This is a genomic window from Comamonas sp. MYb21, from assembly GCF_037479395.1.
GTDB lineage: Bacteria > Pseudomonadota > Gammaproteobacteria > Burkholderiales > Burkholderiaceae_C > Comamonas.
Genome location: NZ_JBBGZC010000014.1, coordinates 57672 through 113984 on the forward strand (window position 1 = coordinate 57672; position 56313 = coordinate 113984).

At 64.3% G+C, this 56313-nt stretch carries 53 protein-coding genes and 1 tRNA gene (2 of these 54 running past the window's edge); 12 read left to right on the plus strand and 42 right to left on the minus strand.

The window, feature by feature from the left end:
* Positions 1-902, minus strand: the 5' portion of a protein-coding gene (locus tag WH367_RS20090) for a ParB/Srx family N-terminal domain-containing protein (RefSeq protein WP_339537431.1). It extends 751 nt beyond the left edge of the window; 902 of the gene's 1653 nt are visible here — the first part of the coding sequence; it begins with the start codon at positions 900-902; its stop codon lies beyond the left edge, outside the window.
* A gap of 316 nt (positions 903-1218) precedes the next feature.
* On the opposite strand from WH367_RS20090, the gene WH367_RS20095 reads away from it, so the two are divergent.
* Positions 1219-2340: an NADH:flavin oxidoreductase/NADH oxidase gene (locus WH367_RS20095; protein ID WP_339537432.1), complete on the plus strand. Its 1122-nt coding sequence runs from the start codon at positions 1219-1221 to the stop codon at positions 2338-2340.
* Between the two features lie 42 nt (positions 2341-2382).
* Here the strand turns inward: WH367_RS20095 and WH367_RS20100 are convergent, their stop codons facing one another.
* The 6 genes from WH367_RS20100 to WH367_RS20125 form a co-directional block, all read right to left on the minus strand.
* Entirely contained in the window at positions 2383-4971 is a 2589-nt protein-coding gene (locus WH367_RS20100) for a TonB-dependent siderophore receptor (RefSeq protein WP_339537433.1), read from the minus strand.
* 168 nt (positions 4972-5139) lie between these two features.
* The gene (locus WH367_RS20105) at positions 5140-6162 is read right to left on the minus strand and encodes a FecR family protein (RefSeq protein WP_339537434.1); all 1023 of its coding nucleotides are present in this window, start codon (positions 6160-6162) and stop codon (positions 5140-5142) included.
* The gene (locus WH367_RS20110; protein ID WP_339537481.1) at positions 6159-6674 is read right to left on the minus strand and encodes a sigma-70 family RNA polymerase sigma factor; all 516 of its coding nucleotides are present in this window, start codon (positions 6672-6674) and stop codon (positions 6159-6161) included. Before WH367_RS20110 ends, WH367_RS20105 begins: the two co-directional genes overlap by 4 nt.
* A gap of 173 nt (positions 6675-6847) precedes the next feature.
* Positions 6848-9418, minus strand: a complete 2571-nt coding sequence (locus tag WH367_RS20115) for a TonB-dependent siderophore receptor (RefSeq protein ID WP_339537435.1) — start codon at positions 9416-9418, stop codon at positions 6848-6850.
* A 113-nt stretch (positions 9419-9531) separates the two neighbouring features.
* Positions 9532-10542: a FecR domain-containing protein gene (locus WH367_RS20120; RefSeq protein WP_339537436.1), complete on the minus strand. Its 1011-nt coding sequence runs from the start codon at positions 10540-10542 to the stop codon at positions 9532-9534.
* Positions 10539-11066 (minus strand): sigma-70 family RNA polymerase sigma factor, encoded by a 528-nt coding sequence (locus tag WH367_RS20125; RefSeq protein WP_339537437.1) that lies wholly within the window; start codon positions 11064-11066, stop codon positions 10539-10541. The genes WH367_RS20120 and WH367_RS20125 overlap by 4 nt, the downstream gene beginning before the upstream one ends.
* A 494-nt stretch (positions 11067-11560) precedes the next feature.
* Between WH367_RS20125 and aspT the strand changes: the two genes are divergently transcribed.
* Positions 11561-13246, plus strand: coding sequence for an aspartate-alanine antiporter (gene aspT / locus WH367_RS20130; RefSeq protein ID WP_021025150.1), 1686 nt, complete (start codon positions 11561-11563; stop codon positions 13244-13246).
* A 104-nt stretch (positions 13247-13350) separates the two neighbouring features.
* A complete protein-coding gene (locus WH367_RS20135; RefSeq protein WP_021025151.1) occupies positions 13351-14952 on the plus strand; it encodes a bifunctional aspartate transaminase/aspartate 4-decarboxylase in 1602 nt (533 codons plus the stop codon).
* Between the two features lie 82 nt (positions 14953-15034).
* Here the strand turns inward: WH367_RS20135 and WH367_RS20140 are convergent, their stop codons facing one another.
* The 12 genes from WH367_RS20140 to thrS form a co-directional block, all read right to left on the minus strand.
* Positions 15035-17440, minus strand: coding sequence for a DNA polymerase II (locus WH367_RS20140; RefSeq protein ID WP_339537482.1), 2406 nt, complete (start codon positions 17438-17440; stop codon positions 15035-15037).
* A 234-nt stretch (positions 17441-17674) separates the two neighbouring features.
* On the minus strand, positions 17675-18121 hold the full coding sequence (locus WH367_RS20145) for a hypothetical protein (RefSeq protein ID WP_339537438.1): 447 nt from the start codon (positions 18119-18121) through the stop codon (positions 17675-17677).
* 11 nt (positions 18122-18132) lie between these two features.
* On the minus strand, positions 18133-18915 hold the full coding sequence (locus tag WH367_RS20150; protein ID WP_339537439.1) for a M35 family metallo-endopeptidase: 783 nt from the start codon (positions 18913-18915) through the stop codon (positions 18133-18135).
* Between the two features lie 1134 nt (positions 18916-20049).
* Positions 20050-20126 (minus strand) — tRNA-Pro (locus tag WH367_RS20155).
* An 18-nt stretch (positions 20127-20144) separates the two neighbouring features.
* Entirely contained in the window at positions 20145-20576 is a 432-nt protein-coding gene (locus WH367_RS20160; RefSeq protein WP_021025153.1) for a MerR family transcriptional regulator, read from the minus strand.
* A gap of 113 nt (positions 20577-20689) precedes the next feature.
* Positions 20690-21016 carry an integration host factor subunit alpha gene (locus WH367_RS20165; protein WP_021025154.1) on the minus strand — a complete coding sequence of 109 codons (327 nt, stop codon included), beginning with the start codon at positions 21014-21016 and terminating at the stop codon, positions 20690-20692.
* Between the two features lie 22 nt (positions 21017-21038).
* Positions 21039-23492 carry a phenylalanine--tRNA ligase subunit beta gene (gene pheT, locus WH367_RS20170; RefSeq protein WP_339537440.1) on the minus strand — a complete coding sequence of 818 codons (2454 nt, stop codon included), beginning with the start codon at positions 23490-23492 and terminating at the stop codon, positions 21039-21041.
* A gap of 150 nt (positions 23493-23642) precedes the next feature.
* Positions 23643-24698, minus strand: coding sequence for a phenylalanine--tRNA ligase subunit alpha (pheS, locus tag WH367_RS20175; RefSeq protein WP_021025156.1), 1056 nt, complete (start codon positions 24696-24698; stop codon positions 23643-23645).
* Between the two features lie 142 nt (positions 24699-24840).
* Positions 24841-25200: a 50S ribosomal protein L20 gene (gene rplT / locus WH367_RS20180; protein ID WP_021025157.1), complete on the minus strand. Its 360-nt coding sequence runs from the start codon at positions 25198-25200 to the stop codon at positions 24841-24843.
* A gap of 26 nt (positions 25201-25226) precedes the next feature.
* On the minus strand, positions 25227-25430 hold the full coding sequence (gene rpmI, locus WH367_RS20185) for a 50S ribosomal protein L35 (protein WP_021025158.1): 204 nt from the start codon (positions 25428-25430) through the stop codon (positions 25227-25229).
* A gap of 245 nt (positions 25431-25675) precedes the next feature.
* Positions 25676-26293, minus strand: coding sequence for a translation initiation factor IF-3 (infC, locus tag WH367_RS20190; RefSeq protein WP_021025159.1), 618 nt, complete (start codon positions 26291-26293; stop codon positions 25676-25678).
* 86 nt (positions 26294-26379) lie between these two features.
* Positions 26380-28311, minus strand: coding sequence for a threonine--tRNA ligase (gene thrS, locus WH367_RS20195; protein WP_021025160.1), 1932 nt, complete (start codon positions 28309-28311; stop codon positions 26380-26382).
* Between the two features lie 350 nt (positions 28312-28661).
* Between thrS and WH367_RS20200 the strand changes: the two genes are divergently transcribed.
* Positions 28662-29384 carry a hypothetical protein gene (locus tag WH367_RS20200; RefSeq protein WP_339520606.1) on the plus strand — a complete coding sequence of 241 codons (723 nt, stop codon included), beginning with the start codon at positions 28662-28664 and terminating at the stop codon, positions 29382-29384.
* Positions 29385-29421: 37 nt separating this feature from the next.
* Here WH367_RS20200 and WH367_RS20205 read toward each other — a convergent pair whose 3' ends face one another.
* Positions 29422-29895 (minus strand): Lrp/AsnC family transcriptional regulator, encoded by a 474-nt coding sequence (locus WH367_RS20205; protein WP_339520604.1) that lies wholly within the window; start codon positions 29893-29895, stop codon positions 29422-29424.
* Positions 29896-29996: 101 nt separating this feature from the next.
* On the opposite strand from WH367_RS20205, the gene WH367_RS20210 reads away from it, so the two are divergent.
* Positions 29997-30908, plus strand: a complete 912-nt coding sequence (locus WH367_RS20210; protein ID WP_339537441.1) for an EamA family transporter — start codon at positions 29997-29999, stop codon at positions 30906-30908.
* 76 nt (positions 30909-30984) lie between these two features.
* Here the strand turns inward: WH367_RS20210 and WH367_RS20215 are convergent, their stop codons facing one another.
* Positions 30985-32286, minus strand: a complete 1302-nt coding sequence (locus WH367_RS20215) for a UDP-N-acetylglucosamine 1-carboxyvinyltransferase (RefSeq protein WP_021025164.1) — start codon at positions 32284-32286, stop codon at positions 30985-30987.
* A gap of 180 nt (positions 32287-32466) precedes the next feature.
* Positions 32467-33255 (minus strand): MetQ/NlpA family ABC transporter substrate-binding protein, encoded by a 789-nt coding sequence (locus WH367_RS20220; RefSeq protein WP_312989316.1) that lies wholly within the window; start codon positions 33253-33255, stop codon positions 32467-32469.
* A 213-nt stretch (positions 33256-33468) separates the two neighbouring features.
* On the opposite strand from WH367_RS20220, the gene WH367_RS20225 reads away from it, so the two are divergent.
* The gene (locus tag WH367_RS20225) at positions 33469-33735 is read left to right on the plus strand and encodes a DUF3820 family protein (protein ID WP_339537442.1); all 267 of its coding nucleotides are present in this window, start codon (positions 33469-33471) and stop codon (positions 33733-33735) included.
* 55 nt (positions 33736-33790) lie between these two features.
* On the opposite strand, the gene WH367_RS20230 is transcribed toward WH367_RS20225, so the two are convergent.
* On the minus strand, positions 33791-34246 hold the full coding sequence (locus tag WH367_RS20230) for an ABC transporter substrate-binding protein (RefSeq protein ID WP_339537443.1): 456 nt from the start codon (positions 34244-34246) through the stop codon (positions 33791-33793).
* Between the two features lie 230 nt (positions 34247-34476).
* Positions 34477-35139, minus strand: a complete 663-nt coding sequence (locus tag WH367_RS20235; protein WP_339537444.1) for a LysE/ArgO family amino acid transporter — start codon at positions 35137-35139, stop codon at positions 34477-34479.
* Between the two features lie 70 nt (positions 35140-35209).
* On the opposite strand from WH367_RS20235, the gene WH367_RS20240 reads away from it, so the two are divergent.
* From WH367_RS20240 to WH367_RS20250, 3 genes are all read left to right on the plus strand, one after another.
* The gene (locus tag WH367_RS20240) at positions 35210-36112 is read left to right on the plus strand and encodes an HTH-type transcriptional regulator ArgP (protein ID WP_339537445.1); all 903 of its coding nucleotides are present in this window, start codon (positions 35210-35212) and stop codon (positions 36110-36112) included.
* 127 nt (positions 36113-36239) lie between these two features.
* A complete protein-coding gene (locus tag WH367_RS20245; protein ID WP_339537446.1) occupies positions 36240-37226 on the plus strand; it encodes an ABC transporter ATP-binding protein in 987 nt (328 codons plus the stop codon).
* Entirely contained in the window at positions 37223-38587 is a 1365-nt protein-coding gene (locus WH367_RS20250; RefSeq protein ID WP_339537447.1) for a hypothetical protein, read from the plus strand. The genes WH367_RS20245 and WH367_RS20250 overlap by 4 nt, the downstream gene beginning before the upstream one ends.
* On the opposite strand, the gene WH367_RS20255 is transcribed toward WH367_RS20250, so the two are convergent.
* Both WH367_RS20255 and WH367_RS20260 read right to left on the minus strand, forming a co-directional pair.
* Positions 38584-39327, minus strand: a complete 744-nt coding sequence (locus WH367_RS20255; protein ID WP_339537448.1) for an LrgB family protein — start codon at positions 39325-39327, stop codon at positions 38584-38586. The two genes, WH367_RS20250 and WH367_RS20255, sit on opposite strands and share 4 nt — an antisense overlap.
* Positions 39324-39809, minus strand: a complete 486-nt coding sequence (locus WH367_RS20260; protein WP_312989807.1) for a CidA/LrgA family protein — start codon at positions 39807-39809, stop codon at positions 39324-39326. Before WH367_RS20260 ends, WH367_RS20255 begins: the two co-directional genes overlap by 4 nt.
* A 154-nt stretch (positions 39810-39963) precedes the next feature.
* Between WH367_RS20260 and WH367_RS20265 the strand changes: the two genes are divergently transcribed.
* Positions 39964-40848, plus strand: a complete 885-nt coding sequence (locus WH367_RS20265; protein ID WP_021025174.1) for a LysR substrate-binding domain-containing protein — start codon at positions 39964-39966, stop codon at positions 40846-40848.
* A gap of 15 nt (positions 40849-40863) precedes the next feature.
* Here the strand turns inward: WH367_RS20265 and WH367_RS20270 are convergent, their stop codons facing one another.
* The 3 genes from WH367_RS20270 to WH367_RS20280 all read right to left on the minus strand — a co-directional run bounded on the left by WH367_RS20270 (position 40864) and on the right by WH367_RS20280 (position 43116).
* On the minus strand, positions 40864-41439 hold the full coding sequence (locus tag WH367_RS20270) for a DUF2721 domain-containing protein (protein ID WP_339537449.1): 576 nt from the start codon (positions 41437-41439) through the stop codon (positions 40864-40866).
* 172 nt (positions 41440-41611) lie between these two features.
* Positions 41612-41827, minus strand: coding sequence for a SlyX family protein (locus WH367_RS20275; protein ID WP_312989810.1), 216 nt, complete (start codon positions 41825-41827; stop codon positions 41612-41614).
* Positions 41828-41919: 92 nt separating this feature from the next.
* Complete coding sequence (locus WH367_RS20280) at positions 41920-43116, minus strand: aminotransferase-like domain-containing protein (protein WP_339537450.1); 1197 nt, start codon at positions 43114-43116, stop codon at positions 41920-41922.
* Positions 43117-43276: 160 nt separating this feature from the next.
* On the opposite strand from WH367_RS20280, the gene WH367_RS20285 reads away from it, so the two are divergent.
* On the plus strand, positions 43277-44314 hold the full coding sequence (locus WH367_RS20285; RefSeq protein WP_339537451.1) for a lipoprotein N-acyltransferase Lnb domain-containing protein: 1038 nt from the start codon (positions 43277-43279) through the stop codon (positions 44312-44314).
* Between the two features lie 60 nt (positions 44315-44374).
* Positions 44375-45028, plus strand: a complete 654-nt coding sequence (gene nth / locus WH367_RS20290; RefSeq protein WP_339537452.1) for an endonuclease III — start codon at positions 44375-44377, stop codon at positions 45026-45028.
* A gap of 16 nt (positions 45029-45044) precedes the next feature.
* Here nth and cobT read toward each other — a convergent pair whose 3' ends face one another.
* From cobT to WH367_RS20355, 13 genes are all read right to left on the minus strand, one after another.
* Positions 45045-46127: a nicotinate-nucleotide--dimethylbenzimidazole phosphoribosyltransferase gene (gene cobT, locus WH367_RS20295; protein WP_339537453.1), complete on the minus strand. Its 1083-nt coding sequence runs from the start codon at positions 46125-46127 to the stop codon at positions 45045-45047.
* 176 nt (positions 46128-46303) lie between these two features.
* Positions 46304-46741, minus strand: coding sequence for a hypothetical protein (locus WH367_RS20300; protein WP_339520575.1), 438 nt, complete (start codon positions 46739-46741; stop codon positions 46304-46306).
* A gap of 132 nt (positions 46742-46873) precedes the next feature.
* A complete protein-coding gene (locus WH367_RS20305; RefSeq protein ID WP_339537454.1) occupies positions 46874-48328 on the minus strand; it encodes a cobyric acid synthase in 1455 nt (484 codons plus the stop codon).
* A complete protein-coding gene (locus tag WH367_RS20310) occupies positions 48325-48729 on the minus strand; it encodes a DUF3037 domain-containing protein (RefSeq protein ID WP_339520571.1) in 405 nt (134 codons plus the stop codon). The genes WH367_RS20305 and WH367_RS20310 overlap by 4 nt, the downstream gene beginning before the upstream one ends.
* Positions 48716-49501, minus strand: coding sequence for a HipA family kinase (locus WH367_RS20315; protein WP_339537483.1), 786 nt, complete (start codon positions 49499-49501; stop codon positions 48716-48718). The genes WH367_RS20310 and WH367_RS20315 overlap by 14 nt, the downstream gene beginning before the upstream one ends.
* A gap of 58 nt (positions 49502-49559) precedes the next feature.
* A complete protein-coding gene (locus tag WH367_RS20320) occupies positions 49560-50561 on the minus strand; it encodes an aminotransferase class I/II-fold pyridoxal phosphate-dependent enzyme (RefSeq protein ID WP_339537455.1) in 1002 nt (333 codons plus the stop codon).
* Positions 50554-51648: an adenosylcobinamide-phosphate synthase CbiB gene (gene cbiB / locus WH367_RS20325; RefSeq protein WP_445228137.1), complete on the minus strand. Its 1095-nt coding sequence runs from the start codon at positions 51646-51648 to the stop codon at positions 50554-50556. The genes WH367_RS20320 and cbiB overlap by 8 nt, the downstream gene beginning before the upstream one ends.
* On the minus strand, positions 51645-52370 hold the full coding sequence (gene bluB / locus WH367_RS20330) for a 5,6-dimethylbenzimidazole synthase (protein ID WP_339537456.1): 726 nt from the start codon (positions 52368-52370) through the stop codon (positions 51645-51647). The genes cbiB and bluB overlap by 4 nt, the downstream gene beginning before the upstream one ends.
* A gap of 22 nt (positions 52371-52392) precedes the next feature.
* Complete coding sequence (cobO, locus tag WH367_RS20335; protein ID WP_021026297.1) at positions 52393-52962, minus strand: cob(I)yrinic acid a,c-diamide adenosyltransferase; 570 nt, start codon at positions 52960-52962, stop codon at positions 52393-52395.
* A gap of 74 nt (positions 52963-53036) precedes the next feature.
* On the minus strand, positions 53037-53837 hold the full coding sequence (locus WH367_RS20340) for an ABC transporter ATP-binding protein (RefSeq protein ID WP_339537457.1): 801 nt from the start codon (positions 53835-53837) through the stop codon (positions 53037-53039).
* Complete coding sequence (locus tag WH367_RS20345) at positions 53837-54814, minus strand: FecCD family ABC transporter permease (RefSeq protein ID WP_339537485.1); 978 nt, start codon at positions 54812-54814, stop codon at positions 53837-53839. Before WH367_RS20345 ends, WH367_RS20340 begins: the two co-directional genes overlap by 1 nt.
* Before the next feature lie 77 nt (positions 54815-54891).
* The gene (locus WH367_RS20350; RefSeq protein ID WP_339537458.1) at positions 54892-55878 is read right to left on the minus strand and encodes an ABC transporter substrate-binding protein; all 987 of its coding nucleotides are present in this window, start codon (positions 55876-55878) and stop codon (positions 54892-54894) included.
* Positions 55879-55889: 11 nt separating this feature from the next.
* Positions 55890-56313, minus strand: partial view of a bifunctional adenosylcobinamide kinase/adenosylcobinamide-phosphate guanylyltransferase gene (locus WH367_RS20355; protein WP_339537459.1) — the 3' portion only. The gene runs 164 nt beyond the window's last position; the window shows 424 of its 588 coding nt (coding positions 165-588); its start codon lies off the right edge, out of view; it ends in the stop codon at positions 55890-55892.

Sequence of the window (56313 nt, forward strand, 5' to 3'; positions counted from 1 at the left end):
GTCAGGTACAGCTGGCCATTGGGGCCCACCACCACGGTTTTGAGGCCATCGGGGCTGACATCGCTATCGGCTACCGTGCATTTGAAACCTGTGCCCTTGATCAGGGAGACCTGGCCCACCACGTAGTCGCTGGCGCTGCCCCGGCCCGTGTCTTCGCAGTAGTCTTTGGCGCGCTTGAGCTCGGTGGCTTCCGTTTGGTCTTTGAAGTTGGTGGAGCCAGCCGCAAAGCGTGCCAGATTTGGTTGCTTGCGCGCCAGATGGTAGTAAATCTGGTCATAGCCCACCGATGGCTGGGTGGGATGCAGGTCCCGCAGTTGGACGGCCATCACCTCACCCGTTTGGCGGGTAAAGTTGTCGGACACCACCACGTCAATCGCACAAGGCTGGCCTGCCGCCAAGGTCAGGTCGTTGCGGCAGGCGGGCACCTGGCTGTCATCGCTGGAGGAAAACAGACGCGTGCTGGCGTTGCCGTTTTGGATGCTCAAACCCTGCAGGCGCACTGGCTGCTGGGTGGTGTTGCGCACCAATACCCGCTCGCTGAAGTCCCGGTCCAAACTGATTTTGGCCGGGCTGGTTTGCAAGTCCAGCGTGCGCTGAACTGCTTCGGCCTGCGTGCTGTCTGCCTGGCTGAAGCCCACCACGGCAAGCATCGCCAGCACGGGCAGGCTCAACCAATGGCCTGCGCCTTTGCGCTTGCCCAGCAGCAGCACCAAGCCAATGGCCAGCACGCTCAACAACACGGCCAGCGGGCCCAGTGGCACGGGCACGGCCGCAGCAGCGCCTGGGGCCAGGATGGCCACAAACTCCACGACCAGCGAGGCGGTTGTTGATTGGGCATAGACGGGAGAAGCGGTGGCTGCGACAAGCGCCAGCGTGGCAGTCGGCAAGAGTAGACGGTGCATAAACAGAGGGACTGGTAACAAAATGCTAGGCCGCCACCCTAAGACGTTTATTTGACAGCATCGTGACAAGACCGGCCATAGCCATCTGTTTTGCGATGCATGCCAGGGGCAGGCCTGATATCAGCCAGGCATATGGCCGCCATAAAAAACCAGCATTTGATTTATGGCTGTGGCACCTCAATTGCAGGCGATGGACAGCCGGAGCAGCCCCTGTTTGGGCTGGCGACCTCCCGCCTTGCAGATGTGAAAGCGATCTGCGGGCTGCAGGTCCAGCGGCCGCTCCATCCCTTCTTTTTTCCTCAGCCCACGCATTGCCATGTCAGCCCTGTTTACCCCCTTTACCCTCAAAGACGTCACCCTGCGCAACCGCATTGCCGTGCCCCCGATGTGCCAGTACAGCGCCACTGATGGCTTTACCAACGAATGGCACCAGGTGCACTACCCCTCGATCGCCCGGGGCGGCGCGGGCCTGGTGATTGTTGAAGCCACCGGCGTGTCGGCAGACGGCCGAATCAGCCCTGCCTGCCTGGGCCTCTGGGATGACGCCCATGTGCCCGGCCTGGCGCGCATTGCCGCCGGCATCGAGGCCGCAGGCGCTGTGCCCGGCATCCAGATCGCGCACGCCGGCCGCAAGGCCAGCGCCAACAGCCCTTGGGAAGGCGACGACCATATCCCCGAGAGCGACCCGCGCGCCTGGCAAACCATTGCCCCTTCGGCCATCGCCTTTGGTGGCGACCTGGGCCGCGTGCCCCGTGAGATGACCCTGGCCGATATCGAACGCGTCAAAGCCGACTTTGTCGCCGCCGCCCGCCGCGCGCTGGCCGCCGGCTTCAAGTGGCTGGAGCTGCACTTTGCCCATGGCTACCTGGCCCAAAGCTTTTTCTCGGCCCACTCCAACCAGCGCCAGGACGCCTATGGCGGCAGCTTTGACAACCGCGCCCGCTTTGCGCTGGAAACCCTGGCCGCCGTGCGCGAAGTCTGGCCCGAGAACCTGCCGCTGACCGCCCGCTTTGGCGTCATTGAATACGATGGTCGCGATGAGGAAACCCTGGCCGAATCCATCGAGCTGGTGCGCCGCATGCGCGAAGGGGGCCTCGACCTGCTCAACGTCAGCGTGAACTTTGTCATCCCCGGCGTGCAGATCCCCTGGGGCGAGCCCGCCTTCCTGGCCCCGATTGCCCAGCGCGTCAGCCGCGAAGCGGGCCTGCCCGTCGCATCGAGCTGGGGCATTGACGACCCCGAGCTGGCCGAGCGCGTCGTAGCCGAGGGCCAGATGGCGCTGGTGATGATGGGCCGCTCGATGCTGGCCAACCCGCACTACCCCTACACCCTCGCCCAGCAGCTCAAGGCAGCCCGGCCGGACTGGGTGCTGCCCGCCCCCTACGCGCACTGGCTGGAGCGCTACCGTGGTGCGGGCAAGCAGGCGGCGGTGGCCTAAATAGGAAATCTGCGCGGGTGAGCGCGCAGATCTTTCTGCGGCTTAGAACTTGCCGCGCAGGGTCAGCATCCAGTTGCGCGGCTCGCCGTAGTAGTTGCCCGAAGCCGCACTGCCCACTGTGCGGTAGTACCACTTGTCCAGCAGGTTGTTGACGTTGAGCGTCAGCGACCAGCGCGGATCAAAGCTGTAGGCCACCGAGGCATTCCAGACCGCATAACCACCCTGCGTATAGCGGAAAGGTACCGAGGCCCCGTTGTACTGGCCGGTGGAAGGGTTGTAGCTGCTGACCGTGCCCGATACATACTGGGCGCTTTGCACGGTGGTGCCGGCCCCCAAGCGCCAAGCGCTGGCATCACCCGGCAATTGCCAGGTTCCCCAAAGCTTCAGAGTGTGCTTGGGCGTGATCGAGCTCAAGGCGGCATTGGTGGTTTTGTCGCGGTTGTGGTTGTAGGTGTAGCCGGCATAGAGATTCACACCGGGCGCCACCTGGCCATTGATCTCAGCGTCAAAGCCCTGGCTGATCACCTTGCCCGTTGCCAGGTAGCAGCAGCTGCCGGCGTAGAGAATCGACTCGGCCGGGTAGTTGGGATCGGCAATGCCACCGCCCTCTTGCTGGATGCGGTACAGCGCAAAGGACGTGTTCAGCTTGCCGTCCAATATCTCCCCTTTGACCCCCAACTCCATATTGGAGCCGCGCACCGGTGCCAGCCCCGTGCCCGGTGCCGGCCCAGCCTTCAGGTTGGCCTGGGGCCGGTAGATTTCCGCATAGCTGGCATAGGCTGTCCACGAGGGGTTCAGGTCATAGACCAGACCCGCAAACGGCGTAACCTTGGTGGGCTCGTCATAGCGCGTAGCGGCGGCCAGGGTCCAGGGCGCTGTGGGGTCGAGCGCGCCGCTGCTGTTGACCCGGTTCCAGTACTGCTGGTCATATTTGAAGCGGTTGACACGGGCACCCACCACCAGCTTGGTCCGGTCGGCAATCTCCAGCCGCAAAGTGCCATAGGCACCGATCTGGCGCTGCTTGTTGGGGTTGTAATCACGTGTCCATCCATTGGCAGTGGGCTCCTGCCACAGGCTGGTGTCGAGGTTGAACACATCAATGGGCTGGCCCACCACATTGGTCGCATAGGTGCTGCCTTTCCAGCGGCTGGTGATGTCCTGCGCATCCACGCCCAGCAGCACCTCATGGGTGCGGCCCAGCAGATCGAAAGCACCGCTCAGGTTCACATCGACCAGGTTCTGCTCGTTCTGGTACCACTGCGGCGTGCCACCCCAGTAGTGCCCCAAACCCGTCAGCGGATCGACCGCGCCAAAGCCGAAGGCTCCGAATGCACTGCCTTGCTGGCGGGCCTGAGTGGCATTGGCGCGCAAGGTCCAGCGGTCAGCCAGCCGCCAGGTGAGCTTGGCGAACAGCTCCTTGGAGGTGCCATTCAAATACGACCAGTCGGTGGTGAACCCGGTATTGCGCGGCAAGTGCAGATCGGCGCCATTGCTGTAACGGGGCAGCCAGGAGGTGGTGCCTTTTTCATGGATGTGCTGGTCGCGTGTGCCAAGCGCCAAGGTGGCAGCCGGTCCCAGGTCGGCTTCCAGCACGCCGTAGAGGAAAGGCCGCTCCAGCGACCGGCGATCGACAAAGTAATCGCGGTTCTCGTAGGCGATGACGGCGCGGCCGCGCAGCTTGCCATCAAAGGCCAGTGGGCCCGAGGCATCCAGTTCGGTGCGGTAGTTGTTCCAACGCCCGGCCGATGCGCTGATGCTGTACTGCGGCGTGGCGGTCGGCATCTTGCGCACCAGGTTGACGGCGCCACCGGGGTTGCCGGTGCCGTTGAGCAGGCCTGCGGCCCCGCGCAGCACTTCGATGCGGTCGTACTCGGCCATGTCATAAGCCACATTGGCGTAGTGGCCAGTGAACATCGGTGCACCACCATCGAGCTGGATGCTCTCGATCTTGAAGCCCCGCGCATACATATCGGGCAGGCGGGTGTTCTGGTCCTGCACCGTGATGCCCACCACCTGCGCCGCAGCGGCGCCCAGGTCCACCAGGTTCTGGTCCTCCAGCCGCTGCTTGGTCAGCACCGTGACCGACTGCGGCATCTCCCGCATGGCCTGCGCTGTCTTGCCGATGGTGATGGCATCGCTGGTGTAGGAACCCGTGCTCTCGGTCTCGCCCAGCCGCCTGGCCTGCACCCGCACTTCACGCAAGGTGTAGTCGCCAGGCGAAGCGGCAGGCGCTGCCTCTGTCGTATCGGCACCGCTGTCAGCCTCGGCTTTGGATTCGGCCAATACCGTCAGCGTGCCGCTGGGCGTTCCCGCCAGGCGCAGGCCGCTGCCCTGTAGCGCGCGCTGGGCAGCGTCTTCCACCGTCAGCTGGGCATGGATGGCGGGTGCCTGGCGGCCGGTCAGCAGGCGCGGGTCGGCACTGATCGAGCGGCCGCCTTCGCGCGCAATGCGGGCCAAGGTATCGGCGAGCGGCGCAGCCGGCAGCGACCAGGCCCTGGCCGCCGCAGAAGGCTGGGCAGCGCCAGGCGCTGCAACAGCCGCGTTGGCGGGCTGCGCCCAGCTGGCGGAGGGCAGCAGGCTGCCGCCCAGCAGCAGTGCGCCCAAGGTGGCGGCCAGCGGATGCAGCGGCAAACGGGGCCGGCTGAGGGAGTGAACCAGGGTACGGCAAGAAGAGAAAGGCGAGGGTGTCATGGATAGCGGTCGATAAGGGATAAACAGGTCTTCATCCCTCTTGTGCAACCAGGCCCGCAAAATCCCTCAGCTTGTGCAAAATTAATTTCTGCGAAGAGTGCCTGCCGCTCAATCCGCGTTGTGGCGCAAGCCGATCAGGGTGAGCCAGCTGCCCCAGTGCCGCACGGTGACCGGTTGGGTATCGACCAGGTCCTGCAATACCCGCTGCGGGTCATCGAGCGAGAACACGCCAAAGATCGGCAGTTGCGCCGCCTCGGGGCTGATGCGCAGCACACCCGGCATATAGGGGCGCAGCGCATCGACCACCAGCGCCAAAGGCTGGTTGCGCACATCGATCACGCCCTGCGCCCAGGCATCGGCGGCCAGGCCTGGCGCCTCCAGCACAATGCGGTCATCACCAAAGCGAGCGCTCTGGCCAGCTTGCAGCACCAGCTCGCGCCCACTGCGCGTGGTGATGCGCACACTGTGCTCCAGCACCTGCACCAGAGTCTGGTCCAGCCCATCGAACTGCCGCACCATAAAGCGGGTGCCCAAGGCCTGCACCCTGCCCTGCGCGCTTTGCACTACAAAGGGCCGGTCGGTGCCCAAGGGCGCCACCGTGGCAAGCACTGCGCCCGCGCGCAAATGTAGCAAGCGCAGGTTGGCGCTGTAGCGGATGTCCAGTGCCGAGCGCGCATCGAGCAGCAGCGCGCTGCCATCGGGCAGGCGCTGCGCCATACGCTCCGCAGTGCTGGTGCTGACATCGGCCACCAGCGCCTGCCAGGGGCTTTGCCGGTAGGCCAGCACAGCAGCGGTGGCACTGCCCAACACTAGGGCCAGGCTGCCACGCAGCATGCGCCGGCGCGAGGCGCCGGGCACGGGTGCCAGCAAGGCCTGGCGCCCCAGCTGTGCGGCCGGCCCAGCATCCCGCATCTGCGCCAGCGCGCCCGCTACACCGCCTATGCTGCCTGCGCCACCTGCCCCCGCACCGAGGCGGGATTGCAAGGCATCCCAGGCCGGCGGGTGCGCGGCATCGGCCTGCAGCCAGGCCTCAAAGGCCTCGTGGTCGCTGGCACTGGTCTGGCCGGAGCCGAGCTTGACCAGCCAGTCAATCGCCTGGTCGGTGGCGCTGTCGATGCTGCGCGTTTTCATATGCCGGGCTCGTCCAGCGTGTAGAGATGCACAAAGGCCTGCTTCACGTAGCGCTCCACCGATGCCACGGAGACACCCATGGTCTGGGCGATCTCGCTGTGCTTGAGGCCATCGAGCTGGCGCAGCAAAAAGGCCTGCCGCGCCTTGGCCGGCAGGCCCTGCAGCGCGCGGTCCAGGGTCTCCACCGCCTCACGCACCAGGGCATAGTCCTCTGCCGACAAGGCCAGCGTCTGCGGCTGGGCGGCCAGCGCGTCCAGCCAGGCCTGCTCCAGCTCACGCCGGCGCCAGAACTCATATAGCACGCGCTGCGCCAAGGTGGTGAGGTAGGCACGCGGCTCCCGCAGCGCGGCGGCCTGGCCGCCCAGCATCAGGCGCACAAAGGTGTCATGCGCCAGATCGCTGGCCTGGTGCGTATCGCCCAGACGGCGCCGCAGCCAAGCCCGCAGCCAGCCATGGTGGTCGGCATAGAGCATGGCAACTTCGGGGTGCTGGCAAGAGGCTGGGGGCGGCATGGACAGGGACGAAAGGGACAAAGGTGAAGCCGGGCTTCACCTCAAACAAGAATCATTCTTATTAAATTGTACCCAGATCCCAAAGCCGTGCGGACGCCTGCGTCAATAGCTGGCGCGCAGTCGGTCCCGCGAATCGTGCTGTTGCACTTTGCCCCGCTGTTGACACCACCTTTTTAAAACCGGTACCGCGCCGTCAGCATCACATTGCGCGGATCACCAAAGAAGTTGGGGCCGTTGTCTGCGCCGATGGAACTGTAGTAGTAGCGGTCGAACAGGTTGTTGATGTTCAGGTTCAGATCCAGCTGGCGGTTGACGGTGTAGCCCAGGCGCAGGCCGGCGATGGCAAAGCCGCCCTGGTGCACGCCCCAGGGGCTGTCGGTCTTGCTTTGCACCTCCAGCGATCCGCCCACGCTCCAGCGCTGCCAGTCGCCTGGCAGGCGGTAGTTGGTGGCCAGCTTGACGAGGGTTCGCGGAATATTGGAGGCATAGCGCTCGCCCATGGTGTAAGTGCCAGCAGGGTCATAGGCCGATGCCGGGCTGCGCCGCTTGGCCGAGGCATAGGTGTAGCTGGCGGCCAGCTGCCAGCCGGGCTGCAGCTCGCCGCTCAGCTCCAGCTCCACACCACGGCTGCGCACTTTGCCTGCCGATTGGTAACAGCTGGTGGCGCGGCCACCACAGGCTGATGCGGGCAAGGCATCGGGCAGGTTGTCCAGATCGATCTGGAAGATCGCAGCGCTGGCATTGAGCTTGCCGTCCAGGTATTCGCCCTTGATGCCCAGCTCGAAGTTGGTGCCGGTCTGCGGCGGCAGGCTGCGGCCATCGGCGCTTTCGTAGCTTTGCGGGTTGAAGATGCGTGTGCCACTGGCGTAGACCGAGTACTGGTCATTGAGCGTGTAGACCAGGCCTGCATAGGGCGTGAACTTGCGCGTTGCCTTGTCGTGCGTGACGCCATAGGGCGTATCGCCGTCGTACTGTGCCTGGTCGCGCTCGAACCAGTCCAGACGTGCACCCAGAATCAGCTTGGTGGCATCGCCCAGCGCCAGGCGGTTCATGCCGTAGAGGCTGGTCTGGTCCATCTCGGCTTTGCGCGCCCACAGGCCAAACTCGCCAATCGTCGGCTTGGGAATGCTGCCCGGGTCCCAGCTGAGCGGGTTGAACGTGCCCAGCGTGAAGTTGCCATGGATCGTGGCGCCGCCGCCCACATCGTTCCAGCGGCTGCGGCGGTGGCTGGCGCCCAGGACCAGGTCATGCGCGCGGCCCCAGGCATTGAACTGGCCCGAGAGCTGGGCATCGATGCTGCGCTGGGTACGGTCGTAGTCATAGCCACCACCACCCAGACCGAACTGGGTCTGGCCATTGCTGTCCAGTACCGGCGTGCGCAGGTAGGTGCCCAGCATGTGCATCTCGCTGTTGATGGCCGACGCAGCCAGGCGCGCCTTCCAGCCATTGTCCAGGCGGTGCTCCAGATCGGCAAAGACCGTCTTGCTGCGCTTGTCCCAGAAGGACCAGCTGGGGCTCATGCGGGTCGAGCGCGACAGCGGCAAAAAGCTGCCGTCGGGGTTGGTGCCCAGGCCATTCCAGTCCACGCCGGGGTTGTCTTCGTCGCTGAAGGAGCCGCCCACGGTCAAGGTGGTGGAGGCCGTCAGGTCGGCTTCGACAATGCCGTAGACTAGGCTGCGTTTGTTCTTGGTGTCGTCGATGAAGGAGCCCTTGTCCTGGCGGCTGACCACGGTGCGGCCGCGCAAGGTGCCTGCCTCGTTCAAGGGGCCGCCCACGTCGAGCGAGGCCGTGTAGTTGTTCCAGCTGCCGGCGCTGGCGGTGACATTGCCCTCAAAACTGCGGCCCGGGCGCTTGCGCACCAGGTTGATCGAGCCGCCCGGTGTGCCCGCGCCCTCGGTCAAACCGGCGGCGCCGCGCATGATCTCGGCCCGGTCGTACATGGACAGTGCGCCGGTGGACAGCGCCGCCTCCTCGTACTCGATCGGCAGGCCATCGACCAGCAGGTTGTTGATCTCAAAGCCGCGCGACGAGAAGCGGTAGCGCTCGCCGCCCCACTTGACCACCGACAGACCCGGCGCCGCCTGTGCAATGTCGGCCAGCGATACCAGGCCCCGGTCCTCGATCTGCTGGCTGGTGATGACGGACACGGACTGTGGTGTCTCGCGCGGCGACAGGGCCAGCGGCGTGGCTGTGCGCATCTGCTGCGTGGTGTAGCTGCCCGTGCCTTCGGTGGCGCCACTGCGGTCGAGCGGCGCGCTGACCTTGACTTCGGGCAGGGTCAGCGCTCTGTCCGTGCCATCGGCGGGTCGGGCCGTAGCTGCGGCGGGCGCCGGTGCAACACGCAAGGTATAGACACCGGCAGCGCGCGCCGCTACCGGCTCCAGGCCCGTACCGGCCAAGAGCCGGGCCAGGCCTGCATTCACCGCATGGCGCCCTTGCAGGCCGGGCGACTGCTTGCCCGCCAGCAGCTGCGGCGGCATGCTGATGCTGATACCGGCTTGCTCGGCAAAGCGCGACAGCGCTTCGTCCAGCGGCCCCGCCGCAATCTGGTAGCTGCGCAGATCAGCGGCCTGGCTGCTGGCTGCGCTGGTGGGGCTGGCGGGGGTAGATGGCGACTGCTGGGCATGGCCCAGGCTGGCGCTGCAGGCCATGGCCAGCAGCGCGCTGCGCACGGCTGCACTGAGGGGCCGGCGCAGCAAGGCGGGCGTGGCGGATTGGTTGAAACAGGTGAAAGCGGAACCCATGTCGGCGTACTCCGGATAGTGTCAATGAAGGTCTCTCAAGGCTTCACACGCCAAATCCGGAAAAGGGACAGCTGGGAGCAAAAAATTTTGAAAAAGAAAAACCAGGCCATGGATCAGGAGGCGCCAGCCGCAACCAGGGTCACCCAGTAGCGGCTGCGGTAGACGACCTGCACCGGCAGCAGATCGGGCAGGCTGTCCAGCACCGGCGTGGTATCGCGCAGCTGAAAACTGCCCGACAGCCGCAGCTCGGCCACCGCCGGATCACAGCGCAGCAGACCGCTGCGGTAGCGGCCCAGCTCGGCAGCAAAATCGGCCAGCCGCATATTGCGCACATGCAGCACACCCCGGGTCCAGCTGTCCGCCTGTGGCGCCACGGCCTCGATGGCGGAGGCGCCATCGGCATGCAGCTGCGCCTGCTGGCCGGCATGCAGCACCACAGCGCTGCCGCCAGCTTGCGTAGGCCGCATCTCCACCGCGCCTTCGAGCACCGCCACCGCTGTCGCATCGCCTTGCACCCGCACGGCAAAGCGCGTGCCCAGCGCCCGCAGCCGCCCCTGGGGCGTGGCCACGACCAGCGGGCGCGCAGGTACCACCGGGTCGGCAGCGGTCTGCACATGGATGGCGCCCTGCTGCACCCGGATCAGGCGCAGCGCGCTGTCAAAGCGCACATCGATGGCGGTGGCGGTATCGAGCTGGAGCTGGCTGCCATCGGCCAGCACCAGCGCGCGCTGCTCGCCGGTGGCGGTGTGGTAATCGGCCAGCCAGCCCGCTTGCTCGCTGTGGCGCCAGGCCATCCAGCCCAGCGGGGCTGCCACCAGCAAGGCAGCCAGGCCGCGAATCGCTTGCCGGCGCTGGGCGGCGGGTCGGTCCAGCGCGGCCATCGCCAGCGACGGCGGCAATTGCGCCATCTGGCCGGCCAGGCGCTGGGCCTTGTGCCAGGCCGCGGCATGCACAGCATCAGCCGCCAGCCATTGCTGCCAGCGTGCCCAGTCCTGCGCGCTGGCATCACCCGCCTGCAGCAGAAAAAACCATTCTGCCGCCTGCAGTGCGGCCTGCTCGCTGATGGGGGTGATGCTGGCCGCGGGCGCTGCTGCCTGGCCCGGGGCCGGATGCAAGGCGCTCATGGCATCAGCACGATGCAGCGCGCCATCGCCTGGGCCATATAGCGTTTGACCGTGCGCTCGCTGCATTGCAGGCGGCTGGCAATATCGGCATAGGCCATGCCTTCCAGCTGCGCCAGCAGGAAAGCCGCACGCACCGGCGCGGGCAGGCCATCGAGCACGGCATCGAGCTGCTGCAGGGTTTCCAAAATGATGGCCTGGTGCTCGGGCGATGGCGCCAGCAGCTCGGGCATCAGCGCCAACGCTTCCAGGTAGGCCTGCTCCAGCGAGCGGCGGCGGTGCAGGTTGGCGACCAGGCGCTTGGCAACCAGGGTCAGGTAGGCACGCGGCTCGCGCAGCTGCCAGCCACTTTGTTTCTCGGGGCTGTGCTCGGGTGCATCGAGCAGGCGCACAAAGGTGTCCTGCGCCAGATCGGCTGCATCACCCGCATGACCGAGCTTGCGGCGCAGCCAGCCCTGCAGCCAGCCATGGTGGTCAAGGTAGAGCGCAGCAATGTCGCCGTGTGGCGTGGGGGCGGTGGAAGGCATGGAGAGCCGGTTCTGTGCAGGCCCTGGGCAGCCGCATTCAAACAAGAATCATTCTTATTTAATTTTAACCAAATCTTGTCTGGGGCCATCTGCCATATCTATAAACACCCATGGAGCTGTGGTGAGAACGCATCAGCACTCGGGCCGGATGCTGCGCCTGTCACCCGGCTTCAACACGGCAACCCAGCGATGAAAACCGGCCATCGCCGGGCCAGAGGGAGGCGCTCACTTACGGCCCCACTCAGCCTGCTGGGAGCGAAAGACATCGACAGCACAGCGCTATACCGCGCGCTAAGCCTTTGAAAAAACAACAATTTGATATGGGTCAATGTCTGGCGGTCCGGCTGTTTTGCCAGCCCCGTCCTACATGCAGATTTCGGCCACCTCGGTTAACGTGGTCAGCGCCCCAATGACAACAATTCTTAACAAGCTGTACACCGCGCGACATGGGTTTAATGCGGTAGAGCAGCCTTCTTTTGATTGGAAAGGCTCGTATGGATTGGCTCAGAGGTATCTTGCACCAGGCGCCCGAGATAGCGCTGTTTGCATCGCTGGCACTTGGCTATGGGGTCGGCAAGCTGCGGTTTGGCTCGTTCCAGCTGGGGGGCGTGGCGGGCTCACTGCTGGCGGCCGTGTTGATCAGCCAGGTGGGGGTGACCATCGACTCAGGCATCAAGGCGGTGCTGTTTGCGCTGTTCATCTATGCCGTGGGTTTTGAGAGCGGGCCCCAGTTCTTTCGCTCCCTGGGACGGCAGTCGATCAAGGAGATATTGATGGCGGCCGTGGTCGCCATCTCGGGCCTCATCACCGTCGTGGTGCTGGCGCGGGTCTTCCACCTGGACAAGGGGCTGGCTGCAGGGCTGGCCGCCGGCGGCATGACGCAGTCGGCCATCATCGGCACGGCAGGCTCTGCCATTGAGAAGCTGGGCCTGGCCGCCGATGAGGTGCAGCGCATGCAGGCCAATGTGGCCATCGGCTATGCGGTGACCTATATCTTTGGCTCCTTCGGCGCCATCTTGCTGTGCGTGAATGTGCTGCAGTGGCTCACCGGCCGCAAGATCCATGACGACGCCATCCAGGCCGAGCAGGAAATGCTCAAGGGCGTGCATGTCTATGGCGCGGGCGAATCGCCTGCGGCGCCCGATCTGGTGGGCCGCATCTTCAAGGTCAAGCAGTCAGGCCGCACGGTGGCCGAGCTGGAGGCCAGCACCCCGCAAGGCTCGGTCACCATCGAGCGTATCCGCCGCAAGAATGCGCTGGTCGGCGTGGACCCGCAGCTGGTGCTGGAAGCGGGCGACATTGTGCTGCTGGTGGGCCGGCGCGCTGCGGTGGTGGCGCTGGGCGCCAACATCGGTGATGAGCTGCAAAGCGCCGAAGACATGGACGTGGTCATGGTGCGCCGCGATGTGTCCATCACCAACAGCCAGTACCTCAACCGCAGCGTCAAGGACATTCTGGACAGCCTCACGCCCGAGTTCAAGCATGGCGTCTATGCGGTGGCGCTGACGCGCTCGGGCTCGCCGCTGCCGATCACGCCCACGACCCTGATCGTGCCCGGCGATGTGGTGACCCTGTTTGGCACACCCCAGGATGTGCAGAACGCCGCGCAGTCGGTGGGCCCCATCCTCATTCCCAGCGACAAGACCGACTTTGTCTTCCACGGCCTGGGCATCACGGTCGGGCTGCTGATCGGTCTTTTGGTGCTCCGCATCGGCTCCATCCCCATCACCCTGGGCAGCGGTGGCGGCGCCTTGCTGGCGGGCCTGCTGTTTGGCTGGTGGCGCAGCCGCAAGCACACCTTGGGCAATATGCCGACTGCGGCATCCACCCTGTTGCGCGACCTGGGCCTGGCCGGCTTTGTGGCCATGGTCGGCCTGCAGTCGGGCCAGCAGGCGGTGAGCACGGTGATGGAGCAAGGCCTGAGCCTCTTTCTGATGGGCATGGTGGTGACCATCGTGCCGCTGCTGATTGCGATGCTGTTTGGCAAGTATGTGCTGCGCTATGAGAACGTCGCTATCTTTGCCGGGGCGCTGTCGGGCGCACGCAGCGCCAACCCGGCCTTTGGCGAGGTGCTGGACAAGGCGGGCAACGCCATCCCCACGGTGCCGTTTGCGATCACCTATGCGCTGGCCAATGTGTTTCTGACACTGCTGGGCCCGCTGGTCATCGCGTTTGCCTGAGGGGCGCTGCTGCGCCCTCTTTTCTATGGATACCCAGGCGGCGTTGCGCCGCCTCCCCCTCTTCTCATTTATCCCGTTTATCAACGACTGCAAGGAGTTGCACCATGTCTCAGGACTACCAGCGTCTGGCCCATTTGAGCCCGTTCGAGCTCAAGGATGAATTGATCAAGGTGGCATCGGGCAAGGCCAATCGGCTGATGCTCAATGCCGGGCGCGGCAACCCGAACTTTCTGGCGACCACGCCGCGCCGCGCGTTCTTTCGCCTGGGGCTGTTTGCGGCGGCCGAGTCCGAGCTGTCGTACTCGTACATGACGGCAGGCATTGGCGGCCTGGCCAATATCGAGGGCATTGAAAACCGCTTTGAGCGCTACACCGCCGAGCACCGCGACCAGGAAGGCGTGCGCTTTCTGGCCAAGTCGCTCAGCTATGTGCGCGACCAGCTGGGCCTGGACCCGGCTGCCTTCCTGCACGAGATGGTGGACGGCATCCTGGGCTGCAACTACCCGGTGCCACCGCGCATGCTGAGCGTGAGCGAGAAGATCGTGCGCCAGTACATCGTGCGCGAGATGGCCGGCGGCGCCGTGCCGGTGGAGTCGGTCGACCTGTTTGCAGTGGAAGGCGGCACGGCCGCGATGGCCTATATCTTCGAGAGCCTGCGCATCAGCGGCCTGCTCAAGGCTGGTGACAAGGTCGCCATCGGCATGCCGGTGTTCACGCCCTATATCGAGATCCCCGAGCTGGCGCAGTACGCACTGGAAGAGGTGCCCATCCATGCCGATCCGGACAATGGCTGGCAGTACTCTGACGCGGAGCTGGACAAGCTGCGCGACCCGGCCGTCAAGATCTTCTTCTGCGTCAACCCCAGCAACCCGCCCTCGGTCAAGATGGACCAGCGCAGTCTGGAGCGCATCAAGACCATCATTGCCGACCACCGGCCCGATCTGATGGTGCTGACCGACGATGTCTACGGCACCTTTGCCGACGACTTCCAGTCGCTGTTCTCGGTCTGCCCGCACAACACTTTGCTGGTCTACTCCTTCTCCAAGTACTTTGGTGCCACCGGCTGGCGTCTGGGCGTGATTGCCGCGCACAAAGAGAATGTCTTCGACAAGGCCCTGGCCCAGCTGCCCGAGAGCGCCAAGGTCGAGCTGGACCACCGCTACCGCTCGCTGCTGCCCGATGTGCGCTCGCTCAAGTTCATCGACCGCCTGGTGGCCGACAGCCGCGTGGTGGCGCTGAACCATACGGCCGGCCTGTCCACCCCGCAGCAGGTGCAGATGGTGCTGTTCTCGCTGTTTGCGCTGATCGATGAAGCCGATGCCTACAAGCAGGCGCTCAAGCAATTGATCCGCCGCCGCGAAGCCACCTTGTACCGGGAGCTGGGCATGCCGCCGCTGCACAACCCCAACTCCGTCAACTACTACACCCTGATCGACCTGCAGAGCGTGACCTGCCGGCTCTATGGCCAGGCGTTTTCCGACTGGGCGGTCAAGCAATCGTCTACCGGCGACATGCTGTTCCGCATTGCCGACGAGACTGGCATTGTGCTGCTGCCGGGCCGGGGCTTTGGCTCCAACCGGCCATCGGGCCGCGCATCGCTCGCCAACCTCAACGAGTACGAGTACGCCGCCATTGGCCGCGCCTTGCGCAAGCTGGTGGACGAGCTGTACGCGCAGTTCCAGGCGCAGTCGGGCGCCAAGCCCTGAGCCGCTCAGGCACGCAAACGCGGCAGTGCAGGCCCCCCCTGCGCTGCCCGCCCCAGCTCCCAGCAGCCACTGCAGCAGGCCGTTAGAACAGTTCCTGCTGCAGCGAGGTGAGGCTGTTGAAGTCCTCCCCCAGCGGCTGCAAAATCGAATCGGCAATCGGCTGCAGCTGCTTGCTCAGGTAGTGCTCGTAGTCGATCGGTGACTGGCGCACCTCCAGGGGCTCGGGCCCGCTCTTGCCCATCACATAGCGAATCCAGCCACCGCCCTGGTACTGCAGCGGGCGGCCCAGGCGCCGGTTGTAGTCATCGGCCATGCGGGCGGCGCGCACCTGCGGCGGCAGGTTGGCCACATAGGCATCGAGCCGGTGGCGCAGGCGCTTGCGGTAGACCAGCAAGTCATCCTTTTGGCCAGCCAGGGTCGCCTTCGCATAGTCGATGACAAAGTCACGGTAGGGCTCGCCTTGAAAGACCCGTGAGAGCAGCCCTTCCTGGAACTGGCGCGCCAACAGGGTCCAGTCGCTGCGCGCCATCTCCAGGCCCCGGTAGACCATGGCCTCCTTGCCCTCGGCATCCACACTCAGGCCCGCATAGCGCTTTTTGCTGCCCACATCCGAGCCCCGGATCGTGGGCATGAAGAACTTCTTGTAGTGCGTGTCGAACTCGATCTCGAGAAAGCTCTCGAGGTTCTGTTCCTGGCGCAGGCCTTGCGTCCACCAGGCATTGATATCGCTGACCAGCGATGCGGCCACCGCATGGGCCTCCTGGTTGCTGTGGGCGCGCCCCAGCCAGATAAAGATCGAATCGGTATCCCCGTAGATGACCTCGTAGCCGCGCTGCTGCACCAGCGCCTTGGTGCGTTTGACCATCTCATGGCCGCGCAAGGTGATCGACGAGATCAGCGCCGGGTTGAAAAAGCGGCATTCCGTCGCGCCCAGCACCCCGGCAAACGAGTTCATCACCAGCTTGAGCGCCTGCGACAGCGGCTCGTTCTTCGTGCGCTTGGCCTCATCGCGCGCACGCCACAGCGTGGTGACGATCTCGGGCAGGCAGTGCTTGTCGCGCGAAAAGCGCGTGTCCATCGGCCCGCGAATCAGCGATGCGGAATCGCTGGCATGCAGGCCTTCGGCCAGGCCCACCGGGTCAACCAGGTAGGTGCGGATGATGGACGGATAGAGGCTTTTGTAATCGAGCACCACCACCGAGTCATAAAAGCCCGGCCGCGAATCGAGCACATAGCCACCGGGCGAGGACTTGCCCCGCACATCGCCCACATTGGGCGCCACATAACCTTGGCGGTGCATGCGCGGCAGGTAGTGGTGGCTGAACGCCGCTATCGAGCCGCCAAACTGGTCCAGCTGCAGGCCGGTGGCATGCGCCCGCTCCATCGCAAACTGCAGCAGCTGGGCCTTGTCAAAAATGCGCAGCACCAGCTCGCAGTCGCGGATGTTGTAGGCCGCCAGCGCGGGCTTGTCCTCTTGGTAGCGGCGCTCGATCTCGGCCATCTTGTCGTACTCGTCGCCAATGTCCTTGCCCTCGCCCAGCAAGGCCTGGGCCACGTTCTCCAGGCTGAATGACGGAAAGCTCCACACCGCCGCCCGCAAGGCCTCGATGCCATCGATCACCGCGCGGCCCGGCATCGGCGCAAACCAGTAGTCCTGCTTGCCCGGGTGCGCGCGCCAGGCAATGGGCCGGCCCTCGCGCCCCAGCAGCAGCGGGGTCGCACAATCGTCTGCGGTCTTTTGCAGCACCCGCAGGTCAAACTGGATCACATTCCAGCCGACGATGACATCCGGGTCATGGCGCGCAAACCAGGCGTTGAGCTCTTCGATCATCGCCTTGCGGCTCGCGCAATACACCAGCCTGAAATCGCTGCTGGGTTCAGCCTGCTCTGCCGGTGCGTCGGGCGCCGGGGCATCGGGTACCGGGGCATCGCCCAGCATGTACACCACGCGCTCGCCCACGCCATCGAGCGCAATCGAGTACAGATCCTGGTGCTGGCTGGTTTCGATATCGAGCGACACGACTTTGAGCGCAGGCCGGTAGGCTGGCGCGGGCAACAGCTTGCAGTCCACCACGGTGCTGCCTTGCAGTTGTCCGCCTTCAACCTGCACGCCCGCAGTGATAAAGCGCTCCATCAAATAGCGCTCATGGGGCCGCACATCGGCTTCCAAAAGCGATACATCGAGCTGCTTCAAGCCGCGCGCGAGCTTGCCCAACTGCCGGTAATGCGTGGCATAGACGCCCAGCACCGGCTCCTGCTGAAAATTTTTGAGGGCCAGCTCGCGCAGCTCCATACCGGGCATGGCCAGCAGCTGCGTCTGCACCACCACCCGGTGCCGCGCCTCGACAAACGCCACCGAGACCTGCCGCGTCAGCAGCACTTTGAGCGGCCCGGCATCGGTCGCCAGCCAGTACTCCATCTCGGTGCCCGCAGCCGTGTCCCGCCAATGGCGGGTCAGGATGAATCCTTGGAGGGGGGTGGTGGGCACGGTAGACGAAGCGAACAAAAGGGAGCCGACAGCAGCTCCTTCTATTGTCGTCGCTCAGTGCAGGGATCGCGCCCAGCTAGAGGAATTCTGAGATGGCGATGCTCTTTCTTGGTTTCTCTAAAAATGGAAGTTGCTGAACCTATCCTGCAAGGGCCGCTGGGATTAGGAGCATTTCAACAAAAGCCGAATTCTCTCATTTTAGAAAAATAAAAATACACATCACTATGCCACCTATCACCGCATATTTCCACCACAGCACGACTGAGTTTCGATGCATTTGGGCTGTATGCTAATTCCCAACGTGTTGAAATAGTATTTTGCAGCTGCTCTTGACTTTGGTTCTTTAGGCGAATTTACATATTCAACTTCAATTCCCTCCCCAACCAATGGAGCAATCAATTTGGAAATATTACTCAAGCGTTTTGCTGAAATATCTTCAGTATTTTTATTATTTACACTGTAATGTGTAAAAATCAAAACCGAACTAATACCATCAATATCCCTCCAATCAAGAAACCACAGTACTACATTACGGGCCGTGGACTTGCCAATGGTGGTGCTTCCCTCCTCGAACTCAATAAACTGCTGGACGCCACCTAGCTTACACGCAATGGCAGGAGAGTTTAAGATGAAAGATAAAGCAATGACAAGAAATCTAATACATCTCATATCAACATCCAATATTCAGACAATTAGTCAATACCTAATATATATGCAGCCAAGCCATCTGCATTCATTTTTGCTTTAGCATCACTAAAGTTTTTAGCCGCATTGAACACGCCATTAAAACTATCGATAGATCCTGCAACATCATAGAAATGTGTCACCTCATGAATAAGCGTCAATAACTGCGAATCTTTCTGCCCAAACTCTGTGCCACCATAGGAATATCCCATTTTTGGCAATTCGAAGAATCCCATATTTATGGCAATACGATGTGCCAATATATCCGTTGGGCAAACTGCCGCAAGCACTCCCGTCAACACCATACCTTGCCCGGGTAAACAACCTGATCGCACGCTATTCTCTTGGGTGTCATACTCAAAATTTTCAGGAGTGAGGGACTTCAGAACCCTTATGACTGAATCTAATACACGAAGCAAGTAGTCGCGGATTTCTCCATCTGAACTATTAAACCATTTCTGGGTCCTTCCTTTGCTAATTTCATCCCACCGCGATAGCTCGTCACGCCTGTCTTGTGCGTAGCTTATCGCAGAGTCTCTCAAACTCATCATCAGTTCACCAAACCGCCGCCCTTTGACGTCATAGCAAATATTAACGACCCCATCCCAATCAGGTGCATCTAAAGGAGACTGCTTGTGCGCCATGTGATGAGGCTGATAGGGATCGCAGCCACCATTAGAGCCGCAACTAGGTGCTTGGTGTATACCATTAAAATAGAATGGATCTCTTCCAAACCCGTTTGGTCCTGGAACATTTACACCCAAAGATCCAGGGACTTTGAATATTGGCATACCTTCTCCATTTGCAAAGCATTAAACATCATAAAATCGTGAAGTTATTCATAACGCCAAACATTACTTAATTGAGATTTTTGGATTCTCATCTCTAAAAATCACCTCAAACAAAAATAACCGATTGAATCATCGGCATCCACCACCACAACACGATCTAGCCTCTGCACATAGAGGCTGAACTCCTGCATTAAAAACACTTAGCCAACAAGGTGACATCTACCCGAAGCACTTTTTAATTTTTAATCACCATATTTTATTTCTGCGCCGTTTATATTCAGGATCTTTAATAATTGCAGAATTTTCTCACGACGAGATTCCGAAACCACATGAGTTTGGCCATCACAAGAGATTAAACCATTAAACATATAAGCGCAACTGATACCTATACCATCTCGCAAATCCATAAACCACTCTGCCAACTGTCTACTTTACACTCATTGAAGTGCTGTTGTCACTGTATTCCACGTCATATTGCAAGTCTGCAATAATGCATGCCGAGGCAAAAAAATAAAATGAACATCAATAAATAAAGATATATTTTTTATTGCATTAGTCTCATATCAAACCAGCCTTTCATGAAGAAATCATCAACAAGACTATCATGACTGGTTCAGAAAAACTATCAAGCAATTAGCTGTATGTGCCTAATACAGACATGAATGAAATCAAATAAGTAAATTGGTTTTATGGATACGCGATGCAGATCAAAGCGCCAAGCTTCAAGAAGTAATTCTGAAGGCCCAGATTCCATGCGCAAGGAATAGAGAGAAAGTGCCGGCTTCAGCACTGTGCCTCAGGAAGGTCCTGTATGCAGTCGTGTTACATCCAATTAACGAATACACACTCTCACGATCTGCTGGCTCGCCCATAACCCAAGCAGCACCGGTCAAGGCGAGCAGGCAAGCTGATGATGTTGGAGGCAATGAGCCAGTGAGCTGCGACGTGCACGCTAGCGCGTGCACAGAGAGACGGAGAGACGGAGAGACGGAGAGACGGAGAGACGGAGAGACGGAGAGACGGAGAGACGGAGAGACGGAGAGAGACGGCATCAAGCCTTGGCAAAGCACTTGAACGCATGCGCGCAACAAAAGAAAAAGGACTTAGCTCTTTCGAGCTAAGTCCTTGTCTTTTTGGTCGGAATGGCGGGATTCGAACTCGCGACCCCTTGCACCCCATGCAAGTGCGCTACCAGGCTGCGCTACATTCCGAAGACTTGAATTATATACCTAGTTTTCGGGGTCTCCGGAAAGAATGCGACGAATTTCTTGCAATTCGATCGCGGCCTGCTGCCAGCTCAGCGGTTCGGCGCTTTCAGCCATGCCGGCAGCCAGCGTATCGGCACCTTCGTCCTGCAGCGCGAACATGCTGTCGTCTTCCAGCGCATCAAGCATGGCCTGGCCGCGCGGCAGTGACTGGAGCTGGTTGCGCGCGCCGCTGATCGTAAAGCCCCGCTCATAGAGCAGCTCACGGATGCGGCGGATCATCAGCACCTCGTGGTGCTGGTAATAGCGGCGGTTGCCCCGGCGCTTGACCGGGCGCAGCTGCGTGAACTCCTGCTCCCAGTAGCGCAGCACATGCGGCTTGACGTCGCACAGCACCGATACCTCACCGATGGTGAAGTAGCGCTTGGCAGGGATGGGGGGCAGCTGTTTTTCCATGGACAAATTGTAAACAGCCGCGAAAGCGGCCGTGTTGCATATAGGCGAAAGCGGGCGACGGTTTGACCTTCAGTGCCAACGCACTGCAGGCGGCCGCGCGCCCAGGGCCTGCGTCACTCCATATCGGCGGGGGCCTGCACCGAATCCTTGAGCTTGCCGCTGGCATGGAAGGTGACCACGCGGCGCGCCTCGATCGGCACCTCTTCGCCGGTGCGCGGATTGCGGCCGGGGCGGGCCTTTTTCATGCGCACCTGGAAATTGCCAAAGCTCGACAGCTTCACATCCTCGCCCTTGATCAAGCTCTCCGAGATCAGGTCGAAAAAGGCATCGACCATGTCCTTGGCTTCGCGCTTGTTCAGGCCGATGTTGTCAAACAGCATATCGGCCAGCTGCGCCTTGGTCAGCGCAGGTTGTTCCAGGCTCTCAACGGTGAATTCCATATAGCAATCCTCGCGTGTGGGATCAGCGCAGACGCGCACCCAGGCTTTGTGTGAGTTGTTCGACCACGGCCTGCACGGCCGCTTCGATCTCGGTGTCTTCGAGCGCGCGCTCGTCATGGCCCAGGCTCAGACGCACGGCCAGGCTCTTCTCATCCTGAGCCAGGCTGCCCGCGGCGGCCTCTTCACCGGCCTTGAGCTTCTTGGGCCGGAACACGTCAAACAGCACGGCACTGCGCAGGATAGCACCTGCGCTGGCAGCCGTGATGGCCTGCATGATCTGGGCGTGGGTGACGGCTTCCTTGACCACGACGGCAATGTCGCGCTCGACCATCTGGTGCTTGGCCACCGGTGCGAACACCGGCACCTGGCGTGCCAGCACGGCATCGAGGGCCAGCTCGAACATCACCGGCGCCTGGGCCAGCTCCCATTCCTGGCGCCACTGGGGGTGCAGCTCGCCAACAAAGCCGATGGCCTTGCCGTCCAGCAGCACGCGGGCGCAGCGGCCGGGGTGCAGCGCGGGGTGCTCGGCCGCTTCAAACACCGGCTTGAGCGGTGCGAGCAGTGCCTCGACATCGCCCTTGACGTCGTAGAAATCGACCTTGGTCTCGCTGCGGCCCCATTGCAGCTGGTCGGCTGCGCCATAGGCCAGGCCCGCCACGCGCATGGGCTGGTGGAAGCCCTTGACGGTGGTGTCGGACTCGGCGACCGCGTCGTCCTTGAAGAACACGCGGCCCAGCTCGAACACGCGCACGCGCTGAGCCTTGCGGTCCACATTGAACTTGAGCACCTGCAGCAGCGAGCCCAGCAACGACGAGCGCATCACGCTCAGGTGGCTGGCGATGGGGTTGAGCAGCTTGATGGCCTGGGTGTTGCCCGCCAGTTCCTGCTCCCACTTTTCTTCGACAAAGCTGAAGTTGATCGTCTCCTGGTAGCCCAGGCCGGCCAGTGCGTGGCGCACGGCGTAGGGGCTGCGGGAGTTCTCGGCACGCAGCTTGGGCGAGATCGGCGCCAGCGGCTTGCTGGTGGGCAGGTTCTCGTAGCCAATCATCCGCGCGATTTCTTCAACCAGGTCTTCTTCCAGGTTGATGTCGAAGCGGAAGGTAGGCGCAGTCACGCTGATCACGCCTTCTTGCGCCACGGTGGCGGGCAGACCCAGGCCGTTCAGCGCATCGAGGCACTGCTGCTGGGTCACCGGCATGCCGATGACCTTGGCCGCACGTGCCACGCGCAGCTGCACCGTCTTGGGCGCAGGCATGTTGGGCTGCTGGTCGTCCATGGCGGCCACCTGGGTCTCAGGCGTGCCGCAGATCTCCAGCACCAGCTGGGTGATGCGCTCGATGTGCTCGGTGGTGAACTGGGGGTCCACACCGCGCTCGAAGCGGTGGCCCGCGTCGGTCGAGAAATTGAAGTGGCGCGAGCGGCCGGCAACGGCCTTGGGGAACCAGAAGGCCGCTTCGATATAGATGTTCTTGGTGTCGTCGGACACGGCGGTGGCATCGCCACCCATGATGCCGGCCAGCGACTCCAGGCCGTGCGCGTCCGCGATCACACCGACCTTGAGGAAGTCGTCGATCTCGATGGTGTTGCCGTTGAGCAGCTTGAGCGTTTCGCCCTGCTTGCCCCAGCGCACGCTCAGGCCGCCGCTGATCTTGTCCAGATCGAAGATGTGGCTGGGACGGCCCAGCTCGAACATCACATAGTTGGAGATGTCGACCAGGGGGCTGACAGCGCGCTGGCCGCAGCGGGCCAGGCGGTCGACCATCCACTGTGGGGTCTTGACCTGGGTGTTGACGTTGCGCACGATGCGGCCGGAAAAGCGCCCGCACAGGTCGGTCGCCTCGATCTTGACGGGCAGCTTGTCTTGCGAGGCCACGGCAGCGGCCGGGAAGGACAGCGCCTTGAGCGGCGTGCCGGTCAGTGCCGACAGCTCACGCGCCACACCATAGACCGACAGGCAATGCGCCAGATTGGGCGTGAGCTTGAGGGTGAACAAGGTGTCGTCGAGGTTCAGGTACTCGCGCAAGTTCTGGCCCAGCGGCGCATCGGCGGGCAGCTCCAGCAGACCGCCGTGGTCATCGGCAATGCCCAGCTCCTTGGCCGAGCACAGCATGCCAAAGCTTTGCACGCCGCGCAGCTTGCCGATCTTGATCTTGAAGGGCTTGCCATCCGCGCCGGGGGGCAGCTCGGCGCCCACGGTGGCGCAAGGGATGCGGATGCCCACGCGCGCATTGGGCGCGCCGCAGACGATGCTCAGCAACTCGGGGCCACCGACATCGACCTGGCAGACGCGCAGGCGGTCGGCATCGGGGTGTTGCACCGCTTCCTTGATTTCACCGACGACGATGCCGGTGAAGGGGGGCGCTACGGGGTCGAGTTCTTCGACCTCGAGGCCTGCCATGGTCAAGGTATCGGCCAGCTCTTGGGTGGTCAGCGACGGGTTGCAGTATTGGCGCAACCAGGATTCAGGAAATTGCATAGTCGGACTCTTTGGCGTTCAGGCCTGCTGCACCGTCTTGGGCAGCGGCAGGCCGGGCGTTCTTGCTTTTCAATGGGGAGCGGCTGGCAGCGCAAGCTGCCCGGGGGCTGGGGATCACATTGCAGATCTGCAGCACCAACCGCTCCGTGCTCATGACTGGAACTGCGACAGGAAGCGGATGTCGCCGTCAAAGAACAGGCGCAGGTCATTGACGCCATAACGCAGCATGGTCAGGCGGTCGGGGCCCATGCCAAAGGCAAAGCCAATGTATTTCTCGGGATCGAGCCCCATGTTGCGCACCACATTGGGGTGCACCTGGCCGGCGCCCGAGACTTCCAGCCAGCGGCCGGCCAGCGGCCCGCTTTGGAACTGGATGTCGATCTCGGCCGAGGGCTCGGTGAACGGGAAGAAGCTGGGGCGAAAGCGCAGCACCAAATCATCCTGCTCGAAGAAGGTCTTGCAAAAGTCGGTGAACACGACCTTGAGGTCCTTGAAGCTCACGTTCTCACCGATCCACAGGCCTTCGCACTGGTGGAACATCGGCGAGTGGGTGGCGTCCGAGTCCACGCGGTAGGTGCGGCCCGGCGCGATCACGCGGATCTCGGGCATGGTCTGGCCCGCGTCGATCAGGTTGCGGTAGCGCTTGACGTGCTGGACCGCATGGCGCACCTGCATCGGGCTGGTGTGCGTGCGCAGCAGGTTGGGCGCGTGCTGGGTGCCGCCTTCCACATAGAAGGTGTCGTGCATCGAGCGCGCGGGATGGTCTTCCGGCGTGTTGAGCGCGGTGAAGTTGAACCAGTCGGATTCGATCTCGGGGCCTTCGGCCACATCGAAGCCCATGGAGCCGAAGATGCCTTCGATGCGCTCCATCGTGATGGACACGGGGTGCAGACCACCGCTGCCGCGGCGGCGGCCGGGCAGGCTCACATCCAGCACTTCGGCCTTGAGGTGGGCTTGCAGCTCGGCATCGGCCAGCGCCTTGCGGCGTGCCGTCAAGGCCGCCTCAATCGCCTGCTTGGCCACGTTGATGGCGGCACCGCGCGATTTTTTCTCTTCGACGGAAAGCTGCGCCATGCCCTTCATGAGCTCGGTCATCTTGCCCGACTTGCCCAGAAACTGCGCCTTGGCGTTTTCCAGATCAGCGGGGGTATGGGCCTGCGCAAACAGTTGCTGCGCGCTTTCGACCAGAGAATCCAACTCGTTCATATCGACTCTTATCGACTTAGATGCCGGGCCGCCAAAAGCAGCCTGGCGATAAAAAAACAAGGGCTAGCGCCTTTTCAAGCCCTAGCCCTTGCTGTGTGTGCACCAGCAGCTACTAAATCAACAGTAACTACCGATCGTGACCTTAGGCAGCCAGCTTGGCCTTGACTTGGTCGACGATAGCTGCAAAAGCAGCCTTGTCGTGCACGGCGATATCGGCCAGCATCTTGCGGTCGATTTCAATGGCAGCCTTCTTCAGGCCGTTGGCGAACTGGCTGTAGGTCAGGCCCAGTTCACGGGAAGCGGCATTGATACGGGCGATCCACAGTTGGCGGAACACGCGCTTCTTGGTACGACGGTCACGGTAGGCGTACTGGCCTGCCTTCATTACCGCTTGCTTGGCAACGCGGAAGACGTTACCACGGCGACCGCGGAAACCCTTAGCAAGGGCCAGAACTTTTTTGTGACGGGCGCGTGCCGTTACACCACGTTTGACGCGAGGCATGTGTTTTCTCCTAGTTCGTCAGTGAATTACAGGCCCATGCCGGGCAACATTTGTGCCATGTGACCCATGTTGGTCTCATGCACAGCGGTTGCACCACGCAGATGGCGCTTGTTCTTGGTGGTCTTCTTGGTCAAGATGTGACGCTTGAAGGCTTGACCGCGCTTGACGGTGCCACCTGGACGAACGCGAAAACGCTTCTTCGCGCTGCTTTTGGTCTTCATTTTGGGCATGTGAATGCTCCTTATGTTTGTGCTCGTGAGGCGTTTCATCGCCATGATGAAACTTGTTTTGGCCCCGAGCCACTTTTGTGACAGACCTAGATTACATCTACTCTATCAATGCGCAAGGCGTTGGCTGCGCCCACCCTGAGCACCAAGGCCGAAACCCCAGACCCAGGCAGTTGCTGCCCCTACCCTGCTAAAAACCGAAAGCGGCCTAAGCCGCTTGTCGGTAATCCGGTATTCTAACCGCTTCTTTAAGCTGTGGCTACTGGCGAGGAATTTCCCTCGACCGGCTTGCCAGCTGCAGCGCCACCGGGCTTCTTGCGCGCCGGAGCGATCATCATGATCATCTGGCGGCCTTCGAGCTTGGGGAACTGCTCGACCTGGATCAGGTCGGCCAGCTCGTCGCGGATGCGGTTGAGCAGGTCCATACCCAGGTTCTGGTGGGTGATTTCACGACCACGGAAGCGCAGGGTCACCTTGACCTTGTCGCCTTCGGCCAAGAAGCGGCGGATATTGCGCATCTTGACGTTGTAGTCGCCATCATCAGTACCGGGGCGGAACTTGATTTCCTTGATTTCGATGACGGTTTGCTTGGCCTTGGCCTCAGCCGCCTTCTTTTGCTCCAGATACTTGAACTTGCCGTAGTCCATCAGGCGGCAAACGGGAGGCGTGGCCGTGGCGACAATCTCCACCAGGTCAACGTCCAGCTCTCCGGCCATGCGCAGCGCTTCCATCAGCGGCACGATGCCCAGCGGTTCATTATCAGGACCGGACAGACGCACTTCTGGTGCCTGAATCTCACGATTCAGACGGTGTTTGCGTTCTTCGCGGTGGCGGCGATCACGGAATTCAGTAGCTATGGCTTTCACCCTAAAAATTTAAAAACTACGACAGCGTAGCTGCTCAAAACGCAGTCCACGCTGTCCAAAGCTTTGACGAACCAGCAAGAGGCTGTTTAGGCTTTAGCGGCAATGTCCTTGGCAATCAAGTCGACGAATGCATCGATGGACATCACACCGAGGTCTTTACCGCCCCGGGCGCGCACTGCTACGGCTCCAGCTGCCTTCTCCTTGTCGCCGGCGACAAGAATATAGGGCAGCTTTTGCAACGAATGCTCCCGTATTTTATACGTAATCTTCTCGTTGCGCAGATCGGTAACCACACGCAGCCCTTGGCTCGGCAAGGCCTTACGCAGTTTGTCGGCCACTTCCTGCACGTAGGCGCCTTGCGCATCGGTGATGTTGAGCACGGCCACCTGCGTGGGCGCCAGCCAGGCGGGCAGCGCGCCAGCGTGCTGCTCGATCAGGATGCCGATGAAGCGCTCGAGCGAGCCCACGATCGCGCGGTGCAGCATGATGGGGCGGTGGCGCTCGCCGTCTTCGCCGACAAACTCGGCATCGAGGCGCTCGGGCAGGTTCGGGTCGACCTGGATGGTGCCGCACTGCCATTCACGGCCCAGCGCGTCCTTCAAGGTGTACTCGATCTTGGGGCCGTAGAACGCGCCCTCACCGGGCAGGTACTCGAACTCGCAACCCGAGGCACGCAGGCCCTCGGCCAGCGCCGCTTCGGCCGCATCCCAGCTCTCGTCGCTGCCGATGCGCTTTTCAGGGCGGGTCGAGAGGCGGTAGAGGATGTTGCTGAAGCCAAAGTCTGCATAGACCTTTTGCAGCAGTGCGGTGAACGCGGTCACCTCGGCCTGGATCTGCTCGGGCAGGCAGAAGATGTGGCCGTCATCCTGCGTGAAGGCACGCACGCGCATGATGCCGTGCAGCGAGCCGGTGGGCTCGTTGCGGTGGCAGGCGCCAAACTCACCAAAGCGCAGCGGCAGATCGCGGTAGCTCTTGATGCCTTGCTTGTAGATGAGGATGTGGCCGGGGCAGTTCATCGGCTTGAGCGCGTACTCGCGCTTTTCCGACTCGGTCGTGAACATGTTCTCGCGGTACTTGTCCCAGTGGCCGGTCTTCTCCCACAGGGTCTTGTCCAGGATCTGCGGGCCCTTGACTTCCTGGTAGCCGTTGTCGCGGTACACCTTGCGCATGTACTGCTCGACTTCCTGCCAGATCGACCAGCCCTTGGGGTGCCAGAACACAGTACCGGGCGAGTGCTCGTCGATGTGGAACAGGTCGAGTTCACGGCCGAGCTTCCGGTGGTCGCGCTTTTCGGCCTCTTCGAGCATCGTCAGGTACTGCTGCAGATCGTCCTTGCTGGCCCAGGCCGTGCCGTAGATGCGTTGCAGCATCTCGTTGTTGTGGTCGCCGCGCCAGTAGGCGCCCGCCACCTTCATCAGCTTGAAGTGCTTGAGCTTGCCGGTGCTGGGCACGTGGGGGCCACGGCACAGGTCTTCGAACGCGCCTTCGCGGTACAGGCTCACATCTTCATTGCTGGGGATGGAGGCAATGATCTCGGCCTTGTAGTTCTCGCCCAGACCCTTGAAATAGGCCACGGCTTCGTCACGCGGCAGCACGCGGCGCACCACGGGCTCGTCCTTGTTGGCCAGCTCGGTCATGCGCTTTTCGATCGCCACCAGGTCTTCGGGCGTGAAGGGGCGCTTGTAGGCGAAGTCGTAGTAGAAACCGTTGTCGATCACCGGGCCGATGGTGACCTGGGCTTCCGGGAACAGCTCCTTGACGGCATAGGCCAGCAAGTGGGCGGTGGAGTGGCGGATCACTTCCAGGCCATCGGCGTCCTTGGCCGTCACGATGGACAGCGGCATGTCGCGGTCGATGACAAAGCTGGTGTCCACCACCTTGGCGTTGTCGCCCAGACCTACCTTGCCAGCCAGCGCGGCCTTGGCCAGGCCAGCGCCAATCGATGCAGCGACCTCGGCCACCGACACGGGGCCCGGGTAGTCGCGCTTGGAGCCATCGGGAAGCGTAATTTGAACCATGAGAAATCCTAAATAATCGTGAGCTTTTACCAAGCCGCGCTGCCAGAAAAGCAAAAAGCGCGGAGCTTGTCCGCGCTTTGGTGTGAGGAGACGAAATCGTCGTACAGGCGCGAACCACCGGCCTTACTGGCCAGTCAAACCCCAAGTGGTTGTAGTTCGCGGTGTCATAACCGATGTTGCCTTTCTCGCTCTTACCAGTGGATGGAATCTAAAACGACTGTCATTTTCCCACATTCTGATGCAATCTGCTGGTCTTCCCGCAATCCGGGCGCCAACGGGCTTGCCATAATCAAAACGATAGCAGACCTTGACGATTAGATATGCCCTATCGCTACGCCCGATCTGTTGGAATGTCCGCCTGCCTGGCTGCGTTATTGCTGCAAGGGGGCTGCTCCAGTACCCCGCCCACCCGCGGCAAAGTCCCCGAACGCGATATGCAGGCCCAGGAATGGGGCCAGTCCGATGTGAACCGCATGGCCACCTTGAGCATGCGCGCCAACCTGCAAAGCCTGTATGTGCTGATGGACAAGCTCTACCGCCGCAACCCGCAGGAGTGGCGCAAGGGCGGTTTTGACAACCGCGAAGCGGCGATGAAGGCCGTGCGCGAGGCGATCGAAAACCAGCAACCCTGGCCCGAACTGTTGGATCAACGCGACATTGCCGGCATGAGCATGGCATTGGCGCCCGAATTTGCCGGCGACCGGGTGGCCGCCTTCACCTGGGCCACGGCCGACATGCTGATCACCGCCTATGGCGGCCGCACCACCTTCTACCTGATCCATGGGCTCGATGCCCAGGCGGTCTACAACGCATCGCGCAACCTGGAGATTGCCAACTGGATGCTTACCCACCGCAAGCTGGGCAATGGCCAGACCATGCTGCTGAGCAATGAGCTCAATGCCAGCGAGCGCAACCTGAGCTTTGAGCGCGAATTTGGCAAGATGATTGCCCGCAATGACCTGATGGCCGATGTCGTGTCCGAGAAATACCGGCGCGCGGTGATTGGCTATGTGCAGGGGCTGGCCGGTGGCAGCTTGCTGCAGTTCCTGCCGGTGCAGGCAGTGGCGCATTAACGCGCCCTCCTCACCCCCCCTTTCCAGAACCACTCGCTTATCGCACAGGCAGCGGCAGATGCAGGCTGCGCTTGAGCGTGGCCAGCGCAATCGAGGTGTTGAAGCGCTGGATATTCTGGTCGCCGTCAAACAGCCGCTGGGTGATCGCCTGGTACTCCTGCATGTCACGCGCGGTCACCACCAGCAGGTAGTCCGTCTGGCCGGTGACGGCATAGCACTGCTGCACCGCCGTCTCAGCCGCCACCCGGGCGCGGAAGCCCTGGGTCAGCGCATCGAGCTCATTGACCAGCTGCACCTCGATAAAGATCGTCAGCGGCCGGCCCACGGCCTCGGGGCTGAGCTGCGCGGTATTGGCCGCAATCACGCCGCTGTCTTGCAGGCGGCGGATGCGGCGCTGCACGGCAGCCGGTGACAGGTTCACCTGCTCGGCCACCTCGCGCTGGGGGCGCAGGTTGTCGCGCTGCAGGATGGCCAAAATGGCCAGGTCGAAGGGATCGAGTTCAGCGTTCATCGCAAGGGCCTGGAGGAGGAGTGCGCAGCAAGAGTGAAACTTGCATTTGGCACCGATTTTTCGAGCAATTTACTTCGCCCAGCTGCAATATTATCTCGGCCATGCAAGATTCTCTCTGGCAGCGGCTGCTGCCCTCCTTGGCCGTATTGGGCTCGGTCAGCGCGCTGTGCCTGGGCACCAGCTTTGCCAAACACCTGTTCCCCGTTGTCGGCGCCCAGGGCACCACCGCGTTGCGCGTGGGCTTTTCGGCATTGCTGCTGCTGCTCATCTGGCGCCCCTGGCGCTTTGGGCCTAGCAAGGCCCACCTGGGGCAGATTGCGATCTTTGGCGTGGTGCTGGGGCTGATGAACCTGCTGTTCTACATGGCCATCAAGCGCCTGCCCTTTGGCGTGACGGTGGCCATCGAGTTTGTCGGCCCGCTGTCAGTGGCGGTATGGACCTCGCGCCGGCTGCTCGATCTGGTCTGGCTGGGCCTCGCGGCACTGGGCCTGTTTTTGCTGCTGGTGCTGCCGATGTTTGGCGTGCAGACTGCCGCGCTCGACCCGGTGGGCCTGTGCTTTGCCATCCTGGCCTCGGCCTGCTGGGCCGGCTACATCGTGCTGGGCAAGCGCGCCGGCCACATGCATGGCGGCATGGTGGTGTCGCTGGCGCTGCTGACTGCGGCCATGGTAGTCGTGCCCTTTGGCATTGCCGAGGCCGGCGCCAAGCTGCTGCAGCCCTCGATCCTGCTCTATGGCCTGGCAGTGGCCGCTGTCTCCAGCGCCATCCCCTATACCTTGGAGATGTTCGCGCTCAAACGCCTCAGCTCGGGCGCGTTTTCCACCATGCTCGCCACCGAGCCGGCCATTGCCGCCATCGCCGGCATGCTGGTGCTGGGCGAGCTGCTGACCGCGACCCAGTGGTCGGCCATTGGGCTGATCATGTTTGCAGCGATGGGCAGCGCGCTGACGGCCAAGCCCTCTGCCCCGCAGCAGGCGGCAGCGCCCAAGACCGAAGGCCAGGCCGTCGCCTGAACACCGCAGCCACCCACCATGCAAAAAGCGCCTGCCGTATAGACGGCAAGCGCTTGGGTGTTGGGATGGAGGCAGCTTAGTTCTCGCCCGCCCACTCCACCTTGGCGCCCAGGCTTTGCAGGTTCTCGACAAAGCGGGGGTGCGCGCGCTTGATCGGCGCGGCATTGCGAATCTCGGAGCGCCCTTCGATGCTGGCGGCCACCATGAACAAGGCAATGGCCACGCGGATGATGTAGGGGCTCTCCACCACGGCGGGGCTGAGCGGATTGCCGCCCAGCGTGACGATGCGGTGCGGGTCGGACGAGAACACATGGGCACCGAACTTGGACAGCTCACCGGTCCAGCCCAAAGCGCCGTCATAGACCTTGTTCCAGAACATCGCATTGCCTTCGGCGCGCACGCCCAGCGCGATGAAGATCGGCAGCAGATCGACCGGGAAGTACGGCCAGGGCGCGGCCTCGACCTTGGTCAGCACATTGCGGGTAAAAGGCGTCTCGACCTTGAGCGGGCCCTTGCGGATGGCGCGCGACCAGCCGTCCTTGTGCTCGATCTGCACGCCAAACTTGGCAAAGGTGCGGTCGATCAGCGGGAAGTTGTCGGGTGTGCGGTTGCGCACCTGCACATCGCCGCCGGTGATCGCGCCCAGCGCCAGGAAGGTGGTGATCTCGTGGAAGTCTTCCTCGAAATGGAACTCGCCGCCGCCCAGCTGCTCGACGCCATGCACCGTCAGGCGCGAGGTGCCAATGCCCTCGATCCTGGCGCCCAGCATCACCATAAAGCGGCAGAACTCCTGCACATGCGGCTCGCAGGCGGCATTGGTCAGCACCGAGCTGCCCTTGGCCGTGGCTGCGCACAGCACAAAGTTTTCGGTGGTGGTGACCGAGGCATAGTCCAGCCAGTGCTGGGTGGCCTGCAGCGGGCCATCGCAGCGCACGATGAGCGAGCCCTCGCCATGCTCGACCCGGCCGCCAAAGCGGCGGAACACCTCGATGTGCGGATCGATCTCGCGCACGCCCAGGGTGCAGCCCTTGACGTTGTCCTCCAGCCGCGCCACGCCAAAACGGGCCAGCAGCGGCGGCACCAGCATGATGGACGAGCGCATTTCCTCGGGCAAGTGGTGCTTGCAGGCATCAAAATGCGTGTCGCGGTGGTGCAGTTGGAGCACGCCGCTGGCGTAGTCCATCTGCACGCTGGAGCCGAGCTTGCCGAAGATGTCCAGGATCTTGCGCACATCGGTGATGTCCGGCACGCCATGGAGCACCAGGGGCTGGGCCGTCAACAACGTCGCGCACAGCACAGGCAAAACGGCATTCTTGTTGGACGAGGGAATGATGCGGCCCTGCAAAGGGGTGCCGCCGTGCACGATGAGTTTGGACATGGATGGGGGGAGGTCGCGAATTCTGGAGTGGCCCGTGGCAGTGTGCGCTATCCGGGCCGACCCTGCATGGTACAGCGTCCAAAACAACAAAAGGCACTCGGTTGGAGTGCCTTTTGTAAATACCCGTCAACAAAATGTGCGGGATGCTGCTATGCCCTGCCAGGGCAGCTTGCTTGCCTATCAGAACGCGGGAACCACGGCGCCCTTGTACTTTTCCAGGATGAATTTCTTCACATCGTCGCCATGCAGCGCGCGGGTCAGCTTGGCAATGGCTTCGTCATTGGCGCGGTCCGCGCGGGCAGCAATGATGTTGGTGTAGGGCGAATCAGAACCTTCGATGAACAGCGCGTCCTTGGTCGGGTTGAGCTTGGCTTCGATCGCGTAGTTGGTGTTGATCAGGGCCAGATCGACATCACCCAGCGCGCGCGGCAGCAGCGGCGCTTCGAGTTCCTTGAACTTGAGCTTCTTGGGGTTCTTGGCGATGTCCAGCGGGGTGGAGGTCAGCTTGGAGGCGTCCTTGAGCTCAATCAGGCCGTGCTTTTGCAGCAGCAGCAAGGCGCGGCCGCCGTTGGACGGGTCATTGGGGATGGCCACGGTGGCGCCGTCCTTCAGGTCCTTGATGTTCTTGATCTTGCTGGAGTAGGCGCCAAAGGGCTCCACATGCACCTTGCCATTGGGCACTTGCACCAGCGAGCTCTTGCGGTCCTTGTTGTAGCTGTCCAGGTAGGGCTGGTGCTGGAAGAAGTTGGCATCGAGCTGCTTGTCTTCCACCGCCGCATTGGGCTGGATGTAGTCGCTGAACTCGCGCACTTGCAGATCCACACCCTCGGCCTTGAGCTTGGGCTTGATGAAATTGAGGATTTCGGCATGTGGCACCGGCGAGGCCGCCACTTTCAGCACCACATCGGCAGCGTGGGCAGACACGGCCAGGGCCGCGATGGCAAGAACGGAAAGCGTTTTTTTGAACATGGTGTTTTGAACAGATGAGAAAGACCAGCCCGGGCAACACATGGATTTTTTCTTGATGGGACTGAACCAAGATGGTGCAAGTCTAGCCTTGATTGGCATATCGATCAAAGAATATAAAGAGATTTGGTTATAAAGAAATTGATCTTTATGGCCCAAAGCGACAGTCCGGGCAGCCGCCGGCCGCCGGGCGCCGGCCGCGCTATGCTCTGGGCCATGTCTAGCCCGTTTGACCCCGAGCAACTGCTGCGCCTGCTCACCACCCCCATGCCTTTTGGCAAGTACCAGGGCCGCGCCATTGCGGACCTGCCAGGCAATTACCTCAACTGGTTTGCGCGGAAAGGCTTTCCCAAAGGCGATCTGGGCCGGCTGCTGGCACTGATGCACGAGATCGACCACAACGGCCTGGGCGAGTTGCTGCACCCGCTGCGCGCCAGCCTACAGGCGAGTGGGCAGGCCGTTGGGCAACCACCGCGAAAATAAAAAAACCCACAGGCTGCCAGCAGCTGCGGGTGGGTTCAGGTCGTTAAGACGCGTATTACTTGACGGCAGAGCGGGCTGCGTCGGCCTTGGCCTTGGCGTCATCGGCCTGCTTTTGCAGCGCAGCGGCTTCGGCTTCTGCCTTCTTGGCTTCGGCTTCCTTGGCTGCGGCTTCTTCCTTGCCCTTGTCACCGCCCATGGCGCCTGCCATCGCACTGCCGGCCATCGTGCCAGCGACGGCGCCCACGGCGGCTGCGCCCATGGTGCCCATCATGCCGGAGCCGCCTGCGGCAGGGGCCGCTGCAGCAGGGGCAGCAGCAGCTGCTGGAGCGGCCGCAGGTGCAGCGGCGGCTGGCGTCGCAGGCTTGGCTGCTGGCGCTGGAGCCGCCTTTTGCGTGGCTGCGGGGCGCTTGACACCGCCACCCATGCGCTTGGCGTGGGCCAGGCCTGGCAGAACCAGACCGGCAATGGTCAAAGCAAGAACGGATGCAGTGGTGCGAAAAGAGGGGTTCACTACGAAATTTCCAAATAAAAGGCCGGGGCTACAGGCCGGTTGCCTGCTTGCCTACCCTGGGTACATGAGGGGAAACGCTGCAAATTCAAGTGCTTGGCAGCACGGCTTGCAGCGGTATGGCTCGGCTTTGGTTATTCGTTATGCGTAGCGCGCAGCTACAAATATTGTAGAGCAAGCGCTGGGCCCAGCCCCCTGTGCAAGACCTTGGGCGCCGCCAGCTATCGCCTGGCTCAGGCAGCCGCGATGCTGCCGAGCCCGCTGTACACCCACCAGGCCAGCGCCAGCATCATCACACCGGTAAAGCCGTCCATCACGCGCCAGGCCTGGGGCTTGGCAAACAGGGTTTGCAGGCGCCGGCCGGCGCTGGCCAGCATCACAAACCAGGCCAGGCTGGCACAGGCCGCGCCCAGCACAAAGATCCATTTCAGGCTGCCATCCTGGCGCGCACCGATCGAGCCCACCAGCACGACGGTATCCAGGTACACATGGGGGTTGAACAAGGTAATGACGACCAGCGCCCCCAGCACGCGCCACAGGCCGCGCCGGGCTGCGGTGGCGGGCGCATCGTCCGCGTCGGCAGCGGGTGCTGGGCCAGCGGGCATCGCGGCGCGCCACAGCGCCATCAGGCCATAGACCAGCAAAAACAGTGCGCCGCCCAAGGTCAGGTAGTAGGCCAGGGTGGGCGAATCCCCCAGCACCTGGGCCATGCCGGCCACGCCGATGCCGATCAGCAGCGCATCGCTGAACACGCACCAGGCGACGCAGGCGCGCACATGCTCGCCACTCACGGCCTGGCGCAGTACATACAGGTTTTGCGCGCCGATCGAGACGATCAAGGAAAGGCAGACCGTGAAACCGGCCAGCCAGGTAGAAGTCATGCTTGTTGTCCACATGGCAGCTATTGTGCGGTGCACCAACAAATAAGTAAAATTAAACAATCTTAGTCAAATGAAGCAAAACTAAATGCTGGACTACCTGGGACTGGCCGCGCTGGCGGCCGTGGTGCGCGAGGGCAGCTTCGAGCGCGCCGCCAAGAAACTCCATGTCACCCCGTCGGCGGTGTCGCAGCGCATCAAGCAGCTCGAAGAGCGCAGCGGCCAGGTGCTGGTGCAGCGCGGCAACCCCTGCACCGGCACCGAGGCCGGCCTGCGCCTGTGCCTGCACCTGGAGCAGGTGGCCTTGCTGGAAAACGCCCTGCGTCGCAGCAACCCCGACCTGCTGCCCGACGCGCCGGTCGCGCCGACGATCAAGCTGGCCGTCAATGCCGACTCGCTCTCGACCTGGTTCATGGATGCGATGGCCGAGTTCACCGCCAGCGGCAACGAGCTGCTGGACCTGCGCATCGACGACCAGGACCACACCGCCCAGGCGCTGCGCGAGGGGGCTGTGCTGGGCGCGGTGACCGGCACCAGTGGCCAGATCCCCGGCTGCAACAGTTGGCCGCTGGGCACGATGCGCTATGTGGCAGCGGCCAGCCCCGGCTTTATGGCGCGCTACTTTGCAGACGGGGTGAGCCCCCAGACCTTGGCCCAGGCGCCCATCATGACCTTTGACCGCAAGGACCGGCTGCAGGACCAGTGGCTGCAAGCCCAGGGCCTGGCCTCCCGGGGCGGCGGGCCCCGGCATTTTCTGCCATCCAACCAGGGCTATGTGCGGGCCTGCGAGATCGGCATGGGCTGGGGCATGCACCCCACGGTGCTGATTGCCGAGCAGCTCGCGCGCGGCAGCCTGGTGCCGCTGGTGCCCGGCACCTCGCTGGACGTGCCGCTGTACTGGGCGCTGCCGCGCAGTGCGCAGACCAGCCTGGCCCGGTTAACGGACTGCGTCATGCGCGCGGCCAGCCGCGTGCTCGCGCCCGCCGCATGAGCGGCATGGATTGTCAGCACAGCGCAGGCCGCTGCGCCTATGATGCGAGCAGCTGCAGCGCCAGTCCACCAGCTTGGGCGCTGCCGCAGAGGGAGGACTCCATGGTTTTCATTAGAAAGAGCACAGCATGATTGAGGTGCAGGATCTCATCGTCGACTACCCCGGCCACCGCGCGCTGCATGGTGTCAGCCTGCAGATCGAGGCGGGCACCGTCACCGCCTTGGTGGGCCCCAATGGCGCGGGCAAATCCACCTTGCTGCGCTGCATTACCGGGCTGGAAGCGCCGCTGAGCGGCAGCACCCGGGTGGCGGGCATCGATGTGCAGCAAGCGCCCCGCCGCGCCCACCAGTGCATGGGCTATCTGTCGGATTTCTTCGGGCTCTACGAGACCTTGAGCGTGGCCCAGTGCCTGCAGTACGCGGCCGAAAGCCAGGGCCTGAGCCGCAAGGCAGCCACGGCGCGCGTGCATGCGGTGGCCGAGCAATTGGCGCTGACGGCCAAGCTGGGCCATGCCACGCGCAATCTCTCGCGCGGCCAGCGCCAGCGCGTGGCCATTGGCCAGGCCATCATCCATGAGCCCCAGGTGCTGCTGCTCGATGAGCCGGCCAGCGGGCTCGATCCGGAGGCGCGCAGCAGCCTCTCGAGCCTGTTCCGCCAGCTGCAGGCCCAGGGCATGACCCTGGTCGTCTCCAGCCACATCCTGAGCGAGCTCGACGAGTACTGCAGCCATATCCTGTCAATCCGCGAAGGCCGCATCACCAGCCACGGGCCCTTGAATGCGGTGGCAGGTGCGGGCGGCAGCGGCGCCCTGCCCTCCGAGCTGGTGATGCAGCTGGAGCTGGCCGCGCCGCTGGCCCAGCCCGAGCTGGCGCTGGCCGGCTACCGCCTGGTGGATATGCGCGCGGGCCGTGAAGGCAGCGCCAGCCACATTCTGTGGATTGGCATGCCCGCGCAGGACAGCGCGGCCCGCGTGCAGCTGCTGCAGCAGCTCGTGACCCATGGCGCGCAGGTGCTGGGCTACCAGGAGGCGCGCACCAGCCTGCAGGAGCGTTACCAGCAAAGCCTGGAGGCGCCCGTTGATCCCCAAGCGCTGTTTGCCAAGGAGTGGCCATGAATCCGGAATTTCGCCGCCAGCTCAGCCTGGAGCTGAGCCCTGCGCGCCTGGTGCTGATGCCTGCCATCTTGCTGATGCTGGCGATCTGCGTGTTTGTCATCGAGGGCAAGCAGCCGCTGGTTTATTTGCACAAGGGCGCGATGACGCTGGTGGGCCTGCTGGCCGCCTGCGTGGGCACCTTCACCGCACTGTCCAGCATCAATGACGAGCTGAACGAACGCACCTGGGACCAGCAGCGCATGAGCGCCATGGGCCCCTGGCGCATGGCCTGGGGCAAGCTGCTGGGCGGCCCCAGCTACGCCTGGTATGGCGCGCTGCTCTGCAGCGCAGCGGCCCTGCTCTGCGGCTTCTGGCTGGGCGAGCTGGCCGAGACCGTGCTGGTGCTCGTCCTCACCATCGTGGGCGCCTGCGCGCTGCACTGCGCGATGATGGCCAGCCGCCTCTACAGCATGGACCCCAACAAACCGGCCACCAGCCGCAACGTCTGGGTGCTGGTGGTGCTGGTGTTCCTGCTGCTGCAACTCGTCAGCAGCCTGGTGGTGGGGCTCGACAGCCTGCTGGGCGGTGATGGTGGCGGCGCCTGGTGGGGCCTGCACCTGGGCTCGGGCGCGCTGCTGCTGATTTTTGCCGCCGCCAGCCTGCTGCTGGGCCTGCTGGCGCTGTGGCGGGCGATGTCGATGCAACTGTCGGTGCCCACCACGCCCTGGGCCTGGGCGCTGGGCAATGCGGCAGGCTGCCTGCTGCTCGTGGGCCTGGTGCCCAGCGGCACCGGCCGGGCGCTCACCGGCATGCTGCTGCTGGCGCTGGTGACCTACTACGCCGCAGCGCTGGAGAGCCAGGTGGCGCAGCGCTGGCGCGCCTTGATCTATAGCGCGCAGCACGGCCAGTGGCGGCGCTTTTGGCAGAACATGCCGCTGTGGCCGATCAGCTGGTGCATGGCCTTTGCGGTGCTGCTGCCGGCCTACCTGTTGTGGAATGCCGACCCGCTGTCCAACCGCGCCCAGCTGGGCCCGCTGGCCTTCATGGTGCTGCTGCATGTGCTGCGCGACTGCGGCATCTACCTGGTGTTCTCGCTGCGCAAAAGCAGCCGCTCGCCGCTGGGCATGACCTTGCTGGTGGTCTTTGTGCTCAGCGCCCTCCTGCCCGCGATGTTCTGGTCGCTGGGGCTGGCGCCGCTGTTCGAGCCACTGTTTGGCGCCTTTGACCCGCGCCTGTCGTCCAACTTCCAGCATGCGCCGGCGCTGGGCTGGCTCGCCTGGGTGGGCATGCTGCTGCAGCTGGCGGTGCTGGCCCTCATCCTGGTCTGGCGCTTCAAGGCCATCACACCCCAGGCGGGCGGCAAGGACCTGTTTGCGCTCTAGCCAAATACCCAGGCGCCGATCCAGGGCGCCGCCAGCGCATTGAGCGCGCCGGCAATCATCATCACCAGCGAGGCGGCCACGCCTTGCTGGGGGCCGGCCATCTGCGCCTTGGCCACGCCCGAGCCATGGGCCGAGCCGCCCAGCATCGCCCCCGCCGCCACCCGGCTGCGCAGCCGGGGCAGCAGGCGCAGCACCAGGCCACCAATCAGCATGCCGGTCACCCCGGTGAGCAGCACAAACAAGGCCGCCAGGTCCAGCGGGCCACCGATGGCCCGCTCGGCCTCCACCGCAAAGGGCGTGGTCACCGAACGCATCGCTAGCCCTTTTTGTAGCAAGGGCGACAGGCCCAGCCAGCGCGCCAGCCAGACCGACGTCAGGATGGACACCGTGCTGGCCACCAGCACGCCGGCAACGATGGACATCCAGTGCTTGCGCACCATCTGGCGGTAGTCATACAGCGGCAGCGCAAAGGCAACCGTCGTCGGCCCCAGCAGCCACACCAGCCAGTGGGTATGGGTGCGGTAGTCCTCGTAGCCAATACCCAGCAGCAGCAGCGCGGCCACCAGCACCACAGGCGTGCCGATGATGGGCATCAGCACCGTATGCGGATAGCGCCGGTACAGCCGCTTGTTGAGGTAATAGCACAGCACGGTCAGCAGCAGCGACAGCAGCGCTGCGCTGCCATGGCTCAGCGGCCACAGCGGCAACAACGAGGTCGAGAGGACAGACGCCGCAGTCATCGCGCCACCTCCGCTGCCGCCTTGGCGCCGCGCTGCTGGCTGCGCTTGCGCTGGGCCAGGCGCAGCTCCAGCCGGTAGACCGCATCGACTGCCAACGCGGTGGCCACCATCACGCAGGCCGTGCTCAGCACAATCACCAGCACAATGCGCAGGCCCTGGCTGCGCACCAGTTCGCCATAGTTGACGACCACCAGCATCGCGGGGATGAAGAACAGCAGCATGTCCGACAGCAGCCAGTGCGTGCCCTGCGCCAGCCAGCGGCCGGGCACGGCCCGGCTGAACAGCCCCAGCGCCAAGGCGGCAAAGCCGATCAGGCCGGCCGGTATGCGCCAGCCCATATGGCTGCGCAGAGCCTCGGCTGCCAGCCAGATGGCGCACAGCAGCGCCACTTGCCAGGCGGTGCGCGCCGCCTGGCGGGCAGGCTTGGGCAGCTGCATGCGCGCGGGTCTGCCCTCGCCCGCCGCCCTCTTGTCGCTTGTCATGGAATCCTCGGTCTGGCCCAGGGGCCAGCTGGCAGTGGCCGCGGTGCGGCCCCTTGCCTCACCATGCTGCACTGCACAAACGGATTGTAAAAATGGCGGATCTATTCGTAAAATGACTTATTCTTATAAATTCAATTCCAAATAGGAATCCACCATGGATCTGCGCGCGCTGCGTTATTTTGTCGAGGTGGTCCAGCGCAACAGCTTCACCCGTGCGGCAGAGGCGCTGTATGTCACCCAGCCGACCATCAGCAAGATGGTCAAGAGCCTCGAAGACGAGCTGGGCGGGCCCTTGCTGCTGCGCGAAGGCCGCCATGTGCGGCTGACCGATGCCGGGCGCGTGGTGTTTGAGCGGGGCCAGGCGCTGCTGCAGGACGCCAGCCGCCTGCGCCAGGAAGTGGCCGAGGTCGATGGCATTGCGCGCGGTACGCTCAGCGTGGGCGTGTCCCCCACCACGGGCCACTACATGGCGCCCATCTTTGCGCAGTACCGCCAGCGCTACCCGGGCGTGCAGCTGCAGCTGCATGAGCGCGGCGCGCGGGCGCTGGAGCAAGCGGTGACGGATGGCGAGATTGACCTGGCCATGGGCCTGCTGCGTGCAGGCAGCCCCTTGGCCAGCCTGCGCATTCAGACCCACCATACCGTGGCCGTTTTTGCCCATGCGCGCGCGCCCCAGGGCTTGAGCCAGGTGCGTTGGAGCGACCTGGCGGCCCTGCCCTTTGTGATGTACGAGAGCGACTTTGCGCTGTATGAGGGCGTGCAGGGCTGCTGTGCGCAGGCCGGCTTTTCGCCGCAGATTGCGCTGCAAAGCCGCTACTGGGATTTGATTGGCGACCTGGTCGCCGCCGATGCGGGCATTGCCATCATGTTCGACCATGTGGCCAGCCGCTTTGACCCGGCCCAGGTGCGCTGCCTGCCCGTGGTCGAGCCCGCGCTGAGCCACGACTTTGGCCTCACCTGGCGGCCTCGGGATCTGTCCAAGGCGGCCAGCGCCTGGCTGGCGCTATGCCAGGCGCGCTATCCGCAGGCCCAGCCCTGAACCTGGGACACAGCCTCAGACCTGGGGCATGAAGGCATCCTGGCGGCTGGGCTCGGTGGCCGCTTTGCGCGGGGCCGCACTGGCCGCCGCACCAGCCGCCGCATTGGACGCGGCCATGCAGGGAATCGTGGCCGGCTGGCGCAGCGGGTGGAAGTTCAGCAGCTGCGTGGCCATCATGGTCTCGACCATGAAGCAGCACAGCGCCGAGACAAAGCTGACCACGCCCAGGCCAAAGCTGAACATGGCGGCCAGCGACCAGCTGTTGGCGTCGATCTCGGTCTTGGTGGTCTGGCCGACGAAGAGCAGGATGATGGTCAGCGCAATCAAGGCGCCGCACAAGGTCAGCAAACCAATGCAGAGGTTGGCCAGGCGCCCGCGCCGGCGCAGAAAGTTCAGCTCCAGCAAGGAGCGCTGCACATAGTCCTCGTCCTTGGACGCCATCATGCGGTCTTCCAGCACACGGCCCCGGTCGATGATGCGCGCCAGCCGGCCGGCGACAGCGCCAATCATGCCCGCCACCCCGGTGAGAAAGAAAACGGGAGCCACAGCCAGCTGGATGCTGTGGGTGATGTTGCTGACGTCGATGGACATGGTGTTAGGGCAGAGAGGGTGGACAAACTGCGCGGCAGCACACGCCTTGTGCGGGCTGCAGCGCCTGCGATGAACACTGCAAAATTCAAGCCAACATTCTCGCACCAAATAGGTGCAAACCCTAATACCTTTTCTGCCCTGTTTCTGGGCTGATTTGCAGCAAATTGTGTGCTCAGTAGTGCGGCGGCAGCTCGTCGCGTGCACCTGGCGCAACAGATCCAGTCTCGGGCATGCGCTGCTGCAGGTCCTTGACCAGGTGCAGCAGGCGGTCGATCTGCTGCTGTTGCTTGTAGATCGTCAGGTTGAGCTCTTCGAGCAGGTCATCGGCATAGGCCGCCTTGATCTCCAAGGCTTCAAGGCGCTGCTGCAGGGGTTCGAGGGTGGACATGGCGGCTCCTGGCTAAAAACGGGGCGGGCGAGGCAAAGAATAACGCCGGCATGTGACAGCGCACATGCCGGCGTTGGGGATGTCAAAAACGCTTACAGCGCCTTGGCCAGACGGGCAATGCCCTCTTCGATGCGGGCAATATCAGCGGTGGCAAAGGACAGGCGCAGGGTCGAGGTATCGGGGTTCTGCGCAAAGAACGGCGTGCCGGGCACAAAGGCCACGCCCTGCTCGATGGCGCGCTTGGCCAGCGCATTGCCGTCCTTCTCCTGGCCACGGGCGCCCGTCAGCTGCACCCAGATGAACATACCGCCCAGCGGCTGCACAAAGCGCACCGCATCGCCCAGCTGGCTGCGCAGGCCCTCGCCCATGACCTTGCTGCGCGCCGCGTAGGTGGTGCGCACGCGGTCCAGGGTAGCGGGCATGCGGCCGGCTTTGAGGTACTGCGCGGCAGTGGCCTGGCTGAAGGTGCTGGTGTGCGCATCGCTGAACTGCTTGCACATGACGCACTTGCCCAGCAGCTCGGCCGGGGCAATCAGCCAGCCCAGGCGCAGGCCGGGGCTGAGCACCTTGCTCATGCTGCCGCAGTGGGCCAGGTAGTCGCGGCTGCCGGGCACGCTGTCCGACAGCGCCAGCATGCTGGGCGGCGGTGGCGCATCAAAGTACAGGTCGCCATAGGGATCGTCCTCGACCACCAGGGTCTGGTGGCGCACGGCCATCTCCAGAATCTGGCGGCGGCGCTCCAGGCTCAGCAGCGCGCCGCTGGGATTGCCAAAGGTGGGGATCAGGTAGACCAGCTTGGGCTGGTGCTCGGCAATCAGTTGCTCCAGCGCTTCGGGGATGACGCCGTTCTCGTCGGTCGGGGCGCTGATGACTTCGGCACCATAGAGGCGGAAGCACTGGATCGTGGCCAGGAAGGTCGGGCCTTCGACGATCACCTTGTCGCCGGGCGAGATCATCGTCTTGCCCAGCAGATCCAGCGCCTGCTGGCTGCCGGTGGTGACGATCAGCTGATCGGGCGTCAGCGACTGCACGCCCTTGGCCGCCATCAGGCCCACGATCTGCTCGCGAAACGGCTGGTAGCCCTCGGTCGCACCGTACTGCAGCGCAGCACCCGGCTCCTCGGTCAGCGCCGCATTGGCGGCCTCGCGCACCCCTTCCACATCGAACATGGCTGCATCCGGAAAGCCCCCGGCAAAACTGATGATGCCGGGCTTGCCCAGCAGCTTGAACAGTTCACGGATGGCGGACGTCTCGACATTGTCGAGGCGGGAGGCAAAGCGCAGTGTCATGGAGTGTTCTCTCAAATCAAAAAAGCGCAGCCAGGTCGAGCGACCGGCCGCCCTGGCATTTTGCTACTTTTTACCGGCCCCTTGCGTCGCTCTGGCATCCCTGAGCCCGCCATTGGCCCCTCCTATCGACTATGCTTGCGGTCCAAAGGATTTTGTCACCATGCGCATCGCCGCTTTCTTCATTGTTTTGGTCAAATTGCTGGCCTCGCTGCTCATGCTCGCGGGCGTTGTCTGGGCCTGCGGGGCGCTGTGGTTTCAGCTGGCGCAGTCGGTCAAGTCGGGCTCGGCCCGGGGGCTGCTGCTGGGGGTCTGGGTGGGGGTGGGCCTGTACTGCATCTACCTGCTGTGGCAGCAGCGTGCGCCCCGGGGCCTGCTGATCTATGGGCTGCTGTTGGCAGCCATCCTGGCCTGGTGGGCCAGCATCCAGCCGTCCAACACGCGCAAATGGGCGCCCGATGTGGCCCAGCAGCTGTCGGGCACGGTGCAGGGCGACCTGGTGCAGCTGCACAATGTGCGCAATTTTGACTGGCAGACCGCGAGCAAGGCGACCGCGCGCTGGGAAGACCGCAACTACGACCTGCGCCAGCTCGTCTCGGTGGACATGAGCACCTCGTACTGGATGGGCCCGGCCATTGCCCACACCCTGGTGTCCTTTGGCTTTGACGACGGCAAGGGCCCGCGCCGCTACCTGACGTTCTCGGTAGAGATCCGCAAGGAACTGGGCGAGCAGTTCTCGGCCGTAGGTGGCTTTTTCAAGCAGTTTGAGCAAAGCCTGGTCGCCGCCGATGAGCGCGACATCCTGCGCGTACGCAGCAATATGCGCGGGGAAGAGGTCTACCTCTACAGCGTGGCCATGCCGCGCGCTGCGATGCGCTCGCTGTTCATCGCCTATGTGGACAAGGCCAATGCGCTGGTCGAGACGCCGCAGTTCTACCACACGCTGTTTGCCAACTGCACCACCATCGTGTTCGAGATGGTGCGCCGCATTGTGCCGGGCCTGCCGATGGACTGGCGCCTGCTGGCCAGCGGCTACCTGCCCCAGTATGTGGACAGCCTGGGCGCCCTCGCCCGCCCGCATGACTTTGAGGCCATCCATGAGGCGGCCCACATCAACGCCCGCGCCAAGGCCGTGCGCCCGGGCGAGGATTTCTCGGCCGCCATCCGCCAGGGCGTGCCGCAGGCGCCGCAGCAGCCCTGACGCAGGGACCCAGGCTCGGGCCTTGCCAGATAATGGCAGCCGAGCCTGCACAACCACACGATGAAAACCGCTGATATCCAACCCTTCTTCGCCACCTTGAAGGCGGCCAATCCTTCGCCCCAGACCGAGCTGGAATACACCTCCGTGTTCGAGCTGCTCGCCGCCGTGCTGCTGTCGGCCCAGGCGACCGATGTGGGCGTCAACAAGGCCACCCGCAAACTCTTCCCGGTCGCCAACACGCCCCAGGCCATGCTGGCGCTGGGGTTGGAAGGCCTGGAGGGCTATATCAAGACCATCGGCCTGTACCGCAGCAAGGCCAAGCACCTGATGGAGACCTGCCGCATTCTGGTGGAACGCCATGGCGGCAAAGTGCCCGACACGCGCGAGGCGTTGGAAGCCCTGCCCGGCGTGGGCCGCAAGACCGCCAATGTGGTGCTCAATGTGGCCTTTGGCCAGCCCACCATGGCGGTGGACACCCATATCTTCCGCGTCAGCAACCGCACCGGCCTGGCACCCGGCAAGAACCCGCTGGAAGTGGAAAAGCAGCTGATGCAGCGCGTGCCCGATGACTACGCCGTCGATTCGCACCACTGGCTGATCCTGCTGGGCCGCTATGTCTGCCAGGCGCGCAAGCCGCGCTGCTGGGAATGCCTGGTCAGCAGCTACTGCGATTTCTCGCCCAAGACGCCGCCACCGCAAGGCGCGCTGCGCTGATCGCAGCGGCAGGGCATCAAGAGCTGCTCTGGGTGCTGACCCCCGCCGATGCAAAGCTGGCCATGTCGCGCAGCATTGCGCAGGCCGACTCCAGCAGCGGCCAGGCCAGCGCCGCACCGGAGCCCTCGCCCAGGCGCAGCTGCCAGTCAAGCAAAGGCTGGGCCTGCAAGGCCGCCAGCAAATGGCTGTGGCCGGGCTCGCCCGAGCGATGGGCATAGACGCAGCGCTCCAGCACCGCCGGCTGCAGGCGCGAGGCCACCAGCACCGCCGCGCTGGTGATAAAGCCATCGACCACGATCACGCGGCGCTCCAGCGCAGCCTGCAGCACCGCGCCCACCATGGTCGCCACTTCCAGCCCGCCCATCGCGGCCAGCACGGCCAGGGGCTCGTGCACATCGGCATGGCGCGCCAGCACCCGGCGCAGCACGGCGGCCTTACGCGCCACGCCCTCGCCGCTCAGCCCGGTACCTGCGCCAGTGACGGCCTCCACATCCAGGTTGCACAGCCGCGCCAACAGCAGCGATGCGCTCGAGGTATTGCCAATGCCCATCTCGCCCAGCAGCAAGGCATTGCCGGGCAAGGCCTGCAGCAGCGCGCGTCCATGGGCAATGGCGGCCTCGCACTGCGCCATAGTCATAGCGGGGCCCAGGCTGCTGTCTTGCGTGCCCGGAGCCACCTTGCGCAGCCACAGGCGGGGCGCGCCTGCGGGCAGCGCATCGGTCTGGGGTGCAAAATCGCGGGCCACGCCGCAATCGACCACATTCAGCGCCACGCCATGCTGGCGTGAGAGCACACTCACCGCCGCCCCGCCGGCCAGAAAATTGCCCACCATCTGCCAGGTCACATCGGCCGGGTAGGCCGACACACCCTGCGCCACCAGGCCATGGTCGGCCGCAAACACCACCATCTGGGGATTGGCCAAGCGCGGCTGGGTGCTGCCCAGGATGCAGGCGATGCGCAATGCCAGCGCTTCCAGCAGGCCCAGCGAGCCCAGCGGCTTGGTCTTGTTGTCCAGCAGCTGCTGCACTTGCTGGCGAAACGCAGCGTCCTCGATCGAGGCAATAGAAGGGATGAGCGGGGAGAACGAAGATTCGGACATGGTCAAGCTAGAGAACGGGGCACGGCGATACGCCAAGCCGCCAGTATCGCGCTGCCCAGACCGATTTGCAGCCCCCAGCGCACAAACCATGCAAAAACGCTCTGCGCAGCAAAAGCTGGGCAGAGCGTGTATCGCGGATGGCACCGGCCTTGGCCGGGTGGCCTGGGTCTGTTGGATTACTTGGCGGGCACCGTATAGGTGTACTCACGCAAGATACCGCCGCCTTGCACCGAGCCGCTGTCCTGGCCCTGGGCCACGCGGCCCACGCAGGCACGGCGGTCTTCGTCGGTCTTGAAGACGGCGCAGCGTGCGGTGGCGTTTTCACGGAAGCTCGAACCCGGATCGGTCAACTGGCCCTGGCGTGCGGCCTGGCGCGCAGCAGCTGCTTCACGGGCGTTGGAGCTGCCTTCGGCCACATCGGCGTTGGCGCGGGCATCGCCGCGCGCTTCACCGCGCTTGTGGTGGGCACCGTGCGGGCCATGCGGCATGGGCTTCATGTGCTTGGCAGGCGGTGGTGGAGGGGGCGGTGCCGATTGGGCGCTGGCATAGCCGGCGGTACCCAGCGCGAGGGCCATCGCGGCCATTTGCAAAGACTGGCGGAACATGTTTTTCATAGCGATCATCCTTATCGGTGATGGGAAGCAACACAAACAGCATGCCTGCGCTGCAAGCGCGCCCCTATCGGCCCAATCCGCCAGTGCTTGCAATATTTGGCCTACAGGCAAAGGCCCCGCCTACTCAGGGCTTCAGGGCAGGCGGTCCCCAAACCACTCGCCCACCCCTTGGGCCATGCGCGCAAACACCTGGTCCAGGCTGGGCGCGTCGTGGCCAAACAGCGCATGGATGACGGCCGCATTCTCGAACAGGCCATGCACATAGGTACCCAGCACCTGCGGCGCCCCGCCCTGCCACAGCAGGCCGGGCAGCAGCTCTTGCGCGGGCTGGGCCGCGCCGGCCTGCATGTCGGCGCGCAGTTCGGTCTGGCCGTGGTGGATTTCATAGCCCGTCACCACTAGGCCGCTCAGGCCCTGCCAGGGCGCTTGTACGGCAGGCAGCAGCAGGCGCGTAGGTTGCACATTCTTTTGCTGGGCAAACAAGGTCACCAAGGGCAGCAGCCCTAAGCCGGCGGCATTGCCGTCCACCCCATGCAGATCGACCAGCGCCTCGCCCAGCATCTGCAGACCGCCGCAAATACCCAGCACCCGTTTGCCAGCCTGGGCATGGCGGACGACGGCGGCATCCAGCCCCTGCTGGCGCATCCAGGCCAGATCGGCAGCGGTGGCCTTGCTGCCCGGCAGGATCACCCAGTCGGCATCGCTCAGCTGTGCGGGCGTGCGGGCCCAGACCACGCGCACGCCAGGCAGCTGCAGCAGCGGCTGGAACTCATCGAGGTTGCTGATGCGCGGGTAGGCGACGATGGCGATGCAGGTGTGCACCGGCTGCCCAGCACCACCACTGCCCCGGTCATCAAACACGCCGTCTTCCTCGGGCAGGCCGTGCTGGAACTGCATTGGAATGCAGGCCACCGTCGACACGCCAGTCTTGTCTTGCAGCATCTGCGGCGCCGGCGCCAGCAAGGCTGCGTCACCCCGGAACTTGTTGAGCACAAAGCCTTTGATCAGGCTTTGCTCCTCGGGCGGCAGCAGCGCCCAGGTGCCGTAGAGGTGGGCAAAGGCCCCGCCCCGGTCGATATCGGACACCAGCAGACAATGGGCATCGCAGTGGCGCGCCACGCGCATATTGACCACATCGCTGCTGTGCAGGTTGATCTCGGCGGGCGAGCCCGCGCCCTCGATCACCACCACATCGTTCTCGGCGCGCAACGCATCGAGCGCCTGCGCAATCTGCGGCCACACTTTAAGGCTGCGGCCGCGCCAGGGCATTTTGGACAGCGCCTCGTCCACCTGGCCAAACAGCACCACCTGGCTGCGGGTATCGGCCTCGGGTTTGAGCAGCAGCGGGTTCATGCGCACATCGGGCACGGCGCCTGCGGCCAGCGCCTGCAGGTACTGGGCCGTGCCGATCTCGCCCCACTGGCCATCGGGCGTGGCCACCACACGGGCGTTGTTGCTCATGTTCTGCGCCTTGAAGGGCGCCACCTTGTAGCCCTGGGCCCGGTACCAGGCACACAGCGCCGTGGCCACCCAGCTTTTGCCGGCGCCACTGCTGGTGCCCAGCACCATGATGCAGCGCGCGCTCATCGCGTTGCGCTGCCCAGCGGCAGCACCATGCGCGCCATGATGCGCTCCAGCGCCGAGCCCGCATCGCTGCACAGGCCCGTGTGCACCGGCGACGTCTGGATCATGCTGCTGCGCTTGGCGGTAAGCCAATGGAAGCGCGCGCGGTAAGGCAGCTGGCCGATGGGCCCGGCCTCGGGCACGCCAGCGCAAATGGCCACGATGCTGCCCAGGTGGCGGTAGACCGCCTGCAGATCGACTTCTGGATCCAGCGCCAGCAGGCGCGCATCATCCAGCGCGATGGCGGCCTGCAGATAGCCGCTACGCTGGCAGGACAGGATCACGCCAGCGTTGATGAACTCCTCCCGCTCGACCCGGGGCACCACGCGCACGATAGCGTAGTCATACACATCATGCGCGTGCATCGATGGCTCCTTGCAACCAGCGGCCACGCGCTTGCAGGCGGGCCAGAAAATAATTCACATAGGCGGCGCGGTGCGCCTGCGGATCGGCCAGCAACGGGCTGTTGCGGTCTTCCGCAGCCTTGGCCAAGAAGCAGTCGGGCACCGTGGCCAGAATGGCGGTCAGCACCGGCTCGGTCAGTTGCGCGGCCAGCGGCTCGTCCACCTCAGCCAGCAGGCTGGCCTGGGCCAGCAGCACATGGTCGGCAATCGGCGCAAAGGGCTTGCCCGGGTCGGCCACCGTGCCATCCCAGGCATGGTGGAAGGTCAGGGTCGCGCCATGGTCAATCAGCCAGGGCTTGCGCTGCCACATCAGCATATTGGTGTTGCGGGCCGTGCGGTCCACATTGCTGACCAGCGCATCGAACCAGACCAGGCGCGAAGCGAAATCGTCGCTGACCGCATCGACCGCAGGGTCAAAATTGACCGAGCCAGGCAGGTAGTCCAGGCCGACATTGAGGCCATCGCTGGATCGGATCAGGTCCTGGATCTCGGGATCGGGCTCGGTCTGCGCGAGCTTGGCGTGCAGCATGGCCAGCACCAGCTCGGGCAAAGGCAGGCCCAGCGCGCGGGCAATGCCGCCACAGATGAGCTCGCCCATCAGCGCGCGCACGCCCTGGCCAGCCCCCCGGAACTTGAGCACATACATGCCCAGATCGTCCGCCTCGACGACGGCCGGCATCGAGCCACCCTCGCGCAGCGGCGTCACATAGCGCTCCACCAAGACGGTGCGCAGTTGCAAAGTTTGTAAATCCATGCCAAATGGTAGCGGTTGCCGCATGTCCTCGCCGGGCCTAAGCATCTGCCAGCGACAGCCAGGCCCGCGCCAGCGCCGCCTGCGCCACCGGCGCCATCACGCCCAGGCGCACATGGCCGGGCAGGCCAAAGCTGCGGGCATCGCGCAACTTGATGCCCTGGCTGCGCAGTGCCGCCAGGCGCGTAGCCATATCCGCCTGGGTCAGCGGCAGGCGCGCGACAAAATAATTGGCCTGGTGGCCGGGCAGCACCGCCCAGCCCAGGCGCTCGCACAGCGCCAGCTGCCGGCCCTTCCAGTGGCGCAGGGTGTCCAGGCTGCGGGCCAGCCAGGCCTGCACCTCGGGGGTCACCCAGGCCTGCAGCAGGGCCACGCCATGGGCCCCCACCACCCATGAAGGCGCCAGCGCCCGCAGCGCATCGATCTGCGCCTGTGCTGTGCCCTCGGGCGCAATCGCATAGGCAGCGCGCAGCCCCGTCATGCCCAGTGCCTTGTTGGGCGTCCACAGCTGCCAGAGCGCAGCCATGTCGCGCTCTGGCGCAGGGCCTTCCAGCCACAGCGGCCGGTAGGCGCAATCCAGCACCAGGCCATGGTGGCTGGCATCGTCAGGCAACGCCTGCCAGATATCTTCGACCCGGCCCAGCGGGCTGGAGGGTTCGCAGGCCCAGTGCAGGCCGTCACCCCATGTCATATTGCGGCTGCTGCGACGCAGGCCCCACACCTCTGCCGCCTGGGCGTAGTCGCCATAGCTATGGCGCGGCAGGCTGACCTTGGTGGCGCCCTGGCGCAGCGCATGCTGGGTCAGGCGGTGGATCAGCTCGCTGCTGCTGCCGCCAATGACCAGGCGCTCGGGCGCCACCGCATGGAAGGCCGCCAGCTGCAGGCGCAGCGCCGTGTACTGCGGATCGGGGTACTGCGCCAGGTGCGCCGCCTGCAAGGCCGCTACCGCTTCTGGGCAGGGGCCGCAGGCATTGCGGTTGGTGGAGAAATCATGCGCCGGCACGCCCAAGGCGTCGGTGCCACCATGCTCGTTATCAGCCATGGGCCAAGGCTCCTTGCGCCATTGCGGCGATTGCTATCTTTAGCGCCAAACCCAGGGCCAGCAGCAAGGCGCACAGTGCCTGCGCCCCCACCACCCGGCCGGCCAAGGCCAGCGCCCGCTGTACGTCCAGAGCCTGCGGCGGCCTGCCTTGCGGGTTGAGCTGGTACACACCGGGTTTGGACAGGCGCAGGCCCAGCGCCTGCGCCATCGCCCCCATCGGCCAACCGCCATTGGGCGATGGCGTGACCGCCGCATCGCGCCGCAAGCCGGGCCAGGACAGGCCGCCCGCCAACGCAGCCAACCAGGCTGCGGTGATGCGGGCCGGCAACCAGTTCAGCACATCATCGGCCCGGGCCGCCCATTTCCCCGCCCATTGCCAGTGGCGGCGCTGCGCGCCCTGGCCGCGCCAGCCGGGGTAGCCCCACATCGCATCGGCCGTGTTGGCCAGCCGGTACAGCGCCGCGCCCGGCAGGCCGGCGACGGCAAACCAGAACAGCGGCGCCAGCACCGAATCGCTCAGGTTCTCAGCCAGGGTCTCGATCGCGCTCTCGCGCACTGTGGCGGCGTCGAGCTGGCTGGTATCGCGGCTCACCAGCCAGGACAAGCGGGCCCGGCCCGCGTCCAGCGATTCGCCGAGCGCGGCCTCCACCGCCAGCACCTCGCTGCGCAGCATGCGCCAGGACAGTAAAGGTTTGAGCAGCAGTCCAGCCACCATGCCATTCAGCCACCAAGGCGCTGCCTGCAGCAGATACATGAGGGCCGCATACACCCACCAAGCGACGCCCGCCAGCAGGCACCAGGCCAGCGCCGCCAGCACAAAGCGCCCGTAGGCGCGCTCCAGCGCCTCGCGCGGCGCAATCGCCTGGCCCAGCAGGCTCAGCAGCTGGCCCATATAGACAACAGGGTGCAACCGCACTGGCGGCTCGCCCCACAGCCAGTCCACCAGCAAGGCCACCAACACGGCCAGCAAGGCGGCCATTGGCGCCTGCCAGTACACCGCAGGGCCAGCATCGGTCATAGCCTGAACCAGCTGCAGCAGCGGGCTTCCACCGGCGAGGGCCAGCTCACCCAGCCAGCCAGCCGTCATGGCTGCGGTCCTTGTTCCATCGATGCGTCCGCTCCGGCCTCGCGCCAGCACTCGTCCATCAGCATGTGCTGCAAGGGCGCGCGGCTGGCCCAGCGTTCCTGCTGCAGCATGGGCTCGGCATAGTAGGCCTCCACAGGGCCCAGGCACAAAACAGCCAGCGGGTGCGCGCCGGCAGGCATCGCCAGCAGCTGCGCCAGCGCCTGGGGTTCGAACAGCGAGACCCATCCCATCCCCAACCCTTCGGCGCGCGCGGCCAGCCACAGGTTCTGGATCGCGCAGGCGGTGCTGGCCACATCCATCTCGGGCAAGGTGCGGCGGCCAAACACATGGGCCTCGCGCCCGGGCGGCATGGCCACCACCAGCACCTCGGCCGCCTGCAGCACGCCCTGCACCTTGAGCTTCATGAAGTCGGCCTCGCGCGTGCCCAGCGCCTGGGCGGTGCGCAGGCGCTCGTCCTCCACCAGCGCATGGATGCGGCTGCGCATCTGCGCATCGCGCACGCGGATAAAGCGCCAGGGCTGCATAAAGCCGACGCTGGGCGCATGGTGCGCCGCCCGCAGCAGGCGCAGCAGGACGGCATCGTCCACCTGGCCGCCGGCAAAGTGGCGCATGTCGCGCCGCTCATGGATGGCACGGTAGACGGCCGCGCGCTCGGCCTCGCTGAAGGCCGTAGCGGCAATCGTGGGGGCGCTGATGGGGGCGTGGGAGTTGATATCGCTCATGCCAGCAATCGGCTGCGGGGCCTCAGTCTTCAATGCCGCGCTGCGCCGGGATGCCGGCCTTGAACGCATGCTTGATCAAGGTCATCTCGGTGACGGTGTCGGCCACATCGATGATCTCCTGCGGGCAGCGCCGGCCGGTGATGCAGACATGCACTTCCTTGGGCCGGGCGGCCAAGGTGTCCAGCACCTCCTGCAGCGGCAGCCAGCCATAGATCAGCGGGTAGGTGATCTCGTCGAGCACCACCAGAAAATACGCGCCCGACAGGATGGCAGCCTTGGCCTTTTCCCAGCCATCACGCGCCAGCTGGCCGCTGTGCTCCAGGTCGCGGCTCTTCCAGCTAAAACCATCGCCCAGGCCTTCGACCGGCAGGCCCACCTGCTCGGCCAGGCGGTGCTCGCCAAAGCGGGCGGTCGGCACCTTCATGAACTGGTAGACCTTCACCGCCTTGCCCCGGCCCGTCGCGCGGAAGGCCAGGCCAAAGGCCGCCGTGCTCTTGCCCTTGCCGTCACCGGTGTTGACGATCACCAGGCCACGGCGCTCGCCCTCGGGCTTTTCATAAGGCTTTTCGCTGGGTGGCGTTTCAATCTGCATTGGACATCTTTCCTAGTTAGCTTGTGTCTTTGGACCTGGGCCAGGCCCAGCGTCAAGTCAGGTTCAGCTCGCCCTCAAGGGCGAGCAGCGGTGCGCGGCAAGGCCATCCACACGCCATCAATGGCACGCACCTGGATGCGGTGGTCAAACACCGCCTCCAGCGCGGCATGCGTTGCCGGGTCGTCGCAGCGGCCCTGGTGCAGCACCCTGCCCGCCTGCAGCACCAGCATATGGTCGGCCAGCAGCGCCACTGATATCTCGTGGAGCACGCTGACCACGGTGCTGCCCTGGGCGGTCAAGGCCCGCATGCTGTCCACCCAGTCGGTCTGGTGCGGCGGGTCCAGGTTGGCCAGCGGTTCATCCATCAGCAGCACGGGGGCCTGCACGGCCATGGCCCGGGCCAGCAGCACGCGCTGGCGCTCACCGCCCGACAGTTCAGCCACCGGCCGGTGGCGCCAGTCCCAGGCATGGGCTGCACGCAGGCATTGCTCTACCACCGCATGGTCTGTGCCACTGGGCGCTGCAAACCAGGGCTGGTGCGGCAGGCGACCGAGCATGGCCACATCCATCACCGTCAGCTCCTGCGTCACCACCTCGCCCTGGCCCAGCCAGGCCAGCGCCTGGGCGCGCTGCTTGCGCGGCCAGCGCTGCAAATCCTTGCCCAGCAGCGCCACCTCGCCCTGCAGCTGTGCCGCCGGCCACAGGCCACCCAGCACCTTGAGCAGGCTGGATTTGCCCGCGCCATTGGGGCCGACAATGCTGGTCCAGCGGCCTTGCGCAAACTGGGCGTTGACGCCTTGCAGAATCGGCCGCGCATGCACAGCGGCGTGGATATTGGTGGCGCCGAGCGCAGCAGGGGTTGCAGTGGTCGGCATCACAGGCCTCCTGCCGAGCGGGTGCTGCGGTGCATGCGCCACAGCAGATAGGTACCGCCCAGTGCGGCGGTGAGCACCCCCACCGGCAGCTCTTGCGGGGCCACCAGCCAGCGCGCCAGGATATCAGCGGCCAGCAGCAGCACGCCACCCATGGCCGCAGCCAGCACGGTGCTGCGGCCATGGCCCACCTGCACCAGGCTGCGCACCAGATGGGGGGCGGCCAGGCCCACAAAGGCAATCAGGCCTGTCTGCGCGACCGAGGTGCCGGTGGCCAGGGCCAGCACGGCCACCAGGCCATAGCGCAGCGGCGCCAGCGGCAGGCCCAGGCTGGCGGCCGTCGCCTCGCCCAGGGTCAGGCCATCAAGCACCCGGGCGCAGCACCAGGTGGCCAGCACGCAGACCAGCAGCACGCCGGCCATCAGCGCGCAGCCCTCCCAGCCGACAAAGGCCGAGGTGCCCAGGGTAAAGGCCTGCATGGCCTGCAGAATATCGGGGTGGCGCAGCTCCAGCAGATCGCGCATGGCACCCAGCACCACGCCAACAATCACGCCGGCCAGCAGCAGGCGCAAGGTGTTTTGCACATTGCGCGCCAGCACCACCGTGAGCGCCACCGCGCAGGCGGCACCGACAAAGGCCATGCCGGTCATGCCCAGGCGGTAGAGCAGATTCAGGCTGGTGACGGACGAGCCCAGCAGCACCAGGCCCAATGCGCTGCCCAGCGAGGCACCGGAGGCGCTACCGAGCAAATAGGGATCGGCCAGCGGGTTGCGAAACAGGCCCTGGGCCACCGCCCCGGCCAGGCCCAGCAGGCCACCAGCGAGCCAGGCGCCCAGTGAGCGCGGCAGGCGGATATCGACAACGATCTGCCAGGAGGTGGGGTCATCGCGCATGCGCAGCACACTCTCCCAACCGGTGCTGCCCACACTGGCGCCCACCAGCAGCAGCAAAGCGCTGAGCACCAGCAGCACCAGCGCCAGCCAGGCACTGCGGCGCAGGCCGGGCGCGGCCTCGCGCTGCGCTGCGGATGCGGGTGCAGAGCTGTGCAAAGCGGCCATCAGCGCGCCACCGCGGCCTTGCCCGGCGCCTTGTCGGCCAGGCAGCGCGCCATCAGCGCGGCGGCCTGGGCCATGCGCGGCCCCGGGCGCACAATCGCATACGACTCTTCATCGCTGAACACGCAGACCCTGCCGGCCTTGACGGCCTGGAGGTTGTGCCAGCCCGGGTAGCTGGTGGCAGCCTGCATGCTGCGGTTGCCCAGCATGATCACATCGGGCTGGGCACGCAGCAAAAACTCGGGGCTCAGCCGGGGAAACGGGCCCAGCTCAGCGGGCACCACATTGTCCACACCCAGCTGGGTCAGGGTCTCGCCAATAAAGGACTGGGGGCCGGCCGCATAAGGGCCTCGGCTCACCTCAAAGTAGACCCGGGTATGGCGCGTGCGCTCGGGCAGCCCGCGCACCACCGCATCAATGCCCGACTCCAGCGCGCGCCAGACCCGGTCAGCGCCCTGCGCCTGGGGCACGCCCAAGAGCTGGCCCAGGGTGCCCAGCACGCGGTGGATGTCGGCCTTGGATTTCACATCGAGCGCCACCACTTTCAGGCCCAGCGCCTGCAAGCGTTCCGCCGCCTTGGAGGCATCGGACAGCAGCACCACATCGGGCTTGAGCGCCACGACCGATTCGACGCTCGGGTCCAGCCCGCCGCCCACCACCGGCAGCTTCTTGACTGAGGCAGGCCAATCCGAATAGCGGTCCACGCCCACCAGGCGTTCGCACAAACCGAGCGCGCAGGTGCTCTCGGTCAGCGATGGCAAGAGGCTCACGATGCGCTGCGGCGCTTGCGCCAACTGGACCTTGCGGCCCCGGTCATCGACGATGGCCGCGGGCCTGACCAGGTCCTGGTCCTTCCAGACCGGCGCGTTGGCAAAGGGTTGCAGGCGCAGTTCATCCACACTGGCAGACGGTGCCGCTTGGGCCATCGGCAATGCGAGCATCAGCGCTACCCAGGCCAGCGTTTTCCGCAGAAAGGATGGGGGAGCCATCAACAAAGCCATCATTTCATCTGCAGCGGCAAGCCCGCCGCCATCAGTTGTACGCGGTTGCAGGCCGCTGCCGCTTGCTGGTTCAGCAGTCCCAGCGCATCGACAAAGGCGCGCACCTCGCGGCCCATAGGAATCACGCCCAGGCCAATCTCATTGCTGACCAGAATGATGGGGCCAGTGGCGGCCTGCAAGGCAGCGACAAAGGCATCGCACTGGGCCTGCCAGGTCTGCGCAGGTTCAAGCGGTGAGGGCTCCATCGGCATCAGCCAGTTGGTGAGCCACAGGGTCAGGCAGTCAACCACCAACAAGTGATCTGGCCGGCTGTGGGCCTGCAGCTGCTGGGCCACGTCGCGCGGCGCCTCCACGGTGGCCAGTTGCGGCACGCGGGCGCGGCGGTCTCGCTGGTGGCGCGCAATGCGCTCGTGCATCTCGGCG

Excerpts from the sequence above, each read along its gene's own strand:
- WH367_RS20095 (WP_339537432.1), top strand. The coding sequence starts at position 1,219 with ATGTCAGCCCTGTTTACCCCCTTTACCCTCAAAGACGTCACCCTGCGC.
- WH367_RS20105 (WP_339537434.1), bottom strand. The coding sequence starts at position 6,162 with ATGAAAACGCGCAGCATCGACAGCGCCACCGACCAGGCGATTGACTGG.
- WH367_RS20110 (WP_339537481.1), bottom strand. The coding sequence starts at position 6,674 with ATGCCGCCCCCAGCCTCTTGCCAGCACCCCGAAGTTGCCATGCTCTAT.
- WH367_RS20115 (WP_339537435.1), bottom strand. The coding sequence starts at position 9,418 with ATGGGTTCCGCTTTCACCTGTTTCAACCAATCCGCCACGCCCGCCTTG.
- WH367_RS20120 (WP_339537436.1), bottom strand. The coding sequence starts at position 10,542 with ATGAGCGCCTTGCATCCGGCCCCGGGCCAGGCAGCAGCGCCCGCGGCC.
- WH367_RS20125 (WP_339537437.1), bottom strand. The coding sequence starts at position 11,066 with ATGCCTTCCACCGCCCCCACGCCACACGGCGACATTGCTGCGCTCTAC.
- aspT (WP_021025150.1), top strand. The coding sequence starts at position 11,561 with ATGGATTGGCTCAGAGGTATCTTGCACCAGGCGCCCGAGATAGCGCTG.
- WH367_RS20135 (WP_021025151.1), top strand. The coding sequence starts at position 13,351 with ATGTCTCAGGACTACCAGCGTCTGGCCCATTTGAGCCCGTTCGAGCTC.
- WH367_RS20150 (WP_339537439.1), bottom strand. The coding sequence starts at position 18,915 with ATGCCAATATTCAAAGTCCCTGGATCTTTGGGTGTAAATGTTCCAGGA.
- WH367_RS20160 (WP_021025153.1), bottom strand. The coding sequence starts at position 20,576 with ATGGAAAAACAGCTGCCCCCCATCCCTGCCAAGCGCTACTTCACCATC.
- WH367_RS20165 (WP_021025154.1), bottom strand. The coding sequence starts at position 21,016 with ATGGAATTCACCGTTGAGAGCCTGGAACAACCTGCGCTGACCAAGGCG.
- pheT (WP_339537440.1), bottom strand. The coding sequence starts at position 23,492 with ATGCAATTTCCTGAATCCTGGTTGCGCCAATACTGCAACCCGTCGCTG.
- pheS (WP_021025156.1), bottom strand. The coding sequence starts at position 24,698 with ATGAACGAGTTGGATTCTCTGGTCGAAAGCGCGCAGCAACTGTTTGCG.
- rplT (WP_021025157.1), bottom strand. The coding sequence starts at position 25,200 with ATGCCTCGCGTCAAACGTGGTGTAACGGCACGCGCCCGTCACAAAAAA.
- rpmI (WP_021025158.1), bottom strand. The coding sequence starts at position 25,430 with ATGCCCAAAATGAAGACCAAAAGCAGCGCGAAGAAGCGTTTTCGCGTT.
- thrS (WP_021025160.1), bottom strand. The coding sequence starts at position 28,311 with ATGGTTCAAATTACGCTTCCCGATGGCTCCAAGCGCGACTACCCGGGC.
- WH367_RS20200 (WP_339520606.1), top strand. The coding sequence starts at position 28,662 with ATGTCCGCCTGCCTGGCTGCGTTATTGCTGCAAGGGGGCTGCTCCAGT.
- WH367_RS20205 (WP_339520604.1), bottom strand. The coding sequence starts at position 29,895 with ATGAACGCTGAACTCGATCCCTTCGACCTGGCCATTTTGGCCATCCTG.
- WH367_RS20210 (WP_339537441.1), top strand. The coding sequence starts at position 29,997 with ATGCAAGATTCTCTCTGGCAGCGGCTGCTGCCCTCCTTGGCCGTATTG.
- WH367_RS20215 (WP_021025164.1), bottom strand. The coding sequence starts at position 32,286 with ATGTCCAAACTCATCGTGCACGGCGGCACCCCTTTGCAGGGCCGCATC.
- WH367_RS20220 (WP_312989316.1), bottom strand. The coding sequence starts at position 33,255 with ATGTTCAAAAAAACGCTTTCCGTTCTTGCCATCGCGGCCCTGGCCGTG.
- WH367_RS20225 (WP_339537442.1), top strand. The coding sequence starts at position 33,469 with ATGTCTAGCCCGTTTGACCCCGAGCAACTGCTGCGCCTGCTCACCACC.
- WH367_RS20235 (WP_339537444.1), bottom strand. The coding sequence starts at position 35,139 with ATGTGGACAACAAGCATGACTTCTACCTGGCTGGCCGGTTTCACGGTC.
- WH367_RS20240 (WP_339537445.1), top strand. The coding sequence starts at position 35,210 with ATGCTGGACTACCTGGGACTGGCCGCGCTGGCGGCCGTGGTGCGCGAG.
- WH367_RS20245 (WP_339537446.1), top strand. The coding sequence starts at position 36,240 with ATGATTGAGGTGCAGGATCTCATCGTCGACTACCCCGGCCACCGCGCG.
- WH367_RS20250 (WP_339537447.1), top strand. The coding sequence starts at position 37,223 with ATGAATCCGGAATTTCGCCGCCAGCTCAGCCTGGAGCTGAGCCCTGCG.
- WH367_RS20255 (WP_339537448.1), bottom strand. The coding sequence starts at position 39,327 with ATGACTGCGGCGTCTGTCCTCTCGACCTCGTTGTTGCCGCTGTGGCCG.
- WH367_RS20260 (WP_312989807.1), bottom strand. The coding sequence starts at position 39,809 with ATGACAAGCGACAAGAGGGCGGCGGGCGAGGGCAGACCCGCGCGCATG.
- WH367_RS20265 (WP_021025174.1), top strand. The coding sequence starts at position 39,964 with ATGGATCTGCGCGCGCTGCGTTATTTTGTCGAGGTGGTCCAGCGCAAC.
- WH367_RS20270 (WP_339537449.1), bottom strand. The coding sequence starts at position 41,439 with ATGTCCATCGACGTCAGCAACATCACCCACAGCATCCAGCTGGCTGTG.
- WH367_RS20275 (WP_312989810.1), bottom strand. The coding sequence starts at position 41,827 with ATGTCCACCCTCGAACCCCTGCAGCAGCGCCTTGAAGCCTTGGAGATC.
- WH367_RS20280 (WP_339537450.1), bottom strand. The coding sequence starts at position 43,116 with ATGACACTGCGCTTTGCCTCCCGCCTCGACAATGTCGAGACGTCCGCC.
- WH367_RS20285 (WP_339537451.1), top strand. The coding sequence starts at position 43,277 with ATGCGCATCGCCGCTTTCTTCATTGTTTTGGTCAAATTGCTGGCCTCG.
- nth (WP_339537452.1), top strand. The coding sequence starts at position 44,375 with ATGAAAACCGCTGATATCCAACCCTTCTTCGCCACCTTGAAGGCGGCC.
- cobT (WP_339537453.1), bottom strand. The coding sequence starts at position 46,127 with ATGTCCGAATCTTCGTTCTCCCCGCTCATCCCTTCTATTGCCTCGATC.
- WH367_RS20300 (WP_339520575.1), bottom strand. The coding sequence starts at position 46,741 with ATGAAAAACATGTTCCGCCAGTCTTTGCAAATGGCCGCGATGGCCCTC.
- WH367_RS20305 (WP_339537454.1), bottom strand. The coding sequence starts at position 48,328 with ATGAGCGCGCGCTGCATCATGGTGCTGGGCACCAGCAGTGGCGCCGGC.
- WH367_RS20310 (WP_339520571.1), bottom strand. The coding sequence starts at position 48,729 with ATGCACGCGCATGATGTGTATGACTACGCTATCGTGCGCGTGGTGCCC.
- WH367_RS20320 (WP_339537455.1), bottom strand. The coding sequence starts at position 50,561 with ATGGCTGATAACGAGCATGGTGGCACCGACGCCTTGGGCGTGCCGGCG.
- cbiB (WP_445228137.1), bottom strand. The coding sequence starts at position 51,648 with ATGACGGCTGGCTGGCTGGGTGAGCTGGCCCTCGCCGGTGGAAGCCCG.
- bluB (WP_339537456.1), bottom strand. The coding sequence starts at position 52,370 with ATGAGCGATATCAACTCCCACGCCCCCATCAGCGCCCCCACGATTGCC.
- cobO (WP_021026297.1), bottom strand. The coding sequence starts at position 52,962 with ATGCAGATTGAAACGCCACCCAGCGAAAAGCCTTATGAAAAGCCCGAG.
- WH367_RS20340 (WP_339537457.1), bottom strand. The coding sequence starts at position 53,837 with ATGCCGACCACTGCAACCCCTGCTGCGCTCGGCGCCACCAATATCCAC.
- WH367_RS20350 (WP_339537458.1), bottom strand. The coding sequence starts at position 55,878 with ATGGCTCCCCCATCCTTTCTGCGGAAAACGCTGGCCTGGGTAGCGCTG.